We start from the raw sequence: 54,825 nt of genomic DNA on the forward strand, positions 1-54,825 counted from the left end.
CCACCCTTACTCCGCACCGCCGTCACTCGGCACCGCCGTCACGCCGCACCGCCGTCACGCCGCACCGCCGTCACTCCGCACCGCCGGGTCGGTCGCCGGGATCGGCCAGTCGGTCGCCGAGCGCGCTTCTCCGGTACAGCACATGCCGTCCGTCGCGTGTCCGCGTGACCAGCCCTGTGGCGTGCAGGACACGCAGATGCTGGGAGACGGCGCTCGGGGTGACCCTGAGACGGCGGGCTAGCTCCACGGTGGGCAGCGGCTCTCCCAGGAGGCGGAGCAGTCCGGCCCGGGACGCGCCGAGCAGGGACGTCAGGGCGGCTGTGTCGGCGGTCGGTACCACCGAGTCCCGCAGCGTGGCTACTCCCCGGCTCGGGTAGACGAGGCTCGGCGGTTCGTCCGGGCTGACGGGGGGCGCCGGCTTGTGAGCGAACACGGACGGCATGAGCAGCAGCCCCCGGCCGGATGCCGCCACGCGGTGCCTGCTGATCATCTTGTGAACGTGGAGCACGCCGTCTTGCCAGTGCAGGTTGGGGTGCATGTCGGCGAACAGCAGCCGAGCCCCGCCGAGGGCGAGCCGGCGGGCGCGGTAGGTCATGTCGGCTTCCAGCACCAGTCGCATCTGCGGCCACATCGGCTCGACGGCCAGCCGCCAGTAGTGCTGCAGGAGATCGCAGATGGCGTCGCGAAGACCGGCGACATGTGTGTCGTCGTGCGCGGCGGCGCGGAGGGCTTCGGGCAGTGGGTCCGGTGCGTGTGCGAGCAACAGGTCGTGCCGGACCCGGCTGCTGGATTCCCGGCGGACGACGGCGAGTTCTTCTTCGAAGGCCGGTGCGAACCTCCTGGGATTCGGGGTCAGGAAGTCGGGGAGGGTGCGCCGCTGGGCGACCAGGGACATGAGCAGACCGGTGTCGAGTTCACCGAGTCTGCCGAGTACGGACCTGCGCCAGGGCAGGTGCAGCGGGGACAGGCCCGGATCCTGCAGCACCCGCAGGCTGAACAGGGTTTCGTGCAGAGGCGAAAGGGCGAAACGGGTGTCCGCGAGGTCCTCGACACCAAGCACAAAGCTGATCATTAAGCCGTACGCTACATCGATTGGCGGCGGAACGCCGATGTCATGGACTTTGACCCATGACCCACACGACTCAAGGGCTGCTTACGGCGGTTGCCACCTGCGCGGCGCGCTGCATGGGCACCGCGGTGGCCATGCAGCCGACGGGCGACGGCCTGGCAGCGTTCGGCGGACTGGCAGCGTTCGGCGGACTGCCAGCGGCCGGCGGACTGGCAGCGGCCGGCGGACTGACGGCGGCCGGCGTTGTCGCGCTGGACGGAGCGGACTGCGCCGGCACCGCGCCGGCCATCACAAGCGAGGGCGGGGCAGCGCCGGGCGGGGGCGGTCGGGGACGCACCGCCGGCATGTGGAGTGTCTCCGCGGTCGGTGCAGCCGGTCGCGTCGACCACGCCGGCGCGCGGGCGGCGTTGCACGTCGCGCGGGGCCCTTGGACCGCAGTATGAGCCGGCGGCTGGTCCTGATCCTGGCGGTCACCTGCGCCGTGGCGGTGGGCAACATCTACTTTCCGCAGGCCATCGGCCCTCTGGTGGCCGCCGGACTGCACGTGCCGCCCGATTCGGCCGCCGCGGTGGTGACCGCCACGCAGATCGGCTACACCGCCGGGATGGTCTTGCTGGTGCCGCTCGGCGACCGGTTCCCGCACCGTACGTTCCTCGTCGCCCTTCTGACGCTGACCGGCCTGGCGCTGCTCGCCGCGGGTTGCGCACCGGCTCTGCCGCCACTGGTGGTTGCCTGCAGCCTCGTCGGTCTGACCACTGTCGGCGCGCAGGTCGTCGGCCCCCTGGCGGCCGGCCTCGTGGCCCCCGACCGCCGGGGAGCGGTGATCGGAACCCTGCTGAGCGGATCGACCGGCGGCATGCTGCTGGCCCGGACCTTCAGCGGCACGCTCGGTGAACGGCTGGGCTGGCGGGCCCCGTACCTGGCCGCCGCAGCCCTGGCCCTGATCCTCGCCGTCGTCCTGACGTTCGCGGTGCCGGCCACGACTCCGCCCTCCCGCCAGCGGTACTCAGCGCTCCTGGCCGAGCCGTTGCGCCTGCTGCGCACCGAGCCGGACCTGCGCCGCTCGTGCCTCTACCAGGCAACCGTCTTCGCCGGTTTCTCCGCGGTCTGGACCTGCCTGGCGCTCCTCCTCACCGGAGGGGCCTATGGGCTGGGTGCCCAGGCCGTGGGAATGATCGCCCTGGTCGGCGCGGCGACCATGTTCTGCACCCCGTTCGCCGGCCGTCTGGTGGACCGCCATGGGCCCGACCCGGTCAACCTCGTCTGCATGCTCGGCGTCCTCGTCTCGGCCGCGATCCTCGCCGCCGGCTCCCGGGGCGGCGCTGTGGGCCTGGCCGCACTGACCCTCGGTACGCTGCTCCTCGACGTCGCGATGCAGTCCGGCATGGTCGCCAATCAGGCCCGCGTCTACGCCCTGCGTCCGGACGCCCGCAGCCGGCTCAACACCGCCTACATGACCTGCGCTTACGCGGGCGGGAGCGCGGGTTCCTGGCTCGGGGTACGCGTCTGGGGCCACGCGGGCTGGTGGGGCGTCTGCGCGCTCGTCGCCCTGCTCGCCGCGGTGGCCCTGGCCCGCCATCTCCTGGTGCCGCACAGGTACGAGGGAAACCTGGCCACGGCGAGTCTGGAGAGCCTGGATGGTTGAGGCACCCGTGCGGCGGCCCCGTCGCGGGTGCCGTGATCATCGATCCTGGGCATGAGGCTCGACGTACCGGTCACCGTCCCGGTTGCCGGCGGCTCGGGAGCGGGCGACAGGCCGAGGCGTATCGACCGGCGGCCGGACCGGAACGGCTGCTCCGTCCAGGAGCGGCGAGGCCACCTTGATCCGTGGGAGGCCGCGGCCCGTGTCAGAGGCCCGGCGCCGAGTCCGTCCGGTTGCCGGGCCTGCTGCGCGGTGAGGGCTCTCAGCGCAGCCGACGTACGCGCAGCACCAGGTCGTCGGTGTGGTGGGCGCCGGCACCGCCGTCGGGGGCCACCCGAGGCCGCTGCTCGTCGACCTCCACCTCCCAGTCGTCGTCGAGCATCGCTGCGACCATGGAGGGCCACACGTAGTCGGCCGGATCGAAGCCGCTGTCGTGCGCCTGCTGGGTGTCCATCCCCGCGTGGTGTACGAGCAGCAGCACGCCGCCGGGCGTGACGGCCTCGAGCAGCGCGCGCTCGGCCGCGGCGTCCGGGGTGCGGAGCAGGGCCGGATACTGCGCGGAGACCAGGTCGAAGGAGGCCGGCGCGAGCGCTGCCTGCGTCAGCTCGGCGTGGACCCAGCGAACGGCGAGGCCGGCGTCCCGCGCATGCTCGCTCGCCCGCTCGAGCGCCACACCCGAGACCTCGATCGCGGTCACGTCCCAGCCACCGCGCGCGAGCCAGACGGCGTCCGCGCCCTCGCCACAGCCGACGTCGAGCGCCCGCCCGGGGGCGAGCCCCGCGACCTCGGCCACGAGTGCACCGTTGGGCCGGCCGCTCCACAATTTCTGCCGGTCGGCGTACCGGCTGTCCCATTCCGCCCGCACTGCGGGATCTCCCAGGTATCCGCCCGGTGCGTCGATGGGCGAGGGAGTGTCGGACGCCGGCGATCCTGCTGCGATGTTGTCGGTCACAGGCCCACCGTCACCCATCGCGTTCCGAAAGCGCCACTGCTGTTGCCGGTCCGGCAAAACGGCGTCCGTGGAGCGCCCTCGGTCCGTCGCCGACGCGCTCGGTGTGCCCGTGGTCGCGCCCCCGAGCAAGGTGGGAACGCCCACGTCCCCCAGCTCGGCCTCGTCAGACCCCCACCCTCGGCAACCATGCGGAGAGAGCGAGCTTGCGCATGCGGGTGCTGCCGGGCACGGGCCGGGCCGCCGCCACCGCGAGGCGGGTCTCGACGTCCACGATGACCTGCATGTCTCCCGAGACCGGCAGACCCGACGCGCCCAGCCTCCCGCTTCACGCTGCTTGATCACGGCCTTGTGCAACACCCTCAGCCCTGCTTGACGGCATGCAGCCGTGTGACGCCGAGCCAGGGGCCGCCGTACCAGTAGCCGGGGCCGAGGCCGCGCAGACTGCCGTGGCCCATGTGTGCGGCGTACTTCCTGGCCATGGGCCAGAAGTCGGCGACGAGCAACCGGCCGCCCGGGCGCAGCACCCGCATGGCCTCGTCGACCGCCCCCTCTTGTACCGCCGTGAGCGTCGGCCCGGCCCTGGCACAGGGGGGCTTTCCCCAGTGAGGGCCGGACCGCGGCTTCGTATGATCACCGTGACCGATCACCCGATTCGACTCGCTCCACACGGGGGACCTCATGCGACGCCCACAGACGCGCATCCTTGCGACAGGGACTCTGGCCGCTCTCACGGTCAGTGGGCTCTCCGCCTGCTCGGCTCTGAGCCAGAAGACTTTCGAGGACGACGCCACGGTGTCCCGGAAGGTCACCTCGATACGCCTCGACAACAGCAACGGCGATGTGAAGGTGGGAACTTCGGCCGATGCCGCCACGATCTCCGTTCACCGCAAGGTCAACTACCGTGGTGACAAGCCGAGTGGCCCGTCCTTCCGCGTCGAGAACGGCGCCCTGACGCTCTCCGGGTGCGGCGATGACTGCGGCGTGGACTACGCCGTCACACTGCCTGCAGGTCTTCCGGTGACGGGCGGCACCACCAACGGTGGCCTCGCACTGACCGGTGTCGGCACGGTCGACGTGCACACGACCAATGGTCAGATCGCGGTGACGGACGCGACGGGCGCCGTGAAGCTGCGCTCGTCGAACGGTGACATCGACGTCAAGGACGCCAAGGGCGGCGACATCGACACCCGGACCACGAACGGCGAGGTGACGATCCAGACGGTCACCCCGCAGAACATCAGGGCCCGCACGAGCAGCGGCAACCTCACGGTCGCGGCACCGCCCGCCGGGTACCGGATCTCCGCGAACGACTCACACGGCGACAAGAAGGTGGCGTTCAGGAACGACCCGTCAGGTAGGCACCGCTTGGATCTCTCGACGACGAACGGCGACCTGACTGTGAAGTCGACCGGCTGACCCCCACCGCGGCCGATCCGGCCTCCGGTGCCGGCGGAGCGGAGCCACTCCGCGCCCGGCTCGTCTCCGCGCCTCCGCGACCGCGCCACGGGCCGCCCGGCGCGATCATCCCGCCGTCGACACGGGTGACAGCGGGCTCCCCATGAAGTCGGCAGCGGACTCCATCCTCAGCAGAACGTCTCTCCACTCCGCCCCGGAGAGCTGCATCGCCGCCCGCCGCAGGTCGAGGGGGTGGCCCACGGCAAGCGATGCGGCCATCTCCAGTACGGTCAAATGGGGGCCCATGGTGCCCGGCTCCCGGCGGTTGTCGTTCAGCAGCTCGGGTGTCCGCAGCAGTTCCAGGACACCCGCCCAGTTCACCGCGGTCGGACGATCGGGCGGCTCCAGGGCGCCCAGCGCCGGCTCCTCGATGAACCGGCGCAACCAGTAGCCGTCACGGAAGAAGGCGAGGACGACCGTCGCCCTCCGCATCTGATGGTTGCCCACCCCCTGCACCAGCTGCCGTACCATGACCGCCGCTTGCGGGGCTAGCAGGACGGATCGCTCGTCGGTCCCGTGATCGATGCTCATACCCCCACTATGAGGCGGCCGGACAGGCGCGCTCCGCGCGGCGCCAGCCCCTGTCACGCGAACAGACCATCCGCTTTGAGTACGGCGGCGTCGGCACCCGTGCCAGGGCCCCCGGGAGGCAGATCCGGACAGCACGCTGCTGATCACCGCGGTTACGGGGCCGCGGGCGGGGAGCGGGGTGGGGAGGCTTCTCCCGTTCGCGGCCGCGCAGCGGGCTGTACGGCATACGGCAGGGGTACGGCAGCGGCACGGTGGACGGAAGCGGCACGCGCGAGCGGAGCGCGGGGGTGCGACCGAACCGGCTGACCGCCCGTGGACATGGGTGTGGCGGCCGGGGAGGAAGGCCGGCCGCCACACCCACGCGGACACAGGGAGCCCGCCTGGGCTCCGTTCCGCCGTGTCTGCCAGGTCAGTCGTTGACGCAGGTGTTGCCGAACGCCGGGTTCAGCAGACCGATGACGTCGATCGTGTTGCCGCACACGTTGATCGGCACGTGGACCGGCACCTGAACAGCGTTGCCGGAGATCACACCGGGCGAGTTGAGCGCAGCACCCTGAGCACCGGAGTCCGCGGCGGCGAAACCCGCTCCGCCCATAACGACGGCACCGGCAGCGGCGGCAACCGCAAGCGTCTTCTTCATGACGATCATGACTCGCTTTCCTTGGAACACGTAAACAGGGGGTGTGGGTTCTGCTCGGAGCAGGACCTGGGAGCCGTCCCGACGGGAGGAGCACCAACCCGTCCGGACGACCGTGCTGCCCAACGCCCGCCACCCCCCCGAGGACACGGCCCCTCCCCCAACTGCCCCACACCGGCCTACACCTGACCTGCGGATCCGGGGCCCCGAGGCGCTGCCTCACCGGGCCGGCGCGGTCTGCGGCCCCGCCCTCACCCGTTCGGGTCCGGGTCCCCCGACCCGCACCAGATTTGAACGCGTTCAAATTCTGGGGGTAGGCTGTGCACCGAAACCGAGGGGGCTCGATGAAAGTAGTACTGGCCGGGGGGACCGGACAGGTGGGCACGATCCTGGAGCGCGCGCTGACAGCGGCGGGTCACGAGGTCACGGTGCTGACCAGGCGACCGGTGCGCAGGTGCGACGTAGGCTGGGACGGAGTCACGCTCGGTCCCTGGGCCGAGGCGGTCGACGGCTGCGATGTCGTGGTCAACCTGGCCGGACGCAGCGTCTCCTGCCGCTACACGGCGGAGAACCTGCAGGCCATGATGGATTCCCGGGTCGACTCGACGCGCCTGATCGGCAAGGCGATCGCCGGCGCCGCGAGGCCACCGCGAGTCTGGCTCCAGATGAGCACCGCGACGATCTACGCCCATCGCTTCGACGCGCCGCACGACGAGGCGACGGGAGTGCTCGGCGGCTCGGAGACCGGCGTGCCGGACTACTGGGCGTACAGCGTCGAGATCGCCAGGAACTGGGAGCGCGCGCAGGCCGATGCGGGTACGCTGGCCACACGGAAGGTGGCTCTGCGCTCGGCGATGGTCATGAGCCCGGACCGGGGCGGGGTCTTCGACGTGCTGCTGCGGCTCACACGCCTGGGGCTGGGCGGACCGGTCGCCGGTGGTGCGCAGTACGTCTCCTGGATCCATGCGGAGGACTTCGTGCGCGCCGTGGAGTTCCTCATCGCCCGCGACGACTTCGAGGGGCCCGTGAACCTGTCCTCGCCCGACCCTCTTCCGCAGCGCGACTTCATGCGGACCCTCCGCAGGGCCTGGGGTGTCCCGGTGGGTCTGCCCGCGACACGCTGGATGGCGGAGTTGGGCGCCTACGCGCTGCGCTCGGACACCGAACTGCTGCTCAAGAGCCGCCGCGTGATGCCCGGCCGGCTTAGCGCCGCCGGTTTCGACTTCGCACATCCCGAGTGGGAGGGCGCGGCCGAGGACCTTGTCCGGCGCACCCGACGACAGCGTTCCCGGCACGGACGAGCCGCCCGCTGAAGAGCCCGCGCACACCGGTTGCACCGTCCTCAGCAACGACGTTCGCACCGGTTGCACCGTCCTCGGCGACGAGCGGTACGCGCCGTAGCGACCCTTCGAGGCCTCGCGCGCGGCTGCATCGCCGGCCGACGGCGCGACCCTGCGGCGGGTATCGGTGGCGGTCGGCCGCACGCTCACGCCCCCTTCACACAGAGGGCGTTTGTGAACGGGGTGCCAAGGCGGATTGCTCGAACGGCTGCGCCACCTGATAGGAAGATCGCTGCACGCGAGCAGCGTGTGGCGGCACGGGGGCCACCAGCACCACCCAGCCTCCGGCCCGTTGCGTACGGGCCGGAGGCTGGACGTTCCAGGACGAGTACGCGTTCCTCCGTGCCAGGCTCGTTCCGGAACATGAGCAGGGAGCACCAGAATGATGAAGACCCCCCTGGCCCGCGTGGGTATCACGGTCGTGATGGCCACGGGCCTCGCCCTCACCGCCGGCGTCGGCACGGCCAGCGCTGCGGCCAAGCCCAACACGGTCGACTACTTCTACTCGGGCGGCAAGAAGAGGGCCATGGTCGTCTTCGAGCCGCGCGACTCGGCGAAGGACGCCGAGCGAGTGGTCGTGGACGACCTGAGCAAGGACAACCACTACATCTGGACCGAGGTCTACGACGTCACGGCCCAGAAGATGAAGGGTCACTGCCAGACGTCCAGCTTCACGTCCTGCGCGTACGCCATCCCGGAGGGACACAAGGTCCGGATCAACGTGTACCGGATGAACAAGAGCGACGTCGACTTCATGGACGAGGTCCAGACGAAGAGCGGCAAGCTGCCCACCGCCTAGGTCCGGCCGAGCGGCGAGCGTCAGTACTTCCGGGCGGGTCCGACACGGGCCCGCCCGGCCCCGTCGTGCGTCGGGCGGCACGAACGAAGGGTGGCGACCGGTCCTGTCCGGAACGGCACCCGCCGGCCACGCAGATCATGTGGACATACACCGAGTCCGATCGGAACCCGGCTTCAGGGCTCAGCCCGATCGAGACCGACCACTTCGGAGGGGGACCGCTGCCGCGGGCGGACCAAGATCGATTGTCAGTGGTGCATGAGACGGTAGGAACATCGAGTCGGGAGCCGGAAACAGGGGGAGCCGCCATGTCCGGAAGCCAGAACTACATCAATCACGTCGCCCTTGTCCTGGACGCCAGTTCGTCCATGTCGCACCTGAGCCGCAAGGTAGTCGAAGTCGCCGACCAGCAGATCGCGTACCTCGCGCGCCGGTCGGAGGAACTGGACCAGGAGACCCGCGTCACGGTGTACGTCTTCGCGGACCAGGTGGAGTGCGTCATCTACGACAAGGACGTGCTGCGGATGCCGTCGCTGAAGCAGCTGTACCGGGCCGGTGGCATGACGGCTCTGCTGGCGGCCGCGCTGAAGTCCCAGCGGGAGCTGGCGCAGACCGCTCAACTGTACGGCGACCACAGCTTCCTGACGTTCGTACTCACCGACGGGCAGGAGAACGTGAGTCATCGCTGCCCGGACGCGCCTTCGAGGGATCCGCGTGCACTGGTCGCGGCCGTGTCCGAGATGATCGAGACGCAGGAGGACAACTGGACGCTGGCCGTCCTTGTTCCGGACCAGATGGGCAAGCGCGAGGCCATGCGGTGCGGTTTCCCGAAGGACAACATAGCCATCTGGGACGCCACGAGCACGCAGGGTCTGGAGGAGGCCGGGCAGGTCATCCAGGAAGCCACCGAGAAGTTCATGGTGGGCCGCACCAAGGGCATCCGGGGATCGCGGACGGTGTTCTCCACGGGTGCGGAGGCGGTCAACAAGGACACCATCAAGGCGGCCGGCCTCACCCCGGTGAATCCGTCGGACTACCAGCTGATCGCGGTGGCTCGTGACGTGGCGATCCGGGACTGGGTCGTCGAATCCGGGCACACCTACCGTACCGGTGGTGCGTTCTACCAGCTGAGCAAGTCCGAAAAGATCCAGGCACGGAAGCAGATCGCGGTGCTGGAGAAGAAGACGGACCGGGTGTACACGGGGCCCGAGGCCCGGGCCCTGCTCGGCCTGCCGAACGCGGAGGTTCGCATCCGGCCGGACCACAACGACGACTTCATGATCTTCGTGCAGAGCACCAGCGTGAATCGCAAGCTCGTACCGAACACGCGGCTTCTGCTCATGCTCTGATGCCCGTGGGCGTGGCCGAGGCTGTGGACTTGGTGATGGGCCGTGTCGCCGGCCCTGGCTCCGGAGAGCCCTGTGCCGCCCTTCGGATGGGCGGCGGAGCCGGAGCGGGACGGTCGCTCACTGAAATCCGCGGCGCCCGGTGGCGCTCGCCGTACCGTGGCCACCAGATACGGCAAGTCGCGGCCGGGCCCCCACGCAGGCCCGCTGTCCCCTACAACGCTCCCGTCCTCGTTGCCGCCGTCAACGTTGCCGCCGTCAACGAGTGCTTGTGACGTACTGGGCCGACGACAACTCGAACACCCGTACTCGCCGACCGGAGGTGGGATTGACGGTCTCACGCACCGGATGCATTCCCAGCTTGGTCATGATCCGTTCGGAGGCGTCGTTGCCCACTTGAGCGATGCTCACGATCCGTTCCAGGCCTCGCTCTTCGAACCCGAACCGTACGGCGGCCACGGCGGCCTCGGTGGCCAAGCCCTGCCCCCAGTGGGAACGTCCCAGCCGCCAGCCGACCTCAACCGCCGGCAGTACCTCCGGCAAGAAGCCGGGCACCGAAAGACCGGTGAACCCGGCCAGCTCGCCAGTGGACCGGATCTCCACGGCGAACAGGCCGAAGCCCTGTGTCTCCCACTCGCTCTCCCATGCCTGGACCCCGGCGCGGGTCTGCTGTTCGTCACGGACACCGCCGTCACGGATCCACCGCATGACCTCGGGGTCGGCATTGACGGCGGCCATGGGCGCAACGTCTTCCTCGCGCCAGCGACGCAGGATCAACCGGGGAGTCTCAAGCGTGACCATCCGATCATTCTGGATCACGCATGGGCTAGCCGTCATCCTTACCAGGCACTTTCGACACCTCGTAGCCTTCCCACCGTGAGACAGGAGACTCCGCGGTGACCCCGTACTCCTTCTCGTACCCGGCCGGCGGGCCTGCCTCTTGGGCTCGCTCCACCGGCGCGGTGCGCCATCACGCTGATCCGTCCTGGTGACCGAAGGCAGCCGATTCCGTACCCTGGCGGCATGCGCATGCGCCCCACCCTGAGCTGGACCCCGACCGAGGACCTGCCGCCGGGTACCACGGATCTCGAGCCGGTCGCCGATGTGCTGAGCACGGGCGGTGTGCTGGTGCTCAGCGGCGCGGGCATCTCCACGGAGTCGGGTATCCCCGACTACCGGGGCGAGGGCGGGAGCCTGCGCCGGCACACCCCGATGACCTACCAGGACTTCACCGCCGGTGCCGAGGCACGGCGCCGGTACTGGGCGCGCAGCCACCTCGGCTGGCGCACCTTCGGCCGGGCCCGCCCCAACGCCGGGCACCGGGCCGTCGCGGCGTTCGGGCGGCACGGCCTGGTCTCGGGCGTGATCACGCAGAACGTCGACGGCCTGCACCAGGCCGCCGGCACCGAGGGCGTCGTGGAACTCCACGGAAGCCTCGACCGGGTCCTGTGCCTCTCCTGCGGAGCATGCACCCCACGCCACGAGCTGGCCCAACGGCTCGAGGCGGCCAATCCGGGCTTCGAGCCGGTGCCCGCCGCGATCAACCCGGACGGTGACGCCGACCTCAGCGACGCGCAGGCCCGGCACTTCCGCGTGCTTCCCTGCACGGCCTGCGGCGGCATCCTCAAACCGGACGTGGTGTTCTTCGGCGAAACCGTTCCCCCGCAGCGCGTCGAACGCTGCCGCAAGCTCGTCGATGAGGCCACCTCGCTGCTCGTGCTCGGCTCCTCGCTGACGGTGATGTCAGGGCTCCGGTTCGTACGCCAGGCGGCTCAGGCCGGCAAGCCGGTACTGATCGTCAACCAGGACCCGACCCGCGGTGACCTGCACGCCCACTCCCGGGTTGCACTCCCCCTGGGAACGGCCCTCACCACGGTGGCCGACCGGCTCGGCATCCCCGTCGACGGGCGAGCGACGGCCTCGGTGAAGCCGTGACGGTGGCACCTGCTGCCCTGTGAGCGGAGCGGCGCCGCCGAGCTCGCCTGATGTCGCGGAGGAGGCCGGCGGTCGCGGCCAAGCGGTCGCGGCCAGGCGGTCGCGGCCAGGCGGTCGCGGCCAGGCGGTCGCGGTCGCGCTGCTCGCCGAAGCCGAGTCACATCTCAGCCCACAGGGCGGGCAGTCCGCGCATGTCGGGGAAGACGCCCTCTGCTTTTCCGTCGGAGGGTCGGGAATCGCGGAGTTGGAAAACGATCAGCGCTGACACGGAGTGACCGCCGACAACCTTCCACGGCTTCGTGGGCTACGTCACGGACGGGTCACCTGGCGGCCGCCCTTGTCGTGACGGCTGCTCAGAACGTCCACCGGGTATGGGTGTAGACCCCGTCGTCCCGGCCGAAGCCGTACGCCGTGGCCGGGGCCACCGCGAACACCACCACATTCCCCTCGCGGAAGGCGTCGCCGATCCCGTGGAACGCGCCCTCGGGCGAGGTGATGTGCGGCCCGTACTTCGCTTCGTACGCCGCGATCACCTCCTCGATCAGCGCCGGATCGGTGACCTGTTCCGCCTTTCCTTCGACGATGAGGTCCAGACCTTGGGTCAGCGAGTTCCCTCCCGTGGTCAGCGCGCAGTGCCCGTCGTGAGTGATGTTCTTCGCCTTCTGCTCCTCCGGACCGGTGGAGAAGTAGAGCGCCCCGTCGTGCCAGGCCGCGATCACGGGCGTGACGTGCAGCCGGCCGTCGGGCCGCACCGTGGACAGCCAGAAGATCTCCGCGGCCTTCAACTGCCGCTGAGCCTCGGCCCACTCGGTGGCGGTGACGTCCTCTGCACCCGGGCGAGGGTTGAGCGCGGAGCTGTAGCGGGTGTCCAGATCGGCCGTGGGCTGGTTCGCGGGGCGGCGCTTTTCGGGTCCTGGGGTGGCCATGGCGGACCTCCTCTTCCTCTCCACTGACGATCGGCCGGCGGTGCGGAACTCATTGTCCCGCTCCTGCCCGTCCGTTTCACGCCGACCGGGTGCCGGGAGCGGCTCGAGCCGCTCCCGGCACCCGGCGTCGGTCACATCACGCCGCCCCGCCCTCAGGGCGACGACCTGAGGACTTCCCGACCACACACGGGACGGGGCGGCGCTAGCCGACCCGTACTTCGGTGTTCTGGCATGCGTGCAGCAGCCACCGCCCATCGTCCTGCTTGGTCATGATGTAGAGCGGAGCGCCTTCCGTGTCGCCGTCGGCGGAGTGGTAGACCTGGCGAACCTTGACGGCCGCCACGTCAGGCCGCAGGAACTGCGTGTGCACCGCCTCGTAGGTGACGTCACCGTCCCAGCTTGCGGTGGGCAGCACCGCACGGGTGAACCCCGCGACCGCGTCGAAGCCGAGGAGGACCTTGCCGTGGGCGGTCGTCCAGAGAGCCTCGGGATGGAACAGCGCGAGGAAACCCTCCGCGTCCTTCGCGCGCTGCGTACGCTCAACGGTGGCCACGACCTGCTCGATGGCTTTGATGTCTGCGGTCTCGGTGTTCATGCAGATCACTCTGGCACCTCAAGTCCACTTGAGGTCAAGGCCTGTGACTCCCAAGATCGGCCGGACGACTCCAGTCCTGGCAGCCTGCACCCGTTCCGCGCCCGAGACCCACCTCGAGACCCACGTCGTACGAGCCATCCCAACTGGCCGCGTGAGGGTGTCAGTTGTGGTGGAGAGCACGGGACTGCGATGCCGCGTCACTTCCTCTCGCGCCGGGCGGGGGCAACGCATTGCCGGCTGTGACGGGACGGCGCCGGGACGGCTGCTACCGGCCGGCGGTGATTCCCGCGAGGATGAGGTCGATGCCGGCGAGGAACTCTGCGCGGTCGTCGTGCGTGCGCAGCTGACCGGCGACGGTTCGGGCGAACACGTACTCTTCGGGGTCGAGTTCCGCCCATGCGGTGGCCACGCCGTCCAGGAACTCGGTGCGACCCGCGCCCGGCTGGACCGCGCGGGTGTTGGCGGCATTCTGTCCCGCCACTCCGACGATGTAGCTCAGGAGTGTGGACGCCGCGGTGAACTGGGCGGCTTCGGGCACGTGGAGCGCTTGGACCTGGCGTCCGACGACTTCGAATATCCGCAGCATCGGTGACTGCCCGGGCGCTCGGGCCAGGTGTGTGCCGACCCAGGGGTGCGTGTCGATCGCGTCGAACACGCCGAGAGCGAGGGCGCGGATCGCTTCCTGCGGCGTCGCGTCGGTGTCATCACCGGAGACGCTGGAGACAGCGGCGGTGATGACGGCGTCCGTTGCGGCATCGAGGAGTTCCGTCTTGCCCGTGACGTGCCAGTAGATCGCGCCGGGCCCGGTCTCGAGCCGCTCGGCCAGGGCGCGGAACGTGAGTCCGCCCGCGCCCACCGCGTCGAGAAGCTCGGCGGCAGCGCTGACGATGCGCTCCCGTGAGAGCGGTTCCTGCCGTCGGTCGGGACGTCGGGTCCTTTCTGCCATTCCACGATTCTACCCGCAGTGGAACATCGTTCCAGCTTGACAACGAATGGAACAGCGTTCCACCCTGGAGCCGCCTGGAACGCCGTTCCAGGCACGGCCTGCCGGGCTTCCGTCCAGCTGCCCGCGATCACGGAGGAAGCACCATGCCCGAAGGACGCATCACGACCACTCCTGTCACGATCATCGGCGCGGGACTCGGAGGACTGACGCTCGCCCGTGTCCTCCACGTCCACGGCGTTCCCGCGACGATCTACGAAGCGGAGGCGTCACCGGCGGCTCGCGCCCAGGGCGGCTTGCTCGACATCCACGAGCACGACGGACAGCGCGCACTCAAGGCGGCCGGGCTGTTCGAGGAATTCCTCGGCCTCGTCCACCACGGCGCCGAGGCGTCACGAATAGCCGACAAGGACGGAAAGCTCCTGCTGGACGAGCCCGACGACGGTACCGGCGGGCGCCCGGAGGTGCTCCGCGGCGCGCTCCGGCATCTTCTGCTCGACTCACTGCCCGCCGGCACGGTCCGGTGGGGGCACAAGGTCAGCGCGGTACGGCCCCTCAGGGGAGGTCGCCACGAGGTCACGTTCGCGGACGGAGCGACGGTCACGTCCGGCCTGCTGGTGGGGGCGGACGGAGCATGGTCGCGGGTCCGTCCGCTGCTGTCCGACGCCAAGCCCGAGTACGTCGGCACGTCCTTGATCGAGACCTACCTGTTCGACGCCGACACCCGCCACCCGGCCAGTGCCCGGATCGTCGGCGACGGCTCCTTCTTCGCCCTCGCCCCCGGCAAGGGCATCGCCGCCCACCGCGAGCCGAACGGCGTCCTGCACACATACGTGACCGTCAGGAAGCCGCAAGCGTGGCTGGACGCCATCGACTTCACCGACACCGGCGCGGCGACGGCCCGTGTCGCAGCGGAGTTCCACGGCTGGGCCCCGGAGATCATCGCCCTGGTCACGGAGGGCGAGACCGCCCCGGTCCCACGCACCCTCAACGCCCTGCCGAGCGCACACCGCTGGGAGCGCGTGCCCGGCGTGACGCTGCTCGGCGACGCCGCCCATCTGATGTGCCCGTCAGGCGAAGGGGCCAATCTCGCCATGTACGACGGCGCCGAACTCGGCAACGCCCTCGCCGCTCACCCGGACGACGTCGAGGCCGCGCTCACCGCGTACGAGGAGGCGCTGTTCCCGCGCAGTGCCGCCGCTGCCGCCGAGGCCTCCCACGTCCATCGGCTGTGCCTCGACGACAACGCCCCGCACAGCCTCGTCGCCTTCTTCACCGACCACGGTCAGGCGGACTGAACCACAGCCGCCGCCGCACGGGTCCACGCGGAACAGCCCGGCGTTGCTCGGCCGACTGCTGTGAGTCAGGGGTCTCGACTATCGCCGTCGTTCACCCGCGTGGGCGGCACTTGGTCTGCCGCCGGCCAAGGTGTTCGGTGATGGCTCCTTGTCGCCGCGGAACGGCGCGATCAGCTCAGCTGGGCTGCCACAGCTCGATGCGGTTGCCCGCGGGGTCGGTGACCCAGCCGAATCGGCCGACGCCCTCCATGTCCTGGGTCTCGTCGGCCACCTCCGCTCCCTTGGCACGCAACTGCGCGAGCATCGCGTCCAGGTCGCGGACCCGGAAGTTGACCATGGCCTGCTGGGTGCGGGAGCCGAAGTACTCGGTCTCGGACTCGAAGGTCGCGAAGACTGTCACCCCGGCTTCCTGACGCCACACGCCGTTCTCGTCGGCGTCCAGGCCGAGGCAATCCCGATACCAGGTGCCCAGGGCCACCGGATCCGTGGCCCGCAGGAAGTATCCGCCGACTCCAAGCACTCGTTCCATGTCCCTATCCTGCCAGGGCCGCCCTCGCCCTCTTGGCATTCGGTCTCGATCACGGGGCGAATCGTGAGCGAGGTGGACGGTGCCCTGGCTCTCCTCGACGACCTGTCTCTTCTCGACGACCTGTCTCTTCTCGGTGACCTGGCTCTTCGCGGTGACCTGCTCTTCTCGGCGCGGACGGCTCGCGGCCGGTGAGGCCGGCGGCAAAAAGCGAAAGGCAAGGAGATCCCACTCCTTGCCACTATCAACGTATAACGCACTGGGGGGCTTGCGGCAAGGGCCTGGGTGTATCGCACAATCGGCGGCCGAATGCCGGAACCTGCAGGAATGAGGACCTCGAAGTGCGAGTGCTGTTGACGAGCTGGGGGTCGCGCGGCGATGTCGAACCGCTGGCGGGCCTGGCGGTGGGGTTGCGGAAAGTCGGCGCCGAAGCGCTGGTGTGTGTGCCTCCGGACGAGGAGTTCGTATCGCTGCTGGCGCGCGCCGGTGTGCCAGTGGTGCCGCTCGGTCCCACCGTGCACTCGGTGGTGGCCGGCACGAGGCCACCGTCGGCGCAGGACGCCTTCCGGCTCGCCCCCGAGCTGGTCGCCGCACGGTTCGGCACGCTCACCGCGGCGGCCGAGGGATGTGACGCGGTGCTGGCGACCGGTCTGATGCCGGCCGGCGCACGGGACGTGGCCGAGAAGCTGGGCATCCCCTATGTGTTCGCGTGCTTCCACATCCTGGGGCTGCCGTCGCGGCACTTCCCTCCGGGATCGCGGCCCGGCAAGCCGTCCCCACAGGGCGAGACCGACAACCGGGTGCTGTGGGCGCAGGACGGCCAGCGGGTGAACGCGTTGTACGGCGAGGCGCTCAACAGCCATCGGGCGGCGATCGGTCTGCCGCCCGTGGACAACGTCCGGGACCACGTCATCACCGACCGGCCGTGGCTGGCGGCCGACGCGACGCTGTGTCCGTCGCAGGGCATGACGGACCGCGACCTCGTGCAGACCGGCGCGTGGATCCTGCCCGACGACCGCCCGCTCCCGGGAGATCTGGAGGCGTTCCTCGACGCCGGTGCTCCCCCGGTGTACGTGGGCTTCGGCAGCATGGCCGCGCACGCTCCGAAGGGCATCGCCCGGGTTGCCATCGAAGCGAGCCGGGCACTGGGCCGCCGCACGGTCCTCGCCCGCGGCTGGGCGGACCTGGCACCGATCGACGACGCCGACGACTGTTTCGTCGTCGGCGAGGTCAATCAGCAGGCGCTGTTCCGCCGGGTGGCCGCCGTCGTGCACCACGGCGGAGCGGGCACCACGACGACGGCCGCCCGGGCCGGCGCGCCTCAGGTGGTGGTCCCCCGGATCGCGGACCAGCCGTACTGGGCAGGCCGGGTGGCCGAGCTGGGCATCGGCTCGGCTCACGCCGGTACGACGCCGACCTTCGCGTCCCTGACCGCCGCGCTCCGCTCCGCCCTGGCGCCCGAGACCCGGGACCGGGCCCGGGTCGTGGCCGGCGAGATCCGCCTCGACGGGCCGACGGCGGCGGCGCAACGACTGCTCGACACGGCCGGGCGGGGAAGGCCGTCCGCGACTGTGTGAACTACCAGGCGGCGGGCCGGGTACCGGGGGACGACAACACGGCCGTCACTCGGTCCCGCCGTCTGGCTGTCTTGCCGAAGGGCTGCCGCCTCAACCGCTTCCCCGGGCGACTCCGCGGTCGGGCAGTCCGCGGCCGAAGCCGGCGATCAGCTCCGCCCCCTGCCGGAGTCTCCAGGTGCACATGGGGGCCCGATCCCCGGGTCTGCAAGGAGGGTGGGCGCGTCCACGGGCTCTACCGCTCTACCGAGCGCCCTGGTGACCGGGTAGCGCACGTCGTGGTGACACGGTCCCGCTCACGGTCGAGTTGGGCCAAGCGCCGACCGTGCGAGACAGCGGGGCGCTTCGAACAGTCGTGGCTGTGGTGGCGGAGGTCGTCGAGGGCCGTGGGCCGCGCGCTCGAGTCCTCGGCATGCCCTAGCGCTGCGGGACGTCCTTGACGAACACGATGCCGTCGCCGGCCGCCAAGTGGGCCAGGGCGAGTGGGGAGTAGCCGAACCAGGGGCTCACGCGGGCCGGGGGCCGCGTGTCGCCGAGGGCGGCGGCCAGTCGTGGGGCGTCGATGACGTAACGGTCCTCCGGCAGCGCGTACAGGAGTCCTTCGACCGTGTCCGGCGGCGGGGTGTCCACCCCCTCGTGCCGGATCGTGCCCAGGGCCGTGGCCACGAAGGCGTACTCGTCGCCGAGTCGGGCGTTCACCAGCGCACCGGCGCTCCACCACTCCAGCAGTTCCCCACCCATCCGCATCGTGCTCTTCTCGCGCTGGAGATGGGCGTTGTGGGCATGGACCAGAGCCGGCGCCCTGGCGGCGACGGCGAGGAGGTTGCGGGCCATCATCCGGTCCCGCACGCCCACCAGCCGGGTCATGCGGGCCGGCGAGGTGTCGGCCATCCAGTGGTGGTAGTGCAGGAGGCCGGTCGCGGTACGCGCGTACAGGAGCGCACGGTCCCAGGCGTCCCGCGATGTAGCCGTGATCAGGTGCGGCATGTGTTCGTGGAGCAGGGCCGTCAGATCGTCGGCGAGCAAGCGCAGCTCCCTGGCCTCGGCGGACCGCCCCACGGACTGGGCCGGGTCCCACATCGCGGCGGGATCGGTCCACCGGTCGTCGGCGCCGAGCAGGCGGTCGAGCGCTTCCGCGGTGCACGGAAGCAGCTCCGCCCGCACCCGGGGCGCGAGATGGTCGTGCAGTGCGGTGAGGGCCTGGCGGGGACTCGCCGCACCGGTGATCTCCAGCGGGCCGTCGAAGCCGGCGAAGCGGAGCCGATCGGCTGCGGGCCGGTCGTCGTTGTAGGCACGCATCCAGCGCACGAGTTCGCGATTGGCCGCGGCCCCGCCCCACCCGTGGCTGATTCCGCGCTCCATGACCTCGTCGAGGCTCCCCGTCCCCGAGGTGACGTAGTCGTCCACGAGCAGGCCCGCCAGGCAGTCGCTCTCGATCGCGATCGTCCGGTAGCCCTCCTCGTCGACGAGCTGCCGGAAGAGTTCGTTCCGCAGATCGAGAAGAGCGTCCTGACCGTGGGTGGGCTCGCCCAGGGCGAGCAGCCGTGGCCGGCCCGGGAGGAGCCTCATGAGGGCAGCCGCCTCGACGGCATGGGCGGTGTCCTTGATGTCGGTAGCCATGGCTTCAACGGTATCGTTGAACCTTCGATTGAGACTTCCGGGCGGTATCGGCAGGGTGATGGAACGAAACCTTCAAAGCGGTGAGCGGCTCAGGCCGGTCGACCTGGCACGCGGGCACGGATTGTCGACGCAGGCGGTCAGGAACTACGAGGAGGCCGGGATCCTTCCGGCCGCCGGCCGCACACCCCACGGCTACCGCACCTACACGCCGCTGCACGCGGTGGCCCTCGGGGCTTTTCTCGCCCTGGTGCCCGGCCATGGGCACCGGACGGCGACGTCGATCATGCGGGCCGTGAACGAGGGCACCGTCGATGAGGCCCTCCGCCTCATCGACGCCGGCCACGCCCAGCTCCTCGACGACCGCCGGACCCTGCAGGCCGTGGAGAACGCTCTCCGCGACCTGGAGCCCGTCACGACGTCCGAGCCCGCCACAGATTCCGGTTTCGGCCCGGACTCCAACTCCGGCACCCGCACCGGCACTCGCTCCTTCTCCGGGAGCACGTTCATCGGGCCGCTGGCGGAGAGACTGGGGATCCGGCCCGCGACGCTGCGCAAATGGGAGCGCGCCGGGCTGGTGACCCCCCGCCGCGACCCGCAGACCGGGTACCGCGTCTACGACGAGGCCGACGTACGGGACGCCCGGCTGGCCCACCAGCTCAGACGGGGCGGCTACCTGCTGGAGCAGATCGCTCCGCTGGTCGCCCAGGTGCGGGCGGCCGGCGGCCTGGAGCCCCTGGAGGCGGCGCTGTCCGACTGGCGTGGCCGGCTGTCCGCCCGCGGGCGGGCGATGCTGACCGGGGCCGCCGAGCTGGAGGCGTACCTCCGCTTGCGGGCGGTGGCGGCGTAGCCCCCGCTCGAATGGCCGGCTACCACAGTGGGATCCGCCCGGCGCCGGATCGCCGGCCGGGACTGGTTCTCGTCCGCGTCGACGAGAGCAAGCCGGCGAAGGGCCGAAGTCCCGCGCTCCGGAGTCGACTCGGAGTCCGCACTCTCTGCCGGCAGCCTCCGGGCCCTCAGTCGGGCAGATCGCCGTCGCCGCCCAGGTTCGCGACCATGCGCCGCAGGACGTTGATCGTGGTGACGAAGTCGGCAGGGTCGACGCCCTCGTGCATCTGCTCGTGCACGGACAGGTTGCGCTCCCTGGCCCGCAGGCGGCCCGCCTCTCCTGCCTCCGTCGAGGTCATGACCCCCGACTCCTCCACGATCCAGCCGCGAGCGAGCAGGTCATCGAAGACGCCGTCGAAGTCGATCCCCAGGTCGTCATACGTCGACAGCCGCTCGGTCAGCGTGGCACGGCTCCACCTGCCCGGCTCCCCGGCGACATGGTTGAGCGTCCACCAGTGCGGCTGTGTGAGATCCTCCACCGCCAGCTGAGCGCGCAGAGCTCCGACCACTTGCCGATAGGCCGCTCCACTCCACGCCCCGATGGGCTGAGCGGCCAGTTCCTCGTGCGAGTACTCCCTGATCGTCATGCTGATGCGCCCCCTTCAATCGATCACTGGAACGCGATCACCGTAGAACCTCGGGTTTGCTTGAGGTCAAGGGAGGTTCTGAGAGGTCATGAGGTTCTCGGCGTGCTCCGAGTTCGAGCCCCGCATCCGATCCCGGCCACGCAAGCCGAAGCCTCGAGAGCCGCCACCACCGCGTCCCCAGTCGGACGGTTCGTGTGCACCGCTGGCGCCTCCTCATGTCCTCGACCGTGATGTGTGTGCCATGAGGACCAGGAGGAGGCCGCAGGCGATGACCAGGATCCAGCCCGGGCGGGATGCGTGGGCCAGACCTGCCGGGGTGGAGTTCGCAGCCAGGCCGCCGGCGATGGCGATGCCGATCGCGGCGCCGACCTGCCGTGCGGTGGACGTGATCGCTCCAGCCACGCCGGCCCGGTCCGCGGGCAGTCCGCCCACCGCGGTGTTCGTGATCGGCGCGTTGGCGAAGCCGAAGCCGATGCCGGTCAGCAGGTAAGCGAGCAGGAGCAGGGGCATTCCCGTGCGACCGTCGAGTCCGACCTGGCAGAGTCCGCCGGCCATGGTGAAGCCGCCGGCCAGCGTCAGCGGCAACCGGGGTCCCACGCGACCGACGAGACGGCCGGACCAGGGGGCGCAGACGATGGCGCCGACAGCCATGGGCAGGGTCGCCACCCCGGCGGCCAGAGGCGTCAATCCTCGGGTGTGCTGCAGGTAGAGGGTGTTGAGCAGCAGCGTCACGTTGAGGGCGACGAAGACCGCCACGGCACCCAGGACCGCGCCGCTGAACACCGGCCGGCGAAAGAGCCGCGGGTCCATCAGGGGTTCGGGTCGGCGGGCCTCGACCCATACGAATGCGACGGTCGCCATGGTGGCGATGCCGTAGGCGGCCAGGGCCGCCGGCGACGCCCATCCGACGTGCGGCCCTTCGACGAGGGCACCGACCCACACCCCGATGACCACGGTCAGCAGGACCTGTCCCGGCAGGTCGAGCCGGCGCGGCCGCGGTGCCCTGGACTCGGGCACGAACAGGGCGCTGAGCACCAGGGCGGCCACGATGACCGGAGCGTTGATCCAGAAGAGCGCGCGCCAGCCGAACCCCGCGAGCAGAGCGCCGCCGGTGACCGGCCCGACGGCCATGCTGAGCCCGAAGACGGCCGCCCAGACACCGATCGCCTGTGCTCGCTCCTTCGGGTCGGGCATCGCGTTCACCACGATGGCGAGGGCGACGGGACTGAGCATCGAGGCACCTATGCCCTGAACGGCGCGGATCACGACGAGCGCACCGGCCGACGGGGCGATTGCGCAGAGCAGCGAGGCCGCCCCGAACACCACCAGTCCGGACTGGAACATCCGTCGGCGCCCGAACCGGTCCGCCAGCGCGCCCGAGGAGATCAGCAGACCGGCCAAGGCGATGGTGTACGCGTCCACGGTCCACTCGAGGCTGCGGGTTCCGACCCGCAGGTCGCGCCCGATGGCGGGCAGGCCCACGTTCACGATGGTGGTGTCCAGGCCCACGAGGAACATGCTCAGGCAGCAGACGGCCAGCACCGTCCACCGTCTTCGCGCGCTCGAAGCGGGTGGGGCGGGGGGCGTCGTCATCATGGTCACGGTCACGGGGCTGCCTCTCGGACACGGAAGTACCTGTCCCGCAAGGCTCGTTCAGGCTCCTACGCGACGACCAGCACTTTTGCCGGGACCGCAAAGAACCGTGCGCTGCCCACTCCCCCGCCCCGGGGGGCCGGCCGGCGTCCCGGCATCGGTCTGCCTCCACGGCTGTGGATCCGCTGGATCCGCCACGCGGCGTTGAGGCCCATCGGACACGCGAGCCGGTCCGCGCGGCCGTCGAGGGTCGGTCCCGACGGCCGTCACGACCCTCCGAGGTGTGCTGCCGGTCCTGCCGTCGGAACGCAGCAGTGCAGTGAACACCACTCGTACGGCCCCGTATCCGAATCGCCCTGAGGGGCACTCGGTGTGCCGTGCCCTGGTGAGGCGCCCTGGTGGCGGTGCCGTGGTCCCCGAGAAAGGCCGCGGCACCGCCAGGTCACCAGAGTTTCGCGGAGGCCCACGGTATGGCGCGGGCCGGGCCGGGATGCTGCGCCGATCGCAACCGGCAACGCCGACGGGCCCTTTCAACCGGCGATCGACAGCCGACAGTCGGCAGTCGGCGGTCGGCAGTCGGCAGTCGGCAGTCGGCAGTCGGCAGTCGGCAGTCGGCAGTCGGCAGTCGGCAGTCGGCGCGAGAGTCCGCCGGTCAGCGACAGTTGGCGACAGTCGGCGACGGCAGGGGCGGATCGGACTCCGATCGACCGCGGAGAGCCACCGCGACACATGCGAGCCGCTCCTACGGATTACGTTGTTCTACACCCATCACGCAATGAAATTCGAAGGTATCTGTTCAATCTCCTGCGATATCACTATCTTCAGAGCCATGGATACGACCCCTCTCCCACCCCGGCTCCCCGTTACCGACCGCACCCGGCATCGCCGCCTTCGCGAGCAGGGCAGTCTGGAACGGACCGATCTCGCGGCGATCCTCGACGCCGGCTTCGTCTGTCATCTGGGAGTGGTGATCGAGGGTCGGCCACTCGTGCTGCCGACGGTGTACGGGCGGGACGAGCAGTGGTTGTATCTGCACGGGTCCGTGGCCAGTCGGAGTCTGGCCGGTGATCTCCCCGTCTGTGTCACCGTCACTCACGTCGACGGACTGGTGCTCGCGCGTTCCGTCTTCGAGCACGGGGTGAATTACCGCAGCGCCGTGATCCACGGTGACGCGCGCAGGGTCACCGACCCCGAGGAGAAGCTGGAAGGACTGCGCCGGCTCACGGAGCACTCCGCGCCGGGCCAGTGGGACTACGCCCGCCGCCCGAACCGCAAGGAACTCGCCGCGACCACCCTGCTCGCCCTCTCCCTGCAGGAAGCCTCCGTCAAGATCCGTAGCGGTGCACCTGAGGACGGTGACGGGCCCGACGCCGAACTGGGGCTGTGGGCCGGAGTACTGCCGCTGACCGCGGTCTGGGGCGAGCCCGTGCCCGATCCTGCACTGCCTGCGGGCACTCCCCCACCGGAGCACATCGCGCGCCGCACGACCGTAAACCTGTGCGGTAGTGGGCGTACCGCCGCCGACTGAGCCGTGAACTGCAACCACCGTGGGATTCGCCCGCACAGCCGCTCTCGTAGCGTCGTCCCCGCAAACCGGCACGAAAACGGGGGACGCCGCCCGGCCGCAGGGGGCAGCGACGACAGCTGCCTCCCGGACCGGGCCGGGCGGCCGCCTCGGTCTGCGACCACTACGGAGGAATCATGTTCGAACCGCACCTCGGCATCCGCGCCGCGGTCCTGGTGGCGACGACGGCTCTGCTCACGGGGTTCGGTGGCGCCGTCGCCGCGACGAGCGCCGCTGCCGCCGGCACGAGTGCCGCGGGGACCTGTACGTTCGCCAACCCCAAGACGGTGAGGACGGCCAAGGTCGACTCGATCAACATCGAACTCCGGTACAGCACGTCCACCCGCTGCGCATGGGGCCGCATTTACAACGCGGACCCCGGTGACCAGGTCTGGGTGGACCGCTCCTCGAACAACGGCCGGAGCTGGGAGGGGCCGCTGAGCCTGACCACCGTGAACAGCGGCTCGGACACGCACACCGCTTCGCGCTACGACGGCGGCTACGTGATGCGCGCCTGCGCGTGGAACGACTCCACTCACCACATCAAGTGCACCGGCTGGTACTGAGCCGGCAGGCCGCCGCACGCGGCCACGGAAGACCGACGGCACCGCCGAGTACCGTCGATGACTGCTGAGCACCGCTCGGCGCCCGGAGGCCGCCCGGAACACCCGGGCGGCCTTCGCACGGTGATGCCTGCCGACAGACCGACGCCGCGTTACGCACGCCGCTGCGCGCCCCCCCCTCATCCGCCGCGGGCTCCGGGATGTGCTGGGCGACACAGGTGAGGGGCCGCCTGTACGGGCAGGTCGCTGCCGGTGCCGGAGTGACCGCCCGGATGCACGTACGCGGGGCGGCCCGCCAGCAGCCCGAAGACCGCCTCGGGTACGAGCAGGACGAGCAGGAGCAGGAGCGGCGTTCGCCATCCGCCGGTGACGGCGTGCAGGAGGCCGATCATCAGAGGGCCGGCTCCGGCGATCAGGTAGCCGCCGGTCTGGGCCATGCCGGACAGCCGGGCGGCTATCTGCGGGGTGGGTGAGCGCAGGCTGAGCAGGGTGAAGGCGAGCGGGAAGGCGCTTCCGGTGGCGACCCCGAGAACGCAGATCCACACCCAGCCGGCTTCGGGTGCGAGGAGGAGTCCGGCCAGGGCGGCGGCCTTGGTCGCGGCGACGGCGGTGACCAGCGGGCGCTGGGTGGCCATGCGGGTGGCCACGACGGGGACGGCGAAGCCGAGCGGGATGCTGATGATCTGCATGACCGAGACCATCAATCCGGCTTCGGCCGGCTCGTATCCGTCGGCGTGCATGATCTCGGGCAGCCAGGCCATGAGGGCGTAGAACATCAGGGAGACGAGTCCGAGGAAGGCGGCGACCGCCCAGGCGAGGGGGGAACGCAGCAGGGACGCCGTGGGGTCGGGGCGGGTGTCGGGCAGAGGCACGCGCCGCCGATGGCCACGTACGGCGAGGGGCCCCCAGGTGAGCGCGGCCAGCAGGGCGGGAAGTGCCCATACGGCGAGGGCGATGCGCCATCCGGCGGTGTCGGCGAGGGGGATGGCGAGGGCGGCGGCGACGGCTCCGCCGGCGGCCATGAGCATCATCGCGAGGCCGGTGAGGGAGCCGATGCGGGTGGCGAAGTGGCGTTTGATGACGGCGGGCAGCAGGACGTTCCCGAGAGCGATTCCCGCACCGGCCAGGACCGTGCCGGCGAACAGGGCCCACGGGGAGGGGAACGCGCGCAGGAGGATGCCCGCGGTGAGGATGACGAGGGCTGCGGTGACGGTGGTCTCCGTGCCGATGCGGCGGGCGATCGGCGGGGCGAGGGAGGCGAAGACGCCGAGGCACAGCACGGGAAGGGTGGTCAGGACGCTGACCTGGGTGCCGGTGAGGTGGAAGGTGTCCTGAAGCCGGCCGAGGATCGGTGAGATGCCGGAGATGGCGGCTCTCAGGTTCAGTGCGAGGAGCATCAGGCCGGCGAGTGCCCAGAGTCTGGCCAGGCGGTGAATGACATGTGAGGTTTTCACTTTTTCCCTTGGAAATGCCCGAAGGCTTCCCCCTCGGGAGACGGTGTCTCCGCGCCGGGGGGAAGCCTTCGGTGGTGATGCTGCGGACCGGTGGGTGGTCAGGCGAGGGCCGGGGTGCCGGCCGACCGGTTGTGGAACGGGCATATGAGCTGGTTGGCCTGCCCCTTGGTGAGGGCCGAGGCCGCGTTGGCGCCGGCTCCGGCGCCGGCTCCGCTCTCACCGAGGAGCTTCAGGATCTCGGTGGACAGCAGGTCCTGCTTGCCCTTGAGGGCGTCGGCGGTGGTCTGGTCGGTGGAGAAGACCATCTCGGCGGCGATGTTGTCCATGACGATGCGGGCGAGGTTGTCCAGGGAGACGGCCACCGGGTCGGCGGCGGACTGTGCCGTCATCAGGTCGATCAGGTGGGAGCCGACCTTGTCCTGGTTCATGAAGTTCCTGATGATGATGCTGTTCTGGTTCAGCTCGTAGGTGGTCCACAGGGACAGCACCACCACGTAGAGGCCGGACCAGGCGTCGTCCCCGACCTGCTTGCGCCAGCGGGTCATCAGGTCCGAGACGCCCTGGATCTGCACCTTCGAGGACCAGTACATGTTGGTCCGGATGCTCGGGTAGACGGCGCCCGAGAAGTCCTCGAAGGACTTCATGTCGAACTCGCGCCGTGTGATGGTGTCGGCGATGTAGGTGTGCGCGCGGTCGAGGATGAACGCGCAGGAGTCGCGGAGCTCGGCCGGGAGCTTGGCGTCCGCGAGGGTCTTGCGGGCGGTGTCCAGGGTGCTGGAGAAGGCCTGGAGGGGCGTGATCCAACTGGTGTCCTTGGGGCCCGTGAAGGCGACCATGGCCAGGTCGTGCGGATCGGTGTACGCGGCCTGCGCCGGCGGGATGTAGGTGGGGTCCAGGTAGGGCGCGCAGATGGAGTAGATGCCGAGCGGGGTGTGGGCGATGGACTTGGCCAGCTCGAACACCTCGTCGACGGGCTTGACCGTCTCCAGCACCTTGCCGTCGTTCACCAGGTAGTACGTGCCGCCGACCATGTCGTTGTTGACGACGATGACGGGCCCCAGATGCCTGCTCAGGTTGCCGCGCATGATGTCGTAGTTGTTGCGCATGCCGGTGTCGACCGCGCGGATGTTGTCGCGGGCGGCCTTCTTCCGGGCGGCCTCTACGGTGCTGGTGTCGGGAGTGCCGCCGTCGGCGTGCGCGGTGCCGGTCGCGGCGAGGTCGGAGAGAGCGGCGGCCGCCGCGGTGGCGGCGGTGGCGGCGAGAACGGTTCTGCGGGTGGGCGTGGGCACTTTCTGTCATCCCCCTCGAATAGTGGTGCGCGCGAATCCCCGTTCACGCGCCTGGCGTTGTGGTGCTCGTCCCCCGGCAACCGCGCATTTTCAGCCAATGTTGTGCGGGCCCGGATGTCACGGTCGACGTGATCACACGGCACGGCCCGCTCGGTACGGGACGGCCGTGCCGCTGCGGAGAACGGATCACACGGGGGACGGGCACCCGTTCTCCGCAGCGGAGTTCTCGACGGTGTGACGTCAGCCCAGCGAAGCGGCGGACGGCACGACCACGCCGTACAGGTCGGCGATCGTCGCAAGGGCACCGTGGTGAAGCTGCTCGGCGGACACCTCGGCGACGTCCGTCGCCAGCGACCGGGTGGCGGTGGCGTCGGCCACGACGGTGGGCCGGTTCCCGCGCAGGAACGCGCCCTGGGCGGTGAACGCGATGCACATGTGCGTCATGAAACCGGCCAGTATCACGTCACCGTTTCCGGCAGCGTCCACCAGGCCGCCGAGGTCGGTGCCGTGGAAGGCGTTCGGGGCCTGCTTCGTGACGACCCGCTCGCCCTCGATCGGCGCGACCTTCTTGTGGATCTGCCCGATCTCGGCGTTCAGGTCGTACGGGCTGCCCTCACCGCCGTCGTGTTGGACGTGGATCACCGTTGCACCCGCGGCGCGGGCCTTCTCCAGCAGCTCCGCCGCGCGGCCGAGGGCGGTCTCCCAGCCCTCCAGTTCCATGACCCCCTCGGTGTAGGTGTTCTGGAGGTCGATCAGGATCAGCGTCGACTGCCCGAGTGCGGCGGGGGTCTGGTCGAGGTCGCTGAGGTCACGCAGGGTCTTGGAAGGCACAACTGCCCCTCTGGTGAAGATGCTGGGAAGATTTTCGGCCATCCGTGGAGGCCGAGTAGACGCTACGATCCGGCCAGGTCGGCGGCAATGTCGAAAAACTTGCAGAAAATGACATGCCGCCCGAACTCCCGGGGGGGACCGAATGGACCAGATCCGAAGACTTGTCGTCATCGTCCTGTTCGAAGACGTCGACCTGCTCGACGTCACCGGACCGCCGGAGGTGTTCGCACTCCTGCGCCGCGAGATGGACGGTGACCCCGGCTACCAGGTCGCCCTCGCCGCCGAGACCCTGGACCCCGTCACCACGTCGGCCGGGGTGCGGGTGCTCCCCGACCTGACCTTCGAGGACGCCGCCCGGCACCGCATCGACACCCTGCTCGTCCCGGGCTCGGTGGAGGTCGACCACCGCCGCCAGGTGCACGCCCTGGTCGACCCGCGGGTGGTCGCCCGGATCAAGCAGCTCGCCGGCCAGTCGCGCCGTATCGCCTCCGTCTGCGTCGGAGCGCATCTGCTCGCCGCGGCCGGGCTGCTGGACGGGAAACGGGCCACCACCCACTGGTCGACGGCACAGCAGCTCGCCGCCGACCACCCGGCCGTCGAGGTCGACCCGGACCCCATCTTCATCCGGCAGGGCGACGTCTGGACCGGCGCCGGGCTCACCGCCTGCCTCGACCTCTCCCTCGCCCTGGTCTCCGAGGACTTCGGCGAGGCCGCGGCTCTGGCGGTCGCGCGTCAGCTCGTCATGTACCTCAAACGCCCGAGCGGGCAGAGCCAGTTCAGCGTGCCCCTGGAGACCGGCTCCACGTCCCGCCGGATGGACGCCCTGCGCCTCCACATCAGCCAGAACCTCACCCGGCCGCTGTCGGTCGCCGAACTCGCCACCCACTCCAGCATCGGCGAGCGCCACCTCAACAGGCTCTTCCGCGACGAACTCGGCACCACACCCGGCGCCTACGTGGAGTCCGTACGCCTGGAAGCCGCCCGCAGCCGGCTGGAGACCACGGACGACACCCTCGACCGCGTGGCCGGCCTCTGCGGGTTCAAGACCACCGACACCCTGATCCGGGTCTTCCGCCGGCGCCTGAACACCACCCCGACCGAGTACCGCAACCGGTTCCGGCGCACGGTCTCGCTGTGACCGGAGGGCGTGACGTGACCGGTGCCTGGTGACCGGTGCCGGGTGCCGGGTGCCGGGTGCCGGGTGTCCGGTGCCTGGTGCCGGGTGCCGGGTGCCCGGTGCCGGGTGCCGGGTGCCTGGTGTCTGGTGTCCGGTGCACGGTGGGGGCGGACACGCCGTCAGGTGTGGCTCGATCTCCCGGCCGTGGGTCAGCGCAGTACGAGCAGCAGGGCCAGGGCAATCAGCAGGGAGTCGATCCGGTCCAGCAGACCGCCGGAGCCCGCCAGCCACCGACCGGCGTCCTTGGCCCGGGCCCCCCTCTTGATCATGGATTCGAGCAGGTCTCCCAGTGGACCGCCGGCTGCCACCGCGATCGCGGTCGTCCAGTGCAGTGCCGAGAGGACGGCGAGTGCGCCAAGGCCGGCCGCGGCCCCCGCGAGGGTCCCGCTCCAACGCTTGGCCGGTGACAGGGGCGACAACCGCGGGCCGCCCAGATGCCGGCCGGCGAAGTACGCCACGATGTCGGCGATCGAGACGGCGACGAACAGTACGAGCCCGACTGCTCCGAGGGGCACCAGGGCAGCCAGTACTCCCAGCCAGGTCAGCCCGAGCAGGCCGGAACCGAGACGCCTGAGGCCGTTCTCGGCGTCGCCCGCGAGCAGTGGCACCGCCGCCACCGCGAGGGCGCCGATCGCCGCGACCCTGGGCAGCTGCCCGGCCGCCAGCCAGGCGGTCAGCACGAGAGCGACAAGGGCCGCGGCCAGCACCGCCCGGTCGGTCCGGCCCAGCCGCAGCAGCCCACCGAACTCCATCGCCCCGATGATCCCGGCCAGCGCGGCGAGGACGGCGATGCCCGGAGCGCCGAGCCAGAACGCGCCGGTGATCAAGGGCACGCCGAGTGCCCAGACACACCAGCGGATCACGAGTTCCCGCCGCCTGGACGCGACCGCCGCGACGCCTCCCGCCACCAGCGCTCCCCCGAGGTAGGGCACCAGACCCGCCACTGTGCTCAACGAACGACCCGCTCGCGCCGCCCCGCCGCCGGCGCGGATTGCGGCCGCAGCGCGTCGAGCGCGCTGCGGCACGCCGCCACGATGCGCGCGTTCTCGTCCGTGTCGCGCACGGCGACACGGACGGTGCGTCCCTCGAACTGCGGGGAGAGAGGCGAGAGATCACGCAGGTAGACATCGCGACGGCGGCACTCGCGCACGAGTTGGGCGGCGCTCGGTCCGCCGGGCCGCAGGGTGACGGTGAGGAAGTTCGCCACCGACTCCTCCACCGCCGAGAAGTCCGTCAGCTCTGCCAGGCCGGTGGCCAGTCGGCGACGCAGTGTGTGGGTGCGGTTCCAGCGGTCGGCGTAGTACGCGGGGGCGCGCAGAGCCGCGACGGCGGCCAGCTGGGCCGGCAGGCCGAGCGGCCAGGGAGGTGTCCAGCGGCGCAGCCGCCCCGCCGTTTCCGGATCGGCCACCAGGTACGCCGCCCGGACGCCGGACAGGGCGTACATCTTGGACAGTGACGTGCATACGGTGACTCGCGAGTCGGCCGCGGCGAGGCCGGCCAGGGAGTCGGCCGGGTCGACGTAGCCCAGGTAGGCCTCGTCGATCCACCACCGGGTCCGCGCGGGCGAGGCTTCGATCACGGCGCGCAGCTGTGCGGCGGGTGTGTGACGACCGGTCGGGTTGTTCGGGTTGACCACCACCACGAGGTCGTACCGGCCGGTCCGCGTCGCGGCGGCCAGCCGGGCCGGGTCGACCACCCAGCCGTCTTCGCGCTGCAGCCGCAGCCGGTCCACCTGGCAGCCGATCACCCGCTCGGTGACGTGGGCGTACTCGCCGTAGCCGGGGTCGAGCAGCAGCACTCGGCTCTGCGCGGTCAGCCACTGGCCGAACGCCCGGAAGATCAGGTCGGACGATCCGGCTCCGACGACCAGCGACTCCCTCGGGAGAGCACGTGTCCTGGCGATCTCGGCGCTCAGGCCCTGTGCGGCGGCGGGCGGTGAGGTGCGGGCCACCCAGGCCGGATCCTCGGTGAGTACGGCCGTCACCTCGCGGGCGGGTGGGAACCAGGCGTCCAGCACGTCGGCCACGACCACCTGATGGCGCCGGTGCAGACTGCGGAAGTCCGTGCCGATGGCGGTGAACGAGGCACCGCCGTGTTCGCAGCCGTCGGAGGGGGAGACGAAGTCCATGTCCAGCTGCCAGTCCACTCCGGTCCGCAGCCGTTCGACCGCACCGGAATACCGATCCAGCACGGTCTTCGTCAGTTCGGGCACGGAGCCGGTGAGGACCTCGAACGTGACGGCCCCGCAGTCGATGGTGTGGCCGACCGGGCGCAGGCCTGTGGCGAGGTACATGCCGAGCAGGTCCGCGCGCCCCATCGCCACCACGTGACGGCCGCCCCGGGACTCCACCCAGCGCAGGGCGGCGTACATGAGCGACGCCGCCGCGGCGGTGGACCGCCAGCGCGGCTCCAGGGTGAGGATGCGGACCTCGAACGGGGCGTCCTCGTCCAGCAGGGGCAGCGCGTCGCGGGTCACGTACTTGTCCAGCCCGTAGCGGCCCACCCACGGGGGCGTGAGACTGACGAAGCCGATCCGGTGCGGCCCGCGCGCCGCGACCAGGTAGACGTTGTCGCCGTCCAGCCCGTCGACCAGGCGCCCTGACGGATCGACCGCATGCTGGCCCAGCTCCTCGGCGTAGACCCGATGACGCAGGTCGTGGATCCAGTCGAGGTCCTGTGGTGTGGCAGCACGCAACTGCATCGCCTGGGCCATGGGTGCCTTCCTGACGCAAAACAGGGTGTGCGACCCAGCCTGGTGATTGCGGACACGTCACGCATGAGTACGCGTACTCAGCTCGGCCCGCTGACGCAGGGTCCGAGGTCTGCCGGGGCGGCGCCGGTCCCGCCCCCGGGCTCGTGGATCAGAGCCGCCGGGTACGATCCGGCCCGGGGTCGGCGGCATCGTCGGCGAACCGGCTCCCACCCCGGGTTCGGCCTCGAATCGGCGGGGCGGGACGCAGGGGTGCGGGCGGGATGCGCGGGAGGGAAGCATGGGAACGGGTGGATGCGGGGCGGCCGGGCAACAGGGTTACCCACGGCCTGGGTTCGGACAGCCCGGGCCCGGACGACGCGGGCCGGGACGACGCTCCGGGCGGCGCGGGTCCGCCCGGCGCGGCAGCGGTGCCATGATTGTGGCTCTGATCGTCCTCACGGCGTTGTCGCTCGGTGCCTGCGGCACGGAGCATGCGCGGACGGACGGGACCCGCGAGACCGGGGGAACCGGGGGGACCGGCGGAACCAGCCGGGCCGGCGGGGCCGCGAGCAGTGGTGCCCGAGCCACCCCGAGCCCCTCTCCGGCGTCTCCCTACGTCGAGCCGGGGGCCGGTGACGGCGCCCCGCACTACCGCGAGAACAACGGCTTCCGGATCTCGGGCGACATGTCCGCCGCGAGTGCCACGGACGCCCGGCGGGAGGCCGACCGTATCGAGCCGGCGCTCAAGCGGCTCTGGCAGCACAGGACGTGGGACCCCAAGTCGGTCCGCGCCGCGATGCTCGGACTCGGTTACCGGGAAGAGCGCTTCGACGCCAAGGGCACCCGGCTCGGCGGGACGCTGCAGGTCCGGTCGATGGACTCGCGTTTCGAGAACGGCCGGGAAGTCAGGCCCGAGGGCGCGCTGGTGGGTCTGCGCGTCCACGACGACGCCTGCGTCACCGCGTTCGTGCAGAGGACCAACTACCAGGTTTCGACGAACGGCCCCTACCCGGAGACGGGTTGCTTCGAGCCGCCGGCCGGCCACTGACTTCCGGAACGTGTGGCGGCGCCCCCGGTCCGCTCTCTCGGCCGGGCAGGCAACGCTCCATGGCCGCCGCCTGCGGATCCTCCCAGCGGATCCGCAGGCGGCGGGACCGGTGCAGGCAGGCGAACGCGCGCTCGAAAACCCGCTCCGAGTGCCCAGCCCGGACACGCCGCTTTACCGGTGGGAGGCCCGGAGGTGCTCGTGATGCGCACGGTCGCGGCCTTGCGCGACCACTTCCCGTGTCTCCGGTTCGGTCCTCGGCCTCAGCGGCGGGCTCACGGTGCCCGACGCCCTTCACCTGCACTGCGTCGCCTTCTCCTCCTTCCACGCCTGCTACTCGGGAGGCAGTCGACGAACCCGCGATTCGACCGTTCGGCTGGTGACTGGCTCCTCTCGCACCTCAGCCCCGGACTACGCACCTGAGCTGTGTCAGCTTGTACGTGTCCCGTGGGCGCGGTTCGAGGACTGGAGGAGGCCCCTGATGGCACATGGCGGACAGCCGCCGGGGTCCGCCCCGTCCGGTGGGCCGGGGCGCCACAGACCGGACAGGAGGCCGGTGCTGGAGCGCGTGCGGCGCATGCGCGGCTCCGTGGCCGCCGTTGTGGCGGCGGGCGAGGGCCGGGCCCGTGCGGCGGCGCGGCGCATCGGGCGGCTGCCCCCGCCTCCGGGCCCGTTCCGCCCCGGATTCTGGCGCAGCCCGATCCGCGGGCCCTGGCTGACGTCGGTGTTCGGCCTGGTGCTGCTCGCCGGCATTCCGGTGCTGTTCGTCACGGGGCTGCTGTCCTACGCCGCCTACAACCCGGGCCTGGGCCCCCTCAACGACGAGACTCCCGACAAGGGCGTGCTGGGCTTCTACCTCTTCAGCTGGCCCACCCACCCGTACTGGCTCTACCGGCTGCTCCAGGGCGTGCATGTGACGCTGGGGGTGGTCCTGGTTCCCGTACTGCTGGCCAAGCTGTGGTCGGTGATCCCGAAGCTGTTCGAGTGGCTGCCGGTCCGCTCGGCCGCGCACGCGCTGGAGCGGCTTTCCTTGCTGCTGCTCGTCGGCGGGGTCATCTTCGAGTTCGCCACGGGCATCCTCAACATCCAGCTCTACTACGTCTTCCCCGGCTCGTTCTACCGCCTGCACTTCTACGGCGCCTGGGTGTTCATCGGCGCGTTCGCCGTCCACGTGTCCCTCAGGCTCCGCCGGATGACTCGGGCCCTGCGCTCCCGCGGCCTGGCCGCCGAACTGCGCACCGACCTCGCCCACACCCGGCCCGAGCCGCCGGACCCCGACGGCCTGGTGGCCGCGGCTCCCGCCGCGCCGACGATGAGCCGCCGCGGCGCGGTGGGCATGGTGGGCGCGGGTTCACTGCTGCTCCTCGTCGTGACCGCCGGGCAGAGCATCGGCGGCCGGCTGCGCGGAACCGCGCTCCTCGCGCCCCACGACCGCGATCCGGGCAGCGGTCCGAACGCCTTCCAGATCAACAAGACGGCGGCGAAGGTCGGCGTCACCCCCGAGCTGGCCGGACCCACCTGGCGGCTGGAGGTGCACGGGGACGGAGCGCCTCGAGTGTTCACCCGCGAACAGCTTCTGGCGATGCCCCAGCATGCCGCCGCGCTCCCGATCGCCTGCGTGGAGGGGTGGTCCACCGACGACCAGCACTGGAGCGGTCTGCGGCTGGCCGACCTCGCCGGGCTGGCCGGACTGCCCGACGCCGGCAGCGTCCTGGTCGAGTCGATCCAGCCTCCCGGCCCCTTCACCAGAGTGATGCTGCGCGGCAACCAGATCCGCGACCCCCGGGCTCTGCTCGCACTCCGCGTCAACGGCGCGGCCCTCTCGCTCGACCACGGCTATCCGGCCCGCATCATCGTCCCGGCCAACCCCGGCGTGAACAACACCAAGTGGGTGCACCGGCTCACCTTCAGGGCGTGACCTCATGGCACGATTCATCCGCTGGTACGGCTCCGGACCTCTGCATCTTCTGGTCCTGATCGCCTCCTTCGCCCTCACCGGTTACGCGATGGTGCGCCTGTTCACCGGCCGGCCGCTGGAAGTCGCGATCTGGTTCGCCGGCGCCGCAATCCTCCACGACCTGCTCCTGCTGCCCCTGTACTCGCTGGCCGACCTGTCGGCCCTCTCCGTACTGCGCCATCGCGCGGCCGGACGACCGACCGCGCCCTGGATCAACCATCTGCGGGTCCCCGCCTTCCTGTCCGGGGTTCTCCTGCTGGTGTGGTTTCCCCTCGTCTTCCGTCTGGCGGCTCCCTACCCCGGGGACACCGCTCTGTCCTACGACGTCTATCTCGGCCGGTGGCTGGCGATCACCGGCGTACTCTTCGCCGGCTCCGCGGTGGCCCTCGCCCTGAGGCTTCGCCGCCTGCGGCGGGCGGGTCCGCCCGCCGGGAGCCGGCCCGCCACGGAAGGTGGTACCACACCGTGACGACCGACGAGGACGAGCTGTCCGACGCCGACGACGATCCCTACGCGCTGGCCCTGCGGCCCGGCAGTGGGCCGGTGTACCTGCGCCTGGTCGACGGACGCCGGATCCCGATGCCCGTGCACCGCTGGCATGAACGGCCCACGGCGGCCGACCGGACCGTGCTGGAACGCTGTGTCGGTCCCGTCCTCGACGTCGGCTGCGGGCCGGGCCGGTTGTGCCGGGAACTCCTGAGCCGGGGGGTCTTCGCCCTCGGGGTCGACATCGCACCGCACGCGGTCACCCTGACCACGGCCCTGGGCGGGCTCGCGGTCTGCCGCTCGGTCTTCGACCGCCTTCCGGCCGAGAGAGGCTGGCAGACGCTTCTGCTCATCGACGGCAACATCGGCATCGGCGGCGATCCGCGCAGTCTTCTGCGCCGCTGCCGCGGACTCCTCGCACCCAACGGGCACCTCGTGGTCGAGGTCGATCCCCTCGACGTCGAAGAACTCTGCACCGCCCGGCTGGAGGACCACCGGGGTCGCAGCGGGCCGGCCTTCCCCTGGGCGCGGCTGGGACGGCGAGCGCTCCGGGAAGTCGCCGGTGACCTCGCCCTCGGCGTCACGGACCAGTGGACGAGCGGGCACCGCTCCTTCGCCACCCTCGCGCTTCAGGAACCGTCCGGTCAGGTGCGTCACCGGCTCTAGACCGCCGGGGCCGGGAGGAGCCGCCGTCTGATCGGTGCTCAGGCCGGGCCGTCCGACGTGGTATCGGGTTTCGTGTAGAGGACCTCGCGGGCCTGCTCCGCGGCGCGGGTGATGCTCTCGGTGATGAAGTCGAGGAAGCGGGCGATGTTCTCGAGGCGGGCGGCGGCCGGGGTCTCGGGGCCGAGGATGCCGACGCCCTGCCGCGCGGTCTCGACGAGCTGGGCGCTGGACCGTGCGCTGGCCAGGGTCGCCTGGTACCAGACGTCGTCGTCGACGACGTAGCACTCGCGCCGGCCTTCGCCGCGCTCCCGGCGGACGAGGCCCTGGCTCTCGAGGAACGCGATCGCCTTGGAGACGGATGCGGGGCTGACCTGGAGGCGCTGGACGAGTTCGGCCGCGGTGAGACTGCCGGTGTCGGTGGTGTAGAGGCAGACCAGCACCCGGGACATCATCCTGTTGGGCAGGCCCGATTGCATGAGGACGGTGGCGAAGGCCTCCTCGTACGCGCGCAGGGCCTCGACGTCGCGTCCGTGGGCCTGCGGGAGCGCCTCCGCTCCCCGGGGCGCGGCCTTGCCGCGCCGGTGGGCGCGGCGTTCGGTGGCGCGGTGGGCCAGGTCGGCGCGGTAGGCGGTGGGCCCGCCGTTGCGCATCACCTCGCGCGTGATCGTCGACGTCGGACGGTCGAGCCGTCTGGCGATCTCCGCGTAGGCGAGGCCGTCGGCCAGTCCCAGGGCGATCCGCTGACGTTCCTGCTGCGTGAGCCTGCCTCCCGGCATCGCGGTCTCCTTCATGCTCCGTGGTGTCTCCAGCGTAGCGTTCGCCTTCAAGTCATTGCAACGAACGGAATGCGGTCCGTTGCATTAGCCGTCATCTCCATTGCAACAAATAACCGTCTTCTAGCTGGAGTTATGGCTATCGCGTGCAACGAACTCGTTGCCAGTTCCGTGAATGCAACGTAGCGTTTCCATCAACGGAAACAACGGAACCAAGGAGTGCACGATGCATGAGTTCGACACCCCCGCCCCGGTCTCGGCCGTCCTCGACATCCCCGCGGGACGCATCCGGTTCATCGCCGCCGGCCGGGCCGACACCACGGTCGAGATCCTGCCCGCGGACGCCTCCAGGAGCCGGGACGTGAAGGCCGCGGAGCAGACCGAGGTCGCCTACGGCGACGGCGTCCTGCGGATCGAGACCCCGGCGGCGAAGAACCGGGTCCTCGGCGCTTCCGGATCCATCGAGGTGACGGTCCAGCTGCCCGCCGGCTCACGCGTCGACGCGAAGGCGGCCCTCGCCGAACTCCGGGGCGTCGGACGCCTCGGCGACGTCTCCTTCGAGGGCGCGCAGGCCACGGTCAAGCTCGACGAGACCGCGAACGCCCGGCTCACCCTCGCCGCCGGTGACGTCTCCGTCGGCCGTCTCGGCGGCTCCGCGGAGATCAGCACCCAGAAGGGTGACATCCGGATCACCGAAGCCGTGCGCGGAACGGTCACTCTGCTCACCGGGCACGGCGAGATCTCGGTCGGCGCCGGCCGCGGGGTCTCCGCCTCACTGGACGCCGGCACCACCTTCGGCCGGATCCACAACACGCTCGAGAACACCGACGGCGCCGCCGCCGGCCTGACCATCAAGGCGACCACCGCGTACGGCGACATCACCGCCCGCAGCCTGTAGACCCGCGGCCCGTGGAGAGGAGCACCCCTCTTGTCCGCCTGGCGGTCGCGACGGGCGGGCTGCGCAAGTCCTACGCCGTGAAGCCGTCCGGACGGACGAGGACCGCCGCCGGTTCCGGGCGGGACGGGCAGCCGGCCGGGGCAGCGTTCGTGGCGCCCGGCCGCCGATCACCGCGGCGAGCTTCCACCCGAGGTTCGTCGCGGCCCGATTCCCGTCACCACGACACCGGTCACCGCCCCGCGACTCGTCCCACCAAGGGTGGCGTACGTCGACGGGCTGTCGACGCACGCCACCCCGTTCGGGTGCTTCGTATGCACGGAACGACGGGCGCCTGCCCGGACGTCACCCCTTCGCGTCCGAGGCCGCCTCCTGGATCAGCGGCTCGAACCCGCGGCGCACGTAGGCGTCGAACGGCTCCGTCAGCGCGCCGTCGATCACGCGCCCCACCCGGTGCCTGGCCGCCAGCTCCTTGATCGCCGCGCGAGAGTGCGGCTCCACACCGCCGCCGATGATCAGCACCCCGAACTCCCCGGTCTCCAGCAGCCTCCGGGCCTCCTCGTCCGTGGTCACTCCTTCGGCGTCGAAGCCGTCCGCACGCAGCGTGGCCAGCACCTCCGTCACCCTGGCGGGCGTCCTTCCCAGCACCAGCGTCCTCATGGCCGTTCCCCTCCGTCACGTCTGCATCGGCGCACCCAAGCCTAGAAACTCAACCGGACTTGAGGTCAACCCCGCCTCTCGCACGTCAGGCCGCCGGGGTGATCGCCGCGCCGAGGTGCCGGTGAAGTCGCGCTCGAACATGCCGTTCGACGACGACTCGGCGGTGAACCGCAGAGACTGCGCGGGTGTCCGCCTCCGCCCGAGGAGGTGAGACCCGTGAACTCACGGGATCACGGAGGTGAGACCCGTGAACACACGGGATCACGACCTGGTGTCACCTTCGCCAGAAGAGGTGGTGTGTCACGCCGCTCGGGCTGGGCACGACGTCCAGATGGAACCTGTCGAGCAGCTCGTCGGGTGAGTCCCAGAGCCGTAGGCCGGTTTCGAGCTTCATCGGGGAGACCGCCACGTGCAGGGTGTCGACGAGGTCGGCGTCGAGGAACTGCCGGATCGTGGTGACACCCCCGCCGAGTCGGACGTCCTTGCCCTGCGCCGCCTCTTTCGCCTGCTCCAGGATCGTGGCCGGGTCGCCGTCGACGAAGTGGAACGTGGTGTCGGAGAGGGTGAACGAAGGACGCTTGTGGTGGGTCATGACGAAAACAGGCGTGTGGAACGGGGGTTCGTCGCCCCACCAGCCGCGCCACTCGTGGTCGTTCCAGGGCCCGCGCTGCGGCCCGAACTTGTTACGGCCCATGATCTCGGCACCGATGTCGCGGGCGTAGTCCCGCGTGAGGTAGTCGTCGAGGCCCCGGCTGCCGCCGGGGTCCGTGCGCATCGGCCAGCTTGCCGTGGCCCCGGCCCAGGCGAACAGCCTCGCGGGATCGACGTGGCCGAACGGCCTCTCCAGGCTCTGGTCCTCGCCGGCGCCGATCCCGTCACTCGAGATGTTGAAGTTCTGCACTCTCAGCAGCTGCGCCACGTGTTCCTCCTGTGCTGTCGACAAGGGTACCGAGAATCGGTCTCGAGACTCGGTACCGAGATTCGGTACTGAGACTCTCAGAGCCGGCGGAAGTAATCGCCGACACCACGATGCCTCGTCGCCTCCGGTGGCCGCGCCGGGCAAGGGGCGTCCCGGCAGTGCGGCCGGTGGCACGTGGCCCAGGTCGTCGCCCCGGCCGCCGGCGCCGTCGGTACCCCTGCCGCACGGGAGCCCGCAGGCCGGCCGCCCCCGCCGCTACCCGGGGCAAGGCTCTGTTCTCCGGCCGGAAGCCGCCGCCAGTATGTAGAAGGGAAAATCGAGTTCATCAGTGCGCAAATCGATCACTGGATCGGTGTAATCGGCACACATGTCGGACCGCGGAGAGATCTAGCGTCGGATTGCACGGGGCCCCACGGACCAGAAAGGCATCCACGCACTCATGGCCATCCCGCATACCGACGTCGCGCCCGAGAGCATGTTCGACACCCTGCCCATTCCCCCGGCCATGGCCGTCGGCCGGCCGCCTGCCGACGACCTTCTCATGCCGGTCGACGAACTGCCCGAATCGGCGTCACCGCCCGACCTGGTCTGCCGCCGGGTGCGCGACGAGCTGATGCTCGACGGCAACGCACGGCTCAACCTCGCCACCTTCGTGACGACGTGGATGGAACCGCAGGCCAGGCAGCTGATGGCGGAGACCGCGGAGAAGAACCTCGCCGACCGCGCGGAGTATCCGCAGATCACCGCGATGGAGGAACGGTGTGTACGGATGCTCGCCCGGCTCTGGCACGCGCCGCACCCGGAGCAGGTCCGCGGCTGCTCGACCACCGGCTCCAGCGAGGCCGCCATGCTCGGTGGCCTGGCACTCAAGCGCCGCTGGCAGGAGCGCCGGCGCGCCCAGGGCAAGGACACCGGGCGCCCCAATCTCGTCATGGGCGCGAACGTCCAGGTGTGCTGGAAGAAGTTCGCCAACTACTTCGAGGTGGAGCCGCGTTACGTGCCGATGGAACCGGGCCGCTACCACCTCACACCCGACACCCTGACCGCCTACTGCGACGACGACACCATCGGCGTCGTGGCCGTCCTGGGGTCCACGTTCGACGGCTCCTACGAGCCCGTCGCGGACATCTGCATGGCTCTGGACGGATACCAGGCGGCCACCGGTACCGACATCCCCGTGCATGTCGACGGCGCGTCCGGCGCCATGGTGGCCCCGTTCCTCGACCCGGGTCTGATGTGGGACTTCCAGCTCGAGCGGGTCGCGTCCATCAACACCTCGGGACACAAGTACGGCCATGTCTTCCCCGGCCTGGGCTGGGCGCTGTGGCGCAACGCCGAAGCCCTCCCCGACGACCTGGTCTTCGAGGTCGACTACCTCGGCGGCCGGTCACCCAGCTTCACCCTCAACTTCTCCCGTCCGGGCGCACACGTCGTGGCGCAGTACTACAGCTTCCTGCGGTACGGCTTCGAGGGGCTGCGGAGTCTGGCGGCCCAGAACCGTACGACGGCTCGTGCGCTCGCGTCGCGGAGCCGGAGCATTCCGCCCTACGAGCTGGTCACGGACGGCTCCGAACTCCCGGCCTTCGCCTTCCGGCTGGCGCCCGGCACCCAGGGCCTGACCGTGTACGACGTCTCGGCGGCCATGCGCGCCCGCGGCTGGCATCTGCCCGCCTACGCCTTCCCCGCTCCCTGTCAGGACGTCGCCGTCCTGCGCCTGGTGGTACGCACCGGCTTCACCGCCGAACTCGCGGGCATGTTCGTCACCGACCTGACCGAGGTGACCAGGCAGCTCCACACCGCCCGGTCGGCGCCTTCGGCACGCAGCGAGCCCTTCGCCGCCGCCTGACCCTCGGTCGGCACATGGGGCCCGGCGGCCGAGGGGCACAGGCGGCTCACCGGTCGCCCGGTACCGTCCGCAGCAGGCACCGAGCCTGGCGATCGCCGACGGGTTGCGGGGCACTCGACCAGGTCGGCGCAGCCGAGGACGACGTTCCGCCGGCGCTTGACGGCGCCGGCGCTTGACGGCGGAGACGCCGCGCAACGGGCCGTGGGAGGGTCAGCGCCGGATTCTCACCGGACTCCTCCCCCGCGTGAGGCGAGGGGAGCTCGACGAACGGCCACCGGTGACCTCGTCGGCGGATCTTCCGGGCCGCGGCCCGAGCCGCTGCGCGGTCTGCCCGGCACGTCGCGCGGACGACCCCGGGCGGCGCCGTTACGCTCGGCCCTCTCGGTTTCGGTCCCCGCCGGCCCGCACGCCCCGCGGGTGTCCGGCGCGGCACCGCGCGGGTTCAAGGAGGCACCGCATGCAGGTGGGTCTGCACGCCCTGGGCATCGGGGACGGCGCTCGCCCGGAGATCGTCCGCGCGGTGGCGCAGGCGGCCGAGGCGCACGGTTTCGGCCGCCTCTGGGCGGGCGAGCACGTCGTGATGGTCGACGCCCCGGTCTCGCACTACCCGTACTCCGACGACGGCCGGATCGCCGTCCCCGCCGATGCCGACTGGCTCGACCCGTTGATCGCCCTGGGTTTCGCGGCGGCCGTGACGGAGGACATCGGGCTCGCCACCGGGGTACTGCTGCTCGCCGAGCACAATCCGGTGGTGGTGGCCAAGCAGGCGGCGACCCTGGACGCCCTCTCGGCCGGCCGGTTCACGCTGGGAGTCGGCATCGGCTGGTCCGCCGACGAATTCGCCGCGCTCGGCGTCCCGTTCACCGGGCGCGGGCGGCGGACCGAGGAGTACATCACCGCGATGCGCACACTGTGGCGGGAGGACGTGGCCAGCTTCGAGGGAGACTTCACGCACTTCCGTGACGTGCGGGTCAACCCCAAGCCGGTGCGCGACCGCCGGATCCACGTCGTGATGGGCGGCAACGGCGACACGGCGCTGCGCCGGGCCGCGACGATCGCCGACGGCTGGTACGGATTCAACCTCACCGCCGCGCAGGCCCTGGAGCGTGTCTCCGCCCTGGCCGGGCACTGCGCGCAACGGAACCGCACGATGGCGGACCTCACCGTGGCCGTGGCACTGACCGACGCCGTGCCGGAGCTGCTGCCCGAACTGGCCGAGGCCGGTGTCACCGAACTCGTCGTCGTCGGTGCACCACCCGCCACACCGGACGAGGCCGGCGCCTGGGTCGCCGACCTCGCCCGCCGATGGCTGAAGTCCCCTCGCTCCTGAAGGCCGCGAGCCGTCCGCCGGCGGTCCGGCAGCCGTCGGTGACACCGCCGCCCGAGCGGAAGGTGCCTAGCCCGCAGGCCTATCGAGGTGTCAGCACGCAGAATTCGTTGCCGTCGGGATCGGCCATCGCCACGCGGTCGTCCTCGCTCGTGCCGGATTCGACACGGACGGCGCCGAGGGAGAGCAGATGGCCGACCTCTGCCCGCAGATCACCATGGGCGGGCGGAGCGATGTCGAAATGCAGCCGGTTCCCGCCTGTCCTCGGCATCAGCGGTGGACCACCCCACGTGATCTTCGGACCGCCGTGCGGGGAACGGATCGCCGTCTCCTGGTCCTGATCCCAGACCAGCGGCCAGCCCAGCGCCTCGCTCCAGAAGTAGCCGACCTCCTGTGAGCCGTCGCAGGACAGCGCGCCTATGAATCCGCAGTCGGCGAGGAAGCCGTTGCCCGGCTCGATGACACAGAACTCGTTGCCCTCGGGGTCGGCGAGCACCACATGAGCGTCCTGCGGGCTCTGGCCGACGTCGATGTGCCGTGCGCCGAGTTCCAGAGCCCTGGCCACCGTCCGCTGCTGGTCCTCCAGGGACGTACTCGTCAGATCGAAGTGCATCCGGTTCTGCCCGGCCTTCCGCTCCCGGCTCGGCACGAAACCGATCCGGAACCCGGTGTCGTCACCGGGCAGGACGGCGACGCCGTCGCGTGGATCGTCGGCCGTCTCCCAGCCCAGCACGCCGGACCAGAACTCCGCCAGCGGCAGCGGTCGGCTCGCAGCGAAGCGGATCGCGATAAGTCGACATGTCATTTCCCGCGCATCTCCGATCAGCTGACCGTCCGCTGCCGACAGGACCTGTCCAAAGGGCCTGTCCGCAGGGCCTGTCCACCCTGAAAGTGAAGCCTAGGGCGGAGTGGGGGTCGCCCGCAGCCCGGTTTTCGCCCCTGCCGGATCCGACACGGCGTGTCCGCCCCCGAAGTCGGCGGTGGTGTCGTCGGCCGGGGCGAACTCTTACAGTCCGTAACCCGCGTTCGCCACGACGGCGTTGGTGGGCCGGGGCCGGACCCGTCAGTCGTCCTCCTTGAACTTCTCCATGCGACGGCGCATGCTGCGCGGGGCGATGTGCAGGTAGTTGCCGATGGACGTGGCGTTGTAGTCGTCCGCCATGGTGCGCAGAACGGCCTCCATCGCCGCTCCGAAGGCCGGTGTGTCGCCGGTCTCCGCCCCCGCCTCCCGGGCCAGCCACCACGTCTGGAAGTCCGGGGTCATGGCGTTGCGCAGCAATTCCCTGCCGGCGTCGTCCAGCCTCCGGCCGAGCGTCCGGGTGGAGCCCTTGCCGCTCTTCTTGGGCGCAGCCGAGGACGTCGTCCCCTCGCTGTCCTCACCCCGGCGCTTCTTGTGGGTGTTCGTCCGGCGCTCGACCGTCTCCTTGAGGCGGTTCGGGGAGACTCCGAGGTGGTCGGCGATGCTGTTCATCGAGATGTCGCGCTCGTTGACCAGCGCGTTGATCGCTTCCAGCAGGGCGGGGGGGTAGTTCAGCGCGGCGTTGCCCTTCCCGCCGTCCTCGGCCTTCTTGCGCTGCTCCAGGATCTTCTTGAACTCCGGTCCCATGGCGTTGTCGAGCAGTGTCAACGCCTCGGGGTCGTCCTTGACATTCCCCTTGCGGGCTCGTTTGGCGCCCCTCCGGGCGGCCTCCGACTCGGAACCGGCGCTCACCCTCCCTCGGATACCGCTCAGGTCGAGCTTGGCGAACGTGCTGGTCAGCGAGCCGTCGCTCTCCTCGACGACGTCGGAGTCGGAGACGGTCTCATGGCCGCCCGTGCCGTGCGCGGCATGGCTGTGGGTGACCTTGCCGTCGGCCGTCCGCTGCCTGGCCGTGACGCGCGTCTGCCGTCCGCCCGGCGTGCCCGTCTCCGCGTCGTCGGGGGCGCGTTCTCCCGAGTAGGCGGAGATGCGGGTGCCGTCCTGGGCCTTGGTGACGATCTGCCCGGACATCCAGTTGCCGCCCCCCTGGCCCCCGGGAGGCTGGGCCACATGGGACAGGTGCTGCAGGATGGTGGCGGCGGACTCCTGGAAGAAGGCGCCGAAGTTCTGGTTGAAGCTCAGCCGGAAGCCGCGCTGCCGGTAGTGCTCCAGCATCGCCCAGCAGGCCTTGCATGGCCGCTTCACGCCACGGACGATGATCCGTTCGCCCCGCTCCTCCTCCGAGAGCCCGGCCGTCTCCAGCATGAGCATGAGCTTCTGCTCCGCGTGCATCGGCTTCTTGCCGTCGGTGTTCTCCCGCGGCCCGGTGGAGTGCTTGAGCAAAATCACCACGCCCTTGTGGTCGTCCGAGGTGAGCAGTTCACGCAGCCGGGCGATCATCTGGGGGTTCGTCGGTTGCGCCTCCATCTGGACGACGGGCCCCCTGCGCTGCATCGCCTCCGCGGTCTCGCTGGCCCGCTGGCCCCGGTAGACCTGCTGGATCTTCAGCCGGGCGCGCCGGTTGACGGCGACGACGTCGTCCGCTTCCCTGGTCGGCCGTCCCGTGCGCATCGCCCGGTCCGGCTGTTCCCGGTTCATCAGGTGGGAGAGGTCGAGGGGCGGCGCGTCCTCGGCCTGGTCGGCGGACTGGGCCTGGAGATACTCCATCAGCAGGGTGATCGAGCGGTTCCGGTTGGTGGCGAACACCAGCCGTCCGTTGATCAGCATGCCCTGGACCTCGGACTCGCGCGGAGCCGTCGCCTTCTTGGGCGCCGTCTTCCTCTTCGTCCCCGTCTTCTTCTGGGCGGTCTGGGAGGTCTGGGCGGACGAGGACGAGGCTCCCGCCATGACGGTGTCGCCGTCCCCGTCGACGGCGGACGCGCCGCCCTGGGCGTTCTGCTGCGCGACGTCGTGCAGATAGCGGATGCAGTTGAAGAGCCGGATGGAGATGTGCCGGAGGGTCTGTTCGGCTCGCTCCCCGCCCTGGTTGCGGGGGAACCGCACCACCGCCTCCCGCGTGGAGCGGCCCTCCTGCTGCAGGGTCGGCTCGCAGGTGCAGGCCCGTACGTCCTGGACGAGTTGCTGGAAGACCTCGTCGTCCTCCATGACCTCGGCGATGTCGGATTCGTCGTCGCCCATGTAGTCGTCGTCGGCCTCGTCGTCGGTGCGCACCCGCTGCACCGGCGCCGCCCCGGATCCGGTGGGCGACGCAGTGGTGGCCGGGCGTGCGGAACCGGGCTCCGCCGCCCGCAGCACCGGAACCGGCCCGCTCATCACCCGGCGGGCCTGCTTCTCCGCCGCCACTTCCCAGCGGTCGCCCGGATCGGAGACGGCGAGCCCCCGGTGGTCGACCGTGCCGCCGACCGGGCCCTGCGCCTGCTGCAGGTAGTGCCCCAACTCGTGGGCCAGCGTGTGCTTGTCCCCGCCGCCCGAGCCGACGACCACATGCGGGCCGGAGGTGAACGCGCGGGCGCCCACCTCGGCGGCGGAGTTGCGCGCGAGCCGCCCGGTGTGCAGACGCACCCCGGAGAAGTCGGCACCGCCGAACCGGGCCTCCATCTCCGTCCGCACCCCGCCGTCCAGCGGCTTGCCCGGCCTGCGCAGCACCTCGTGGACCAGTGAGGAGCGCTGTACCGGTGCGGCGCCGTGCCCACAGCCGGGCCCGTGCTCGTGCTCCTGCTCGCTCTCCTGCCGTGCCCGCTGGACCATCCGGGACACCGCGGCGTTACCGACCGAGCGCTGGAGTGCCGCCGCCTGTACCGGGCCGGCCGGCGCCCCGGGCACCGGTCCGGCGGACTCCGCCGTCCGGCGTCGTACCGGTTCCGAGGCGGCGGTCCGGCCCTGCGGCCGGGCTCGGTCGGCGGCGGATTCACGCAAGGGACGGCCTCCCCGATTCGATGGCGTCACGCCGTCCGGAGCGGACGGTAGCCAAGGCGGTCACGTCACGGTCCCAGGTTCGCGGCGCCCCGGCCAGGGCGGTGCGCGCCCCGTCGAAGGCCGGTCTGCTGCCTGAAAGGGAAACGGGCCTGCCTCGCCACACCGCACCGGCCTGCCCCGGCTCGCCGTGCGGAGTGCGGGCCTGCCGATGTGCCCCGGCTCGCCCCTGCGGGCCCGCCCCGCCGATGTGCCCCGGCTCGCCGTGCGGCACCGCTGGTCTTCCCCGCTTCTCGCCGCTCAGGTGCCGAGCGGTTCCGGGACGAAGACGGCCTCGAGGCCGTGGGGATCGTGCCGAACAGGGCAAGGTCCGGCGTCCCGTTCCACAGCCTCGATCCGGGGACGGGCCTCAGCCGGTCGGTGGGGGTTCATCGCCGAAGACCCAGGGCGCCAGTACGACCAGCCAGCCGTCCGGGTCCTCGAAGAGCAGGGCACCGTGTTCCGGCCAGTAGGGGTTCGCGGCGGGGACCGGGCTGTGCCCTTCTTCCGCGAGCCGTCGGGCGGCCGCGGTCACGGCTTCGGGGCCGCGGAGGTAGAGCACCAGCTGGTTCTCCGGGTGCGGCTCCGGGATGCGGGCGGGCCGGCCGTGCTGCAGGAGCTCCATGTGCACGGGAGTACCCGGCAGGCCGATCACGACGCCGTCGTAGCCGTGGTGGCCACGCCATTGGGCGAGTACCGGCAGGCCGAGGTGATCGCGGTAGAAGACCAGGACGTCGTCGTAGTTCGCGGTCGGCCGGGTGAAGCGGACCGCCCCGACGTCCAGGTGGCTGGGCCAGGAGTGTGCCATGGGACGATCTTGCCACTCCCCTGCCGGGGCCGGATCGGCCTTTGGACCTACGTCCCGGGAGGCGGCGCTCGCCCGTCGGCGGGGCGGATGCCCGGATCGGCGCTCGCCGGCGGGGCGGAGGCCCGGGATGCCGGAGGCCCGCAATGCCTGTTACGGCAGGTTCCGCCTGGTTGTGCGCCGCGTTTCCGTTCGAGCCTGCGCAGGGCGCCGCGTGACGTTCGGGTGTGGCACCCGTTGAACGTCACGACGTCCCGACGGTACGGGCGCGGTGGTGGGAAGGGCGGGCGGCGGATGACGACGGCGGAGAGGGAGCTGGCCGAGTGGCTTGGATTCGCCACCGGCCAGACGGTACGGGAAGTCGGCTACGGCGAGGACTGCGATCAGGCGTTGCGTGCGGCCGTCCAGGGGCTGACGGGTGAAGAGCTTCTCGGTGAGGAGGCCGACGTGCCCGTGGACGCGGTGCTGTTGTGGTGGCGCGAGGAGGACGGGGAGCTGACCGACGCCCTCGTGGACACCTCCAGCGCCGTCGGGGCAACCGGACGCGTCTGGCTGTTCACTCCCAGCCAGGGGCGCTACGGCTACGTCGAACCGCGCGAGATCGGCGAAGCCGCCTTCCTCGCCGGCCTGACGGGCGTGGGCAGGATGGCCGTACCGCACTGGACCGGCACCCGGCTCGGATCTCCCCCGGGCAGGCCCTGAGGGAGACGGCGGCTTCGGTCTGTCCGGCGGATGCGCGAGGTTCAGGGGCGGCTCGACCGGGCACCCGCGCAGGGATGGTGCGGGCGTGGGGCTCAGCACCGGGCCACAGAGGCGTCGCGATGATGCACAGGTCCGTCCCTTCACTTGGGTCCGCACTTTTCGGGCAGACGGGACACGTACCGGCCGTTGCGCGCTGAAGGAGGAGACAGTGGACGATAGTTCCTCGCTGAGGGCTGTGGGATGGGCGCGCTCGCTGCCCGTGAGCAGCGGGGTGAAGGTCGCCCGGGACTGGACGCGGGACCATCTTGCGTCGCTCGGCTGGTCACGGACGGCGCCGGATCTGGTGGACGCCGTCCTCGTGACCGTGTCCGAACTCGTCACCAACGCCCACGTCCACGCCCACAGCGCGGCCCAGCTGATCCTCACCTGGGACCAGGACTGCCTGCACGTGACCGTGCACGACGCGTCGCCGCAGCTGCCCGAGCAGCGGCACCCGAGTGACGAGGCACTGGGGGGACGCGGTCTGCTCCTGATCAACGCCCTCGCCGACGACTGGCAGGTCTACCGCTGCCCCTACGGCAAGGACGTCACCGCCTGCTTCCAGCCACCCCCGCCCTCCACCGTCGCCTAGCCCGGGCAGGCGGGCCGGCTCGGCGTCCCCCGCGGCGCGTACCGGCCGGTCGCGTGCCCGGCCGCCGCGGCCGCCCGCACCGACCGCTCTCACGGCAGGTCGCCGGCCCAGTCGAAGCGGCGCGGGTCACCGGGGCGCGGGTCGTACATCGCCCGGCCGCCGGCGCCGAAGCGCCCCAGCTCGGTGGGGAGGACCACGCCGGTGTCGATCGCGTCCCGGGTCCAGCCGGTGACGTCGAACAGCAGGCCGTCCAGGGGGCCGCCGACCAGTTCGACGTAGCGCGCGCCCGGCCGAGGCCCGGGGTTGTCGTGGTCGCGGCCGTAGACCCGGCCGCGCAGCAGCTGCTCATCGTCCTTGTCCATCCGTCCAGCCTCGCAGCCGGCACTGACAGTGTGGGTCCGCCCGGCCTACGGCGTACGAGTCGATCGCTCAGCCGGAGGCCGTCGCCGCGGCTGCCGAGCCCGCCGCACCGGCGGAGCCGAGCCAGGAGAGCGCCCGGGTCGGGACGGTTCAGGGCCAGGAGGGCGTCGGAGGCATCGGCGGCGACCAGGGACACGAGGACGGTCACGGCGAGGTCGTGGGCCTGGGCATGGGCGTGGGCGAGAAGTGTCGGGGGCAGGACCCGGGTCTGCCCGACCGGTCGACGAGCCGGGCCAGTTGTGGCGCCACGAGCGCGTCGGCCACCGCGCGTCCGCCGCCGGCCAGGCCGGCCGCGGCGAGGGTGCCGGTGTGGCCGCCCTGCTGCGTACCCTGGGTGCCGCGGCCTTGTTCCTGCCGGCCTCACTCGGACGCGTCGGCCTCGCGATGACCAGCCTCGGCATGGTCTGGCTCGTACTCGTCCTTGGGGAAAATGCCTACCGTGGCGGCCGGATAGAGCGGAGACTCGCCTCATGGCCGACATGAGGAGCTTCCGGGAGGCGGTCGCCGCATGGGCGGCCGGGGGCCCCGGCGACGCGGCGCGCGAACTGGCGGCGGGACTGCCCGTACGGGCGGCGGTCCTGCTGGAAGGACCGAGCGATGCCGCGGCCGTCGGCGCGCTGGCCGCGAGCCGCGGCCGGAATCTGGAGGCCGAAGGCGTCTGCGTCCTGTCGATGGGCGGCGCGATGAACGTGGGACGCTTCGCCCGCCTCCTCGGACCCTCGGGGCTGGGCCTGCGCCTCACGGGACTGTGCGACGAGGCGGAGCGCCGCTTCTACGCCCGCGGACTGGAGCGGGCCGGTGCGGCACAGCAGGCGTTCTTCGTGTGCGCCGCGGATCTGGAGGACGAACTCATCCGCGCGCTCGGCGTGGCACGGGTGGCGGAGCTGATCGGGGCGGAGGGCGACCTGCGCGCCCTGCGGACCTTTCTGCGCCAGCCCGCGCAGCAGGGTCGCCCCTCGCAGCAGCAGTTGCGGCGCTTCCTCGGCACGAAGAAAGGGCGCAAGATCCATTACGGCCGCGTCCTCGTCGACGCCCTCGGCCCCGACCGCGTACCCGCCCCGCTCGACGGCCTGCTCGCCAGTGTCTGACCGCCCAGCGGCGTGAGCCTCCGCGGCCGTACCGGGACACGCGCGGGGCGCCGGCTGCGGGGGCAGTCCGAGGGAGATCGCGGAGGCCCGCCGGCGGCAGCCGCAGGGTGGCGCCGTTGCGGGCCGCGGTGTGAGCGCATCGGTGGGGTGTGCCGGGCGCCGCGTGGGTTCCAGAGGCCAGCATCTGTCCGAACTGTGATAAATCACTGCTAACTTCCATGTTCGGCATATATGCGAGTTCCGAGAGTCGCTTCGAGGCGGCACCGGCGGACGGGGGCGAAGGATGAGCAGCGACGGACGCGTCGTGGTGGCGCCCGGGATCGCACGGCTGCACGCCTCGCCCGGACTCGCCGGGCCGGGCCGGCTCGGCCTGGTGACCAACCACACCGGCGTCCTCCCCGACCTGCGCCCTGCCGCGCCCGCTCTGCTGGAGGCCGGTGCGCGACTGGTCGCCCTGTTCGGTCCCGAGCACGGGCTGCACGGGACGGGCCAGGCGGGCGAGAGCGAGGACGCCCGATCGGACCCCGCAACCGGCCTGCCGGTCCATGACACCTACCGGCGCAGCGGCGCGCGCCTAGACGAACTGCTGCTCCACAGCGGGGTCGACGCCCTGGTGTACGACCTGCAGGACGTCGGTGCCAGGTTCTACACCTACGTGTGGACCATGTTCGACCTGATGGTGTCGGCGGCCCGCACGGGCGTCCGGTTCGTGGTCGCCGACCGGCCCAATCCCCTCGGCGGGCTCGTCAGCGAGGGGCCGCTGCTGGAATCGGCGTGGGCCAGCTTCGTCGGACGCACCCCGATACCCGTCCGCCACGGCCTCACCTGCGGCGAACTGGCCCGCCACCTCAACGCCACCTCGGTGCCGCAAGTGGCCGGCGCGGCCGTGGACCTGACGGTCGTCGAGGCAACCGGCTGGCGGCGGGACACGGACGCGGCGGCCACCGGACTGCCGTGGGTCGCGCCCTCGCCCAACATCCCGACGCCCGCAACGGCCACCGTCTACCCCGGCACCTGTCTCTTCGAAGGGACGAACGTCTCGGAGGGCCGTGGCACCACGCAGCCCTTCGAGATCGTCGGGGCCCCGTACATCGACGCCCGTTTCGCACCCTCGCTCACCGAACTCGCCCTGCCGGGAGTGCACTTCCGTGATCTGCGCTTCGTACCGACCTTCCACCGACACGCCGGCCGGCCGCTGCGCGGGGTCCAGCTCCACATCACCGACCGCGAGGCGTTCGCCCCCGTACGCACCGCCGTCGCCATGCTCGCCACTGTGCGGCGGCTGTACCCGGACGACTTCGCCTGGCACACCACGGACGGCCCGGAAGGGACCGGCCACCGTCACTTCATCGATCTGCTGTGGGGGTCCGACCGGTTGCGGCACGCCGTCGACGCGGGCGACGATCCGCTGCCGCTGTGCGATCCACCGGCGCCGCCCGGCCGGTGGGCCGGCGACGACGTGCTGCTCTATCCGTGACGCCGCACCCGCCGCGGCGGGCCGGAGCCGGCGCCGAGGGCGGCGTCCGACGTCGTCCGTGACCTGCGTAGGGAAGGACAATCCCGCCGATGACCGATCGCACGACCAGCTCCCGGGCCGGAGTCCGCGGCTTTCGCGTGGGTGACGGGCCGCAGTTGGTGCGGGCGTGGCGCCGGAGTGCGCCGGCCGACCCCATCACCCCGGACCGGTTCCGCTCCCTGGTGCTCCTCGACGCCAACTTCGACCCCGAGGGGCTTCGGGTCGCCGTCGACGGCGACCGCGTCGTCGGCGCCGCCTACGCGGTGCGCCGGATGACGCCGATGTCCGGCACGGATCTGGAACCCGAGCAGGGCTGGATCCCGTTCTTCTTCGTCGACCCGGCCGCGCGCGGGCGCGGTCTCGGCCGCCGGCTGCTGACCGATGCCCTCGACTGGCTGCACGGCCACGGCCGAACCCGGGTCGACTTCTCCTCGTACACCCCGAACTACGTCCTGCCTGGCCTCGACGCCGCGGCGTACCCGGAAGCGGCCGGGCTCCTGGAGTCCCTGGACTTCCGCACGCAGTACGAGGCGGCGGCGATGGACCGCGGTCTGGTCGGGTACCGCCTCCCGGACGACGTGGGCCGCCGCTCGGCGGAGCTGACGGCGCGAGGCTACCGGTTCGCCACTCCGTCCGACGACGACCTGGTCGACCTCGTCGCGCTCGCCGCGACCCACTTCAACCCGGACTGGGCGCGGGCGATCCGGGAGTGCCTGGCCGCGGGCACACCGCTCGACCGGATCGTCGTCGTCCGGGAGCCTTCGAGCCGCCTGGTCGGCTGGGCGATGCACGGCGCGTACGAGTCGGTGGACGAGCGGTTCGGCCCGTTCGGTGTACTGGAGGAGACGCGCGGCACCGGGCTCGGCACGGTCCTGCTGCACCTGGTGCTGGAGCGGATGCGGGCGCGCGGTGCGCACTCCGCGTGGTTCCTGTGGACCGGCGAGCGGTCCGCGGCGGGCCATCTGTACCGCAAGAGCGGTTTCAGCACGACCCGGGTGTTCCGGGTGCTGCGCCGGGAGGCCGCCCGATGACGCCGGCGCGCCACACCGGCCACCCGGCCCACCCGGACCGCCCGCCCAGGCCGCAGGGCAACGGCCAGGACCGCCCGCCCATGTCGCAGGGCGCCGGCCCGGACCGCCGTCGGCGCGCGCGCCACGACGGCGGCGGAGCCGGGCTGAGCCGCCGTCACTTCGCGCTCGCGCTCCCCTCGGCACTGCTCGCCTCCGGGTGCGCCGCACCGCACCGGGGCACCGGGCGGCCCGGGGACCCGATCGTCCTCACCCTGCTCTCCCACTACGCGAGCGGCGCGCTCAAGGAGGCCCTGCAGGGGCCGGTCGACGAGTGGAACGCCACGCACGACCGGGTCAAGGTGCGGACCAAGGCCGTCGAGTTCACCGACCTGCTGACCACGTTCATGGTCCGGCAGGCCGCGGGCCAGGGCGCCGACATCCTCCACCCGTACTGCCTGTGGGCCGGTCAGCTCGTCCGGGCCGGGGTCCTGCGGCCCGCACCGCCCGAGCACGCCGAGGAGATCCGGCGCGGCTACGGGGCGGCCGCGGTCGGCGCCTCCTCCGTGGGCGGCGAGGTCTACGGGTACCCGACCGAGGTGCAGACGTACGCCCTGTACTACAACAGACGGTTGCTGCGCGAGGCCGGCGTCGACGGCCCCCCGCGCACCTGGCGGGAGCTGGAGGAGACGGCCTACCGCACCACCCGGCGGGACGGGTACGGCAACACGCTGGTCCAGGGGTTCGGGCTGTCGACCATCGACGACTCCACCACCGTCGGCCAGACGCTCGCCCTGCTCAACGCCGCCGGCGGAACGTTCGTCTCCGCGGACGGCAGGAGCACCGCCATCGACTCGGCGGCCGGCCGGGCCGTGCTCGACCTGGAGCACCGTCTCGTCGTCGGAGGTGCGAGCGACCCCGGAGTCAACGTCTACAAGGCGTTCGCGTCCGGGCAGGTCGCCATGGTGATCAGCGCCGGCTGGTGGACCGGGAGCCTGAAGTCGGAGATGGGCGCGGGCTACCGGGATGTCGGGGTGACCGCGCTGCCCGTCCCGAAGGCGGACGGGCGGCGCGCCACCCTCTCCACCGGGTTCATGCTGGGCGTCAACGCGGCCGGCGGGCACCCGCGCGAGGCCTGGGAGTTCCTGCGCTGGCTGAACGCCGAGAAGGTGAGCGTGCGGAGCGCCGCGAAGGGCGCGAGGGCGACCCGGATGAGCTCCCTGCAGGTCTCGGTGGGCTCCTTGACCGGCCGCGCCGACGACATGCGCACGCTCCTGGGCGAGGGCGGCGATCCGAATCTGCGCCCGTTCCTGGACGCGCTGGCGTACGCGGTGCCGGAGCCGAACGTACCGGGCGCGCAGCAGGCCAAGTCGCTGCTGCGCAAGAACATCGAGGCGCTGTGGACCGGTCAGCAGTCGGTCGACGAGGCCTTGCGCTCCACCCGCCGTCAGGTCGATCAGGAGGTGTCGCGCTCATGGTGAACACCCTGGCGCCGGAGACGACCGAGCGGGCGCGCGGCCCACGGTCCGCCGCGGCCGCCGTGGACGGCCGCGGCCGGGCCCGGCGCCACCAGGCCGTCGTCGCCTATCTCTTCCTGGCGCCGGCCTTGCTGTTCTTCGCGGTCTTCCTGATCCTGCCGCTCGGCTTCGCGCTGCTGCTGTCGATGTCCCGGTGGACCGGATTCGACCTCGCTGGGATCGACCCGGTCGGTCCGGACAACTTCACCGGCCTCTTCGCCGAGGGATCGACGTTCCTGACGCCGATCCTGAGCAATACGCTGCTGTTCGCCCTCGGCACCGTGGCACTGGCGCTCGCCGGCTCCGTGCTCGTCGCCGCCTGCATCGACAGGCTGCGGTTCCAGGGGCTGTGGCGCACCCTGTACTTCCTGCCGATCGTCACGACCGTCGTCGCCGTGGGGAACGTGTGGAAGTACATGTACGAGCCGGGCGGCCTCGTCAACGGAGTCCTGAACGCCGTCGGGCTGGACTCGATGGCGTTCCTGCAGGACCCGGACACCGCGCTGCCGTCGGTGGTGGTCGTACAGGCGTGGGCCTCGGTCGGCACGGCGATCCTCGTCATGACGGCCGGGCTGAAGTCCATCCCCGAGTCGTACTACGAGGCGGCCGCGCTCGACGGCGCCGGGCCCGTCACCGTCTTCCGGAGGATCACGCTGCCGCTGCTGCGGCCGTCCCTGCTGTTCGTGTGCATCACCCAGTTCATCACCGGCCTGCAGTCGTTCGCGCTGATCATCGTGATGACGAAGGGCGGGCCGGGGGACGCGACCGACGTGGCCGCGCTGGAGATGTACCGGCAGGCCTTCAGCTACGGCGACTGGGGCACGGCGAGCGCCGCCGCCTTCGTGCTGTTCGTGGTGGTCCTCGCGGTCACCCT

General features: G+C 71.2%; 52 protein-coding genes (1 of these 52 cut by a window edge). 27 read left to right on the forward strand and 25 right to left on the reverse strand.

Annotation, left to right across the window (positions count from 1 at the left end):
* Nucleotides 1-70 precede the first annotated feature (70 nt).
* Nucleotides 71-1,072, reverse strand: a complete 1,002-nt coding sequence (locus ACGFT2_RS06770; RefSeq protein ID WP_393274234.1) for an ArsR/SmtB family transcription factor — start codon at nt 1,070-1,072, stop codon at nt 71-73.
* A 436-nt stretch (nt 1,073-1,508) separates the two neighbouring features.
* On the opposite strand from ACGFT2_RS06770, the gene ACGFT2_RS06775 reads away from it, so the two are divergent.
* On the forward strand, nt 1,509-2,714 hold the full coding sequence (locus ACGFT2_RS06775; protein WP_393274235.1) for an MFS transporter: 1,206 nt from the start codon (nt 1,509-1,511) through the stop codon (nt 2,712-2,714).
* Between the two features lie 259 nt (nt 2,715-2,973).
* Here the strand turns inward: ACGFT2_RS06775 and ACGFT2_RS06780 are convergent, their stop codons facing one another.
* Nucleotides 2,974-3,663 (reverse strand): class I SAM-dependent methyltransferase, encoded by a 690-nt coding sequence (locus ACGFT2_RS06780; RefSeq protein ID WP_393274237.1) that lies wholly within the window; start codon nt 3,661-3,663, stop codon nt 2,974-2,976.
* 359 nt (nt 3,664-4,022) lie between these two features.
* Complete coding sequence (locus ACGFT2_RS06785; protein ID WP_393274239.1) at nt 4,023-4,193, reverse strand: hypothetical protein; 171 nt, start codon at nt 4,191-4,193, stop codon at nt 4,023-4,025.
* A gap of 262 nt (nt 4,194-4,455) precedes the next feature.
* Between ACGFT2_RS06785 and ACGFT2_RS06790 the strand changes: the two genes are divergently transcribed.
* Nucleotides 4,456-5,079 (forward strand): DUF4097 family beta strand repeat-containing protein, encoded by a 624-nt coding sequence (locus ACGFT2_RS06790; protein ID WP_393274240.1) that lies wholly within the window; start codon nt 4,456-4,458, stop codon nt 5,077-5,079.
* A 105-nt stretch (nt 5,080-5,184) separates the two neighbouring features.
* On the opposite strand, the gene ACGFT2_RS06795 is transcribed toward ACGFT2_RS06790, so the two are convergent.
* Both ACGFT2_RS06795 and ACGFT2_RS06800 read right to left on the reverse strand, forming a co-directional pair.
* Complete coding sequence (locus tag ACGFT2_RS06795; RefSeq protein WP_393274242.1) at nt 5,185-5,649, reverse strand: hypothetical protein; 465 nt, start codon at nt 5,647-5,649, stop codon at nt 5,185-5,187.
* Nucleotides 5,650-6,058: 409 nt separating this feature from the next.
* Complete coding sequence (locus ACGFT2_RS06800; protein WP_393274244.1) at nt 6,059-6,298, reverse strand: chaplin; 240 nt, start codon at nt 6,296-6,298, stop codon at nt 6,059-6,061.
* A 332-nt stretch (nt 6,299-6,630) separates the two neighbouring features.
* Between ACGFT2_RS06800 and ACGFT2_RS06805 the strand changes: the two genes are divergently transcribed.
* The 3 genes from ACGFT2_RS06805 (at nt 6,631) to ACGFT2_RS06815 (ending at nt 9,771) form a co-directional block, all read left to right on the forward strand.
* Nucleotides 6,631-7,599 carry a TIGR01777 family oxidoreductase gene (locus ACGFT2_RS06805; protein WP_393274246.1) on the forward strand — a complete coding sequence of 323 codons (969 nt, stop codon included), beginning with the start codon at nt 6,631-6,633 and terminating at the stop codon, nt 7,597-7,599.
* A 409-nt stretch (nt 7,600-8,008) separates the two neighbouring features.
* Nucleotides 8,009-8,425 carry a hypothetical protein gene (locus tag ACGFT2_RS06810; protein WP_393274248.1) on the forward strand — a complete coding sequence of 139 codons (417 nt, stop codon included), beginning with the start codon at nt 8,009-8,011 and terminating at the stop codon, nt 8,423-8,425.
* Nucleotides 8,426-8,730: 305 nt separating this feature from the next.
* Nucleotides 8,731-9,771 (forward strand): vWA domain-containing protein, encoded by a 1,041-nt coding sequence (locus ACGFT2_RS06815; protein ID WP_393274249.1) that lies wholly within the window; start codon nt 8,731-8,733, stop codon nt 9,769-9,771.
* Nucleotides 9,772-10,026: 255 nt separating this feature from the next.
* On the opposite strand, the gene ACGFT2_RS06820 is transcribed toward ACGFT2_RS06815, so the two are convergent.
* A complete protein-coding gene (locus ACGFT2_RS06820; RefSeq protein WP_393274251.1) occupies nt 10,027-10,569 on the reverse strand; it encodes a GNAT family N-acetyltransferase in 543 nt (180 codons plus the stop codon).
* Nucleotides 10,570-10,791: 222 nt separating this feature from the next.
* Between ACGFT2_RS06820 and ACGFT2_RS06825 the strand changes: the two genes are divergently transcribed.
* Entirely contained in the window at nt 10,792-11,703 is a 912-nt protein-coding gene (locus ACGFT2_RS06825) for an NAD-dependent protein deacetylase (RefSeq protein ID WP_393274253.1), read from the forward strand.
* Nucleotides 11,704-12,056: 353 nt separating this feature from the next.
* Here ACGFT2_RS06825 and ACGFT2_RS06830 read toward each other — a convergent pair whose 3' ends face one another.
* The 3 genes from ACGFT2_RS06830 to ACGFT2_RS06840 form a co-directional block, all read right to left on the reverse strand.
* Nucleotides 12,057-12,629, reverse strand: a complete 573-nt coding sequence (locus ACGFT2_RS06830; RefSeq protein WP_393274255.1) for a pyridoxamine 5'-phosphate oxidase family protein — start codon at nt 12,627-12,629, stop codon at nt 12,057-12,059.
* A gap of 202 nt (nt 12,630-12,831) precedes the next feature.
* A complete protein-coding gene (locus ACGFT2_RS06835; RefSeq protein WP_393274257.1) occupies nt 12,832-13,224 on the reverse strand; it encodes an SgcJ/EcaC family oxidoreductase in 393 nt (130 codons plus the stop codon).
* Nucleotides 13,225-13,489: 265 nt separating this feature from the next.
* Nucleotides 13,490-14,170: a TetR/AcrR family transcriptional regulator gene (locus ACGFT2_RS06840; protein ID WP_393274258.1), complete on the reverse strand. Its 681-nt coding sequence runs from the start codon at nt 14,168-14,170 to the stop codon at nt 13,490-13,492.
* A gap of 143 nt (nt 14,171-14,313) precedes the next feature.
* Here ACGFT2_RS06840 and ACGFT2_RS06845 point away from each other — a divergent pair, with 143 nt between their 5' ends.
* Nucleotides 14,314-15,465, forward strand: coding sequence for an FAD-dependent oxidoreductase (locus ACGFT2_RS06845; RefSeq protein WP_393274259.1), 1,152 nt, complete (start codon nt 14,314-14,316; stop codon nt 15,463-15,465).
* Nucleotides 15,466-15,640: 175 nt separating this feature from the next.
* Here ACGFT2_RS06845 and ACGFT2_RS06850 read toward each other — a convergent pair whose 3' ends face one another.
* Nucleotides 15,641-15,994, reverse strand: coding sequence for a VOC family protein (locus tag ACGFT2_RS06850; RefSeq protein WP_393274260.1), 354 nt, complete (start codon nt 15,992-15,994; stop codon nt 15,641-15,643).
* A 63-nt stretch (nt 15,995-16,057) separates the two neighbouring features.
* Between ACGFT2_RS06850 and ACGFT2_RS06855 the strand changes: the two genes are divergently transcribed.
* Nucleotides 16,058-16,186 (forward strand): hypothetical protein, encoded by a 129-nt coding sequence (locus ACGFT2_RS06855; RefSeq protein ID WP_393274262.1) that lies wholly within the window; start codon nt 16,058-16,060, stop codon nt 16,184-16,186.
* A 146-nt stretch (nt 16,187-16,332) separates the two neighbouring features.
* Nucleotides 16,333-17,568 (forward strand): glycosyltransferase, encoded by a 1,236-nt coding sequence (locus ACGFT2_RS06860; protein WP_393274264.1) that lies wholly within the window; start codon nt 16,333-16,335, stop codon nt 17,566-17,568.
* A 414-nt stretch (nt 17,569-17,982) separates the two neighbouring features.
* Here ACGFT2_RS06860 and ACGFT2_RS06865 read toward each other — a convergent pair whose 3' ends face one another.
* Nucleotides 17,983-19,185 carry an erythromycin esterase family protein gene (locus ACGFT2_RS06865; RefSeq protein WP_393274266.1) on the reverse strand — a complete coding sequence of 401 codons (1,203 nt, stop codon included), beginning with the start codon at nt 19,183-19,185 and terminating at the stop codon, nt 17,983-17,985.
* A 58-nt stretch (nt 19,186-19,243) separates the two neighbouring features.
* Between ACGFT2_RS06865 and ACGFT2_RS06870 the strand changes: the two genes are divergently transcribed.
* Nucleotides 19,244-20,032 (forward strand): TioE family transcriptional regulator, encoded by a 789-nt coding sequence (locus tag ACGFT2_RS06870; RefSeq protein WP_393274268.1) that lies wholly within the window; start codon nt 19,244-19,246, stop codon nt 20,030-20,032.
* A gap of 166 nt (nt 20,033-20,198) precedes the next feature.
* Here the strand turns inward: ACGFT2_RS06870 and ACGFT2_RS06875 are convergent, their stop codons facing one another.
* On the reverse strand, nt 20,199-20,657 hold the full coding sequence (locus tag ACGFT2_RS06875; protein WP_393274270.1) for a MarR family transcriptional regulator: 459 nt from the start codon (nt 20,655-20,657) through the stop codon (nt 20,199-20,201).
* Nucleotides 20,658-20,870: 213 nt separating this feature from the next.
* Nucleotides 20,871-22,199 (reverse strand): MFS transporter, encoded by a 1,329-nt coding sequence (locus ACGFT2_RS06880; RefSeq protein WP_393274272.1) that lies wholly within the window; start codon nt 22,197-22,199, stop codon nt 20,871-20,873.
* 880 nt (nt 22,200-23,079) lie between these two features.
* Between ACGFT2_RS06880 and ACGFT2_RS06885 the strand changes: the two genes are divergently transcribed.
* Nucleotides 23,080-23,778 carry a pyridoxamine 5'-phosphate oxidase family protein gene (locus ACGFT2_RS06885; protein WP_393274274.1) on the forward strand — a complete coding sequence of 233 codons (699 nt, stop codon included), beginning with the start codon at nt 23,080-23,082 and terminating at the stop codon, nt 23,776-23,778.
* A 173-nt stretch (nt 23,779-23,951) separates the two neighbouring features.
* Nucleotides 23,952-24,380: a DUF2690 domain-containing protein gene (locus tag ACGFT2_RS06890; RefSeq protein ID WP_393274276.1), complete on the forward strand. Its 429-nt coding sequence runs from the start codon at nt 23,952-23,954 to the stop codon at nt 24,378-24,380.
* A gap of 176 nt (nt 24,381-24,556) precedes the next feature.
* Here the strand turns inward: ACGFT2_RS06890 and ACGFT2_RS06895 are convergent, their stop codons facing one another.
* The 3 genes from ACGFT2_RS06895 to ACGFT2_RS06905 all read right to left on the reverse strand — a co-directional run bounded on the left by ACGFT2_RS06895 (nt 24,557) and on the right by ACGFT2_RS06905 (nt 27,951).
* Complete coding sequence (locus ACGFT2_RS06895) at nt 24,557-25,831, reverse strand: CynX/NimT family MFS transporter (protein WP_393274277.1); 1,275 nt, start codon at nt 25,829-25,831, stop codon at nt 24,557-24,559.
* Between the two features lie 98 nt (nt 25,832-25,929).
* Nucleotides 25,930-27,120 (reverse strand): hypothetical protein, encoded by a 1,191-nt coding sequence (locus ACGFT2_RS06900; RefSeq protein WP_393274279.1) that lies wholly within the window; start codon nt 27,118-27,120, stop codon nt 25,930-25,932.
* 240 nt (nt 27,121-27,360) lie between these two features.
* Nucleotides 27,361-27,951, reverse strand: a complete 591-nt coding sequence (locus tag ACGFT2_RS06905) for a cysteine hydrolase family protein (RefSeq protein WP_393274281.1) — start codon at nt 27,949-27,951, stop codon at nt 27,361-27,363.
* Between the two features lie 142 nt (nt 27,952-28,093).
* On the opposite strand from ACGFT2_RS06905, the gene ACGFT2_RS06910 reads away from it, so the two are divergent.
* Nucleotides 28,094-29,089, forward strand: a complete 996-nt coding sequence (locus tag ACGFT2_RS06910) for a GlxA family transcriptional regulator (RefSeq protein ID WP_393274283.1) — start codon at nt 28,094-28,096, stop codon at nt 29,087-29,089.
* A 188-nt stretch (nt 29,090-29,277) separates the two neighbouring features.
* Here the strand turns inward: ACGFT2_RS06910 and ACGFT2_RS06915 are convergent, their stop codons facing one another.
* On the reverse strand, nt 29,278-30,081 hold the full coding sequence (locus ACGFT2_RS06915) for a phosphatidate cytidylyltransferase (RefSeq protein WP_393274285.1): 804 nt from the start codon (nt 30,079-30,081) through the stop codon (nt 29,278-29,280).
* Nucleotides 30,078-31,841, reverse strand: coding sequence for a pyridoxal phosphate-dependent aminotransferase (locus ACGFT2_RS06920; RefSeq protein ID WP_393274287.1), 1,764 nt, complete (start codon nt 31,839-31,841; stop codon nt 30,078-30,080). The genes ACGFT2_RS06915 and ACGFT2_RS06920 overlap by 4 nt, the downstream gene beginning before the upstream one ends.
* Before the next feature lie 412 nt (nt 31,842-32,253).
* Between ACGFT2_RS06920 and ACGFT2_RS06925 the strand changes: the two genes are divergently transcribed.
* The 4 genes from ACGFT2_RS06925 to ACGFT2_RS06940 all read left to right on the forward strand — a co-directional run bounded on the left by ACGFT2_RS06925 (nt 32,254) and on the right by ACGFT2_RS06940 (nt 35,974).
* Complete coding sequence (locus ACGFT2_RS06925; protein WP_393274289.1) at nt 32,254-32,868, forward strand: hypothetical protein; 615 nt, start codon at nt 32,254-32,256, stop codon at nt 32,866-32,868.
* Nucleotides 32,869-33,346: 478 nt separating this feature from the next.
* On the forward strand, nt 33,347-34,783 hold the full coding sequence (locus ACGFT2_RS06930; protein WP_393274291.1) for a molybdopterin-dependent oxidoreductase: 1,437 nt from the start codon (nt 33,347-33,349) through the stop codon (nt 34,781-34,783).
* 4 nt (nt 34,784-34,787) lie between these two features.
* Nucleotides 34,788-35,291 (forward strand): hypothetical protein, encoded by a 504-nt coding sequence (locus ACGFT2_RS06935; protein ID WP_393274293.1) that lies wholly within the window; start codon nt 34,788-34,790, stop codon nt 35,289-35,291.
* Nucleotides 35,288-35,974 carry a class I SAM-dependent methyltransferase gene (locus ACGFT2_RS06940; protein ID WP_393274295.1) on the forward strand — a complete coding sequence of 229 codons (687 nt, stop codon included), beginning with the start codon at nt 35,288-35,290 and terminating at the stop codon, nt 35,972-35,974. Before ACGFT2_RS06935 ends, ACGFT2_RS06940 begins: the two co-directional genes overlap by 4 nt.
* A gap of 38 nt (nt 35,975-36,012) precedes the next feature.
* Here ACGFT2_RS06940 and ACGFT2_RS06945 read toward each other — a convergent pair whose 3' ends face one another.
* The gene (locus ACGFT2_RS06945) at nt 36,013-36,750 is read right to left on the reverse strand and encodes a helix-turn-helix domain-containing protein (protein ID WP_393274929.1); all 738 of its coding nucleotides are present in this window, start codon (nt 36,748-36,750) and stop codon (nt 36,013-36,015) included.
* A gap of 223 nt (nt 36,751-36,973) precedes the next feature.
* On the opposite strand from ACGFT2_RS06945, the gene ACGFT2_RS06950 reads away from it, so the two are divergent.
* Nucleotides 36,974-37,645 carry a DUF4097 family beta strand repeat-containing protein gene (locus tag ACGFT2_RS06950; protein WP_393274297.1) on the forward strand — a complete coding sequence of 224 codons (672 nt, stop codon included), beginning with the start codon at nt 36,974-36,976 and terminating at the stop codon, nt 37,643-37,645.
* A gap of 342 nt (nt 37,646-37,987) precedes the next feature.
* Here ACGFT2_RS06950 and ACGFT2_RS06955 read toward each other — a convergent pair whose 3' ends face one another.
* Nucleotides 37,988-38,302 carry a hypothetical protein gene (locus ACGFT2_RS06955; RefSeq protein WP_393274299.1) on the reverse strand — a complete coding sequence of 105 codons (315 nt, stop codon included), beginning with the start codon at nt 38,300-38,302 and terminating at the stop codon, nt 37,988-37,990.
* 274 nt (nt 38,303-38,576) lie between these two features.
* Nucleotides 38,577-39,221 carry a dihydrofolate reductase family protein gene (locus ACGFT2_RS06960; RefSeq protein WP_393274301.1) on the reverse strand — a complete coding sequence of 215 codons (645 nt, stop codon included), beginning with the start codon at nt 39,219-39,221 and terminating at the stop codon, nt 38,577-38,579.
* Between the two features lie 439 nt (nt 39,222-39,660).
* Between ACGFT2_RS06960 and ACGFT2_RS06965 the strand changes: the two genes are divergently transcribed.
* Both ACGFT2_RS06965 and ACGFT2_RS06970 read left to right on the forward strand, forming a co-directional pair.
* The gene (locus tag ACGFT2_RS06965; protein ID WP_393274303.1) at nt 39,661-41,067 is read left to right on the forward strand and encodes a glutamate decarboxylase; all 1,407 of its coding nucleotides are present in this window, start codon (nt 39,661-39,663) and stop codon (nt 41,065-41,067) included.
* A 457-nt stretch (nt 41,068-41,524) separates the two neighbouring features.
* The gene (locus tag ACGFT2_RS06970; protein ID WP_393274304.1) at nt 41,525-42,397 is read left to right on the forward strand and encodes an LLM class F420-dependent oxidoreductase; all 873 of its coding nucleotides are present in this window, start codon (nt 41,525-41,527) and stop codon (nt 42,395-42,397) included.
* Nucleotides 42,398-42,476: 79 nt separating this feature from the next.
* On the opposite strand, the gene ACGFT2_RS06975 is transcribed toward ACGFT2_RS06970, so the two are convergent.
* The 3 genes from ACGFT2_RS06975 to ACGFT2_RS06985 form a co-directional block, all read right to left on the reverse strand.
* Complete coding sequence (locus ACGFT2_RS06975) at nt 42,477-43,199, reverse strand: VOC family protein (protein WP_393274305.1); 723 nt, start codon at nt 43,197-43,199, stop codon at nt 42,477-42,479.
* A 258-nt stretch (nt 43,200-43,457) separates the two neighbouring features.
* A complete protein-coding gene (locus tag ACGFT2_RS06980) occupies nt 43,458-46,229 on the reverse strand; it encodes a DUF4157 domain-containing protein (protein ID WP_393274307.1) in 2,772 nt (923 codons plus the stop codon).
* Nucleotides 46,230-46,635: 406 nt separating this feature from the next.
* On the reverse strand, nt 46,636-47,073 hold the full coding sequence (locus ACGFT2_RS06985; RefSeq protein WP_393274309.1) for a VOC family protein: 438 nt from the start codon (nt 47,071-47,073) through the stop codon (nt 46,636-46,638).
* Between the two features lie 291 nt (nt 47,074-47,364).
* Here ACGFT2_RS06985 and ACGFT2_RS06990 point away from each other — a divergent pair, with 291 nt between their 5' ends.
* Both ACGFT2_RS06990 and ACGFT2_RS06995 read left to right on the forward strand, forming a co-directional pair.
* On the forward strand, nt 47,365-47,772 hold the full coding sequence (locus ACGFT2_RS06990) for a DUF3052 domain-containing protein (protein WP_393274311.1): 408 nt from the start codon (nt 47,365-47,367) through the stop codon (nt 47,770-47,772).
* Nucleotides 47,773-47,980: 208 nt separating this feature from the next.
* Nucleotides 47,981-48,403 (forward strand): ATP-binding protein, encoded by a 423-nt coding sequence (locus ACGFT2_RS06995; RefSeq protein ID WP_393274313.1) that lies wholly within the window; start codon nt 47,981-47,983, stop codon nt 48,401-48,403.
* An 89-nt stretch (nt 48,404-48,492) separates the two neighbouring features.
* Here ACGFT2_RS06995 and ACGFT2_RS07000 read toward each other — a convergent pair whose 3' ends face one another.
* Entirely contained in the window at nt 48,493-48,765 is a 273-nt protein-coding gene (locus ACGFT2_RS07000) for a hypothetical protein (RefSeq protein WP_393274315.1), read from the reverse strand.
* 528 nt (nt 48,766-49,293) lie between these two features.
* On the opposite strand from ACGFT2_RS07000, the gene ACGFT2_RS07005 reads away from it, so the two are divergent.
* The 5 genes from ACGFT2_RS07005 to ACGFT2_RS07025 form a co-directional block, all read left to right on the forward strand.
* Nucleotides 49,294-49,911: a TOPRIM nucleotidyl transferase/hydrolase domain-containing protein gene (locus tag ACGFT2_RS07005; RefSeq protein ID WP_393274317.1), complete on the forward strand. Its 618-nt coding sequence runs from the start codon at nt 49,294-49,296 to the stop codon at nt 49,909-49,911.
* A 283-nt stretch (nt 49,912-50,194) separates the two neighbouring features.
* A complete protein-coding gene (locus ACGFT2_RS07010; protein WP_393274319.1) occupies nt 50,195-51,388 on the forward strand; it encodes an exo-beta-N-acetylmuramidase NamZ domain-containing protein in 1,194 nt (397 codons plus the stop codon).
* 89 nt (nt 51,389-51,477) lie between these two features.
* Nucleotides 51,478-52,458 carry a GNAT family N-acetyltransferase gene (locus ACGFT2_RS07015; protein ID WP_393274321.1) on the forward strand — a complete coding sequence of 327 codons (981 nt, stop codon included), beginning with the start codon at nt 51,478-51,480 and terminating at the stop codon, nt 52,456-52,458.
* Entirely contained in the window at nt 52,455-53,915 is a 1,461-nt protein-coding gene (locus ACGFT2_RS07020) for an ABC transporter substrate-binding protein (RefSeq protein WP_393274323.1), read from the forward strand. Before ACGFT2_RS07015 ends, ACGFT2_RS07020 begins: the two co-directional genes overlap by 4 nt.
* On the forward strand, nt 53,909-54,825 hold the 5' portion of the coding sequence (locus tag ACGFT2_RS07025; protein WP_393274325.1) for a carbohydrate ABC transporter permease. 43 nt of this gene lie beyond the right edge of the window; the window shows 917 of its 960 coding nt (coding positions 1-917); it begins with the start codon at nt 53,909-53,911; its stop codon lies off the right edge, out of view. The genes ACGFT2_RS07020 and ACGFT2_RS07025 overlap by 7 nt, the downstream gene beginning before the upstream one ends.

The organism is Streptomyces sp. NPDC048514, assembly GCF_043199955.1.
In the GTDB taxonomy this organism is placed as follows: Bacteria; Actinomycetota; Actinomycetes; order Streptomycetales; family Streptomycetaceae; genus Streptomyces.

What these genes read in the sequence shown, in the direction of transcription:
- ACGFT2_RS06770 (WP_393274234.1), bottom strand. Translation starts at nt 1,072, where the DNA reads ATGATCAGCTTTGTGCTTGGTGTCGAGGACCTCGCGGACACCCGTTTC.
- ACGFT2_RS06775 (WP_393274235.1), top strand. Translation starts at nt 1,509, where the DNA reads ATGAGCCGGCGGCTGGTCCTGATCCTGGCGGTCACCTGCGCCGTGGCG.
- ACGFT2_RS06785 (WP_393274239.1), bottom strand. Translation starts at nt 4,193, where the DNA reads ATGCGGGTGCTGCGCCCGGGCGGCCGGTTGCTCGTCGCCGACTTCTGG.
- ACGFT2_RS06795 (WP_393274242.1), bottom strand. Translation starts at nt 5,649, where the DNA reads ATGAGCATCGATCACGGGACCGACGAGCGATCCGTCCTGCTAGCCCCG.
- ACGFT2_RS06800 (WP_393274244.1), bottom strand. Translation starts at nt 6,298, where the DNA reads ATGATCGTCATGAAGAAGACGCTTGCGGTTGCCGCCGCTGCCGGTGCC.
- ACGFT2_RS06805 (WP_393274246.1), top strand. Translation starts at nt 6,631, where the DNA reads ATGAAAGTAGTACTGGCCGGGGGGACCGGACAGGTGGGCACGATCCTG.
- ACGFT2_RS06810 (WP_393274248.1), top strand. Translation starts at nt 8,009, where the DNA reads ATGATGAAGACCCCCCTGGCCCGCGTGGGTATCACGGTCGTGATGGCC.
- ACGFT2_RS06815 (WP_393274249.1), top strand. Translation starts at nt 8,731, where the DNA reads ATGTCCGGAAGCCAGAACTACATCAATCACGTCGCCCTTGTCCTGGAC.
- ACGFT2_RS06820 (WP_393274251.1), bottom strand. Translation starts at nt 10,569, where the DNA reads ATGGTCACGCTTGAGACTCCCCGGTTGATCCTGCGTCGCTGGCGCGAG.
- ACGFT2_RS06825 (WP_393274253.1), top strand. Translation starts at nt 10,792, where the DNA reads ATGCGCATGCGCCCCACCCTGAGCTGGACCCCGACCGAGGACCTGCCG.
- ACGFT2_RS06830 (WP_393274255.1), bottom strand. Translation starts at nt 12,629, where the DNA reads ATGGCCACCCCAGGACCCGAAAAGCGCCGCCCCGCGAACCAGCCCACG.
- ACGFT2_RS06835 (WP_393274257.1), bottom strand. Translation starts at nt 13,224, where the DNA reads ATGAACACCGAGACCGCAGACATCAAAGCCATCGAGCAGGTCGTGGCC.
- ACGFT2_RS06840 (WP_393274258.1), bottom strand. Translation starts at nt 14,170, where the DNA reads ATGGCAGAAAGGACCCGACGTCCCGACCGACGGCAGGAACCGCTCTCA.
- ACGFT2_RS06845 (WP_393274259.1), top strand. Translation starts at nt 14,314, where the DNA reads ATGCCCGAAGGACGCATCACGACCACTCCTGTCACGATCATCGGCGCG.
- ACGFT2_RS06850 (WP_393274260.1), bottom strand. Translation starts at nt 15,994, where the DNA reads ATGGAACGAGTGCTTGGAGTCGGCGGATACTTCCTGCGGGCCACGGAT.
- ACGFT2_RS06865 (WP_393274266.1), bottom strand. Translation starts at nt 19,185, where the DNA reads ATGGCTACCGACATCAAGGACACCGCCCATGCCGTCGAGGCGGCTGCC.
- ACGFT2_RS06870 (WP_393274268.1), top strand. Translation starts at nt 19,244, where the DNA reads ATGGAACGAAACCTTCAAAGCGGTGAGCGGCTCAGGCCGGTCGACCTG.
- ACGFT2_RS06875 (WP_393274270.1), bottom strand. Translation starts at nt 20,657, where the DNA reads ATGACGATCAGGGAGTACTCGCACGAGGAACTGGCCGCTCAGCCCATC.
- ACGFT2_RS06885 (WP_393274274.1), top strand. Translation starts at nt 23,080, where the DNA reads ATGGATACGACCCCTCTCCCACCCCGGCTCCCCGTTACCGACCGCACC.
- ACGFT2_RS06890 (WP_393274276.1), top strand. Translation starts at nt 23,952, where the DNA reads ATGTTCGAACCGCACCTCGGCATCCGCGCCGCGGTCCTGGTGGCGACG.
- ACGFT2_RS06910 (WP_393274283.1), top strand. Translation starts at nt 28,094, where the DNA reads ATGGACCAGATCCGAAGACTTGTCGTCATCGTCCTGTTCGAAGACGTC.
- ACGFT2_RS06920 (WP_393274287.1), bottom strand. Translation starts at nt 31,841, where the DNA reads ATGGCCCAGGCGATGCAGTTGCGTGCTGCCACACCACAGGACCTCGAC.
- ACGFT2_RS06925 (WP_393274289.1), top strand. Translation starts at nt 32,254, where the DNA reads ATGATTGTGGCTCTGATCGTCCTCACGGCGTTGTCGCTCGGTGCCTGC.
- ACGFT2_RS06930 (WP_393274291.1), top strand. Translation starts at nt 33,347, where the DNA reads ATGGCACATGGCGGACAGCCGCCGGGGTCCGCCCCGTCCGGTGGGCCG.
- ACGFT2_RS06935 (WP_393274293.1), top strand. Translation starts at nt 34,788, where the DNA reads ATGGCACGATTCATCCGCTGGTACGGCTCCGGACCTCTGCATCTTCTG.
- ACGFT2_RS06945 (WP_393274929.1), bottom strand. Translation starts at nt 36,750, where the DNA reads ATGCCGGGAGGCAGGCTCACGCAGCAGGAACGTCAGCGGATCGCCCTG.
- ACGFT2_RS06950 (WP_393274297.1), top strand. Translation starts at nt 36,974, where the DNA reads ATGCATGAGTTCGACACCCCCGCCCCGGTCTCGGCCGTCCTCGACATC.
- ACGFT2_RS06955 (WP_393274299.1), bottom strand. Translation starts at nt 38,302, where the DNA reads ATGAGGACGCTGGTGCTGGGAAGGACGCCCGCCAGGGTGACGGAGGTG.
- ACGFT2_RS06965 (WP_393274303.1), top strand. Translation starts at nt 39,661, where the DNA reads ATGGCCATCCCGCATACCGACGTCGCGCCCGAGAGCATGTTCGACACC.
- ACGFT2_RS06970 (WP_393274304.1), top strand. Translation starts at nt 41,525, where the DNA reads ATGCAGGTGGGTCTGCACGCCCTGGGCATCGGGGACGGCGCTCGCCCG.
- ACGFT2_RS06975 (WP_393274305.1), bottom strand. Translation starts at nt 43,199, where the DNA reads ATGACATGTCGACTTATCGCGATCCGCTTCGCTGCGAGCCGACCGCTG.
- ACGFT2_RS06985 (WP_393274309.1), bottom strand. Translation starts at nt 47,073, where the DNA reads ATGGCACACTCCTGGCCCAGCCACCTGGACGTCGGGGCGGTCCGCTTC.
- ACGFT2_RS06990 (WP_393274311.1), top strand. Translation starts at nt 47,365, where the DNA reads ATGACGACGGCGGAGAGGGAGCTGGCCGAGTGGCTTGGATTCGCCACC.
- ACGFT2_RS07000 (WP_393274315.1), bottom strand. Translation starts at nt 48,765, where the DNA reads ATGGACAAGGACGATGAGCAGCTGCTGCGCGGCCGGGTCTACGGCCGC.
- ACGFT2_RS07005 (WP_393274317.1), top strand. Translation starts at nt 49,294, where the DNA reads ATGGCCGACATGAGGAGCTTCCGGGAGGCGGTCGCCGCATGGGCGGCC.
- ACGFT2_RS07010 (WP_393274319.1), top strand. Translation starts at nt 50,195, where the DNA reads ATGAGCAGCGACGGACGCGTCGTGGTGGCGCCCGGGATCGCACGGCTG.
- ACGFT2_RS07015 (WP_393274321.1), top strand. Translation starts at nt 51,478, where the DNA reads ATGACCGATCGCACGACCAGCTCCCGGGCCGGAGTCCGCGGCTTTCGC.
- ACGFT2_RS07020 (WP_393274323.1), top strand. Translation starts at nt 52,455, where the DNA reads ATGACGCCGGCGCGCCACACCGGCCACCCGGCCCACCCGGACCGCCCG.